The following is a 56,926-nucleotide window of genomic DNA, read 5'->3' as shown; positions in this document are numbered from 1 at the left end:
TGGTCCGCGCCCGGTCGGCGCCCGAGATCCCGGTGCCGATGCCCTCGCGGGCGTCCACGGACACGGTGTAGGCCGTGCCGTGCCGGTCCTGGTTGATGGAGTGGGCCGGGGGCAGGTCGAGGCGGTCGCACGCGTCGCCGGTCAGCGGTACGCAGATGTAGCCCGAGGTGTAGCGCACCATGAACGACACGAGCTCCGGCGTCGCCATCTGCGCGGCGAAGATCAGGTCGCCCTCGTTCTCGCGGTCCTCGTCGTCGACCACGACGACGGCCTTGCCCGCGGCGATGTCCTCGATGGCCCGCTCGATGTGCTCGAAGCCGTCCACGTGGTTCATGCTCCCGACTCCGTTCCCGCCGACTGCGGCACGGCTCCCGTGCCGAGCAGCCGCTCGACGTACTTGGCCACGACGTCGACCTCCAGGTTCACGGTGGCACCGACCTCGCGCGACCCGAGCGTCGTCTCCGCGAGGGTGGTGGGGATCAACCCGACGGCGAACCCGTCGTCGTCGACCTCGGTCACGGTGAGGCTCACGCCGTCCACGGCGATGGAGCCCTTCTCGACGATGTAGCGGGCGATGCCCACCCCGCCGTCGGCGGCCCGCGGCGTGCTGAAGCGCACCGCGGTCCAGTGCTCGGAGGCCTCGATCGCGGCGACCGTCGCGGTGCCGTCGACGTGGCCCTGCACGATGTGTCCGCCGAGGCGGGCGCCCGCGGCCAGGGCGCGTTCGAGGTTGACCGGCGTGCCGGTGGCGGCGTCGGCGAGGCTGGAGCGGCGCAGGGTCTCCCCCATGACGTCCACGGCGAACGAGTCCGGGGCCGGGTCGACCACGGTCAGGCAGACGCCGTTGACCGCGATCGAGTCGCCCGGCCGGGCGTCGGAGACCACCAGCGGACCGCGGATCCGCAGTCGCGCGGCGTCCGCCTGCGGGGTGACGTCGACGATCTCGCCGACCTCCTCCACGATCCCCGTGAACACTCGCGGCTCCCTGCCCGTCGATTCCGGTCGTCGTCGACCCTGTACGAACGACCTCGCCTGCATCTTCCTCGCGTGGCCGCGCTCCACCGGTGTCGTTCCCGGTGACAACCACCACTGCTCAGGTTACTCGCGGGTAGTCAGCGAACGGTGCGGGGAGACGGCCGCCGCCTGCTCGCGCAGCGCCGCGACCGCCCGTGCCGGGTCGTCCGCGCCGTAGACCGCGCTGCCGGCGACGAAGCAGTCGACGCCGGCCTCGGCCGCCTGCTCCACGGTGTCGGCACCGATCCCGCCGTCGATCTCCACGAGGACCCTGAGGTGTCCGGTGTCGACCAGACGCCGCGCCGTGCGCACCTTGTCCAGCACCCGCGGCATGAAGCTCTGCCCGCCGAACCCCGGCTCCACGCTCATGATCAGCAGCGTGTCGTAGTCCGCGAGGACCTCGATCCAGTCCTCGAGCGGGGTGTCCGGCTTCACCGACAGCCCGGCCAGCGCGCCTGCCGCCCGGAGGTCCTTCGCGATCTTGCGCGGGTCGTGCGCCGCCTCGGCGTGCACCGTGACGTTGTGCGCGCCCGCCTCCGCGTACGGCGGGGCCCACCGGTCCGGGTCCTCGATCATGAGGTGGCAGTCCAGCGGGATGTCGGTCGCCTTCAGCAGGCTCTCCACCACCGGGAGGCCGAGCGTCAGGTTCGGCACGAAGTGCGCGTCCATGACGTCGACGTGCAGCCAGTCGGAGCCGTGTACCGCGGCGGCCTCGTCGGCGAGCCGGGCGAAGTCCGCGGACAGGATGCTGGGTGCGATGAGCGGGGCGGGCACGGCGCCAGTCTCCCGCACCCGCGATCAGCCGGTGCGCCGCAGGGTGGCGCAGTACATGGCGTCGGTGCCGTGCCGGTGCGGCCAGAGCTGCAGGCCGGGGCCCTTCCCGACGTCGGCCCCGATCAGCTCGGGCAGGCTCGCGGCGGTGTCCAGCACCTCGGCGCCGGTCGCCTCGACGACCGCCCGGACGACGTCGACGGTCTCCGCCGGGTGCGGCGAGCAGGTCGCGTAGGTGACGACGCCGCCGGGGCGCACCCGCTCCAGGGCGTGGGCGAGCAGGTCGCGCTGCAGGGCGGTGAGGTCGGCGACGTCCTCCGGCCGGCGGCGCCAGCGGGCCTCCGGACGGCGCCGCAGCGCCCCGAGGCCCGTGCACGGTGCGTCGACCAGGACGCGGTCGTAGGCCGCCTCGGGCAGCGCGATCTCCCGGGCGTCGCCGGTGTGCACCCGCACGGGCAGGCCCGCCGTGGCCTTCTCGACCAGCGCCGCGCGGTGCGGGGCGCGGTCGACGGCGTCGAGGGTCGCGCCGGTGATCGCCGCCAGCGCGCCGAGCAGGGCGGCCTTCCCACCCGGTCCGGCGCACAGGTCGAGCCACAGCTCGTCGCGGCCCTCGAGCGGGGCGCGGGCCGCGGCGAGGGCGACGAGCTGGCTGCCCTCGTCCTGCACGGCGGCGAGCCCCTCGCGGATCGGTTCGAGGTCGCCGGGGTCGCCGCCCTCGGTGAGCAGCACCCCGTAGGGCGAGTACGGCGTCTCCTCGCCCCCGGTGACGGCGGCGAGCTCCTCGGCGCTGATCTCCCCGGGCCGGGCGGCGAGGTGCACGGCGGGACGGGCGTCGTCCGCGGCGAGGGCCGCGTCGAGCTCCGAGGACGGCAGGGCGTCGGCGAAGACCTCGGCGATCCAGCGCGGGTGGGCGTGGACGAAGGCGAGGTGGCCGACGGGGTCGGACGCCGCGTCGGGCGCGAGCTCGGCCACCCAGCCCGCCTCGTCGCGCTCGGCGACCCGGCGCAGCACGGCGTTGACGAACCCGGTGGGCTTCGAGCCGGCCCGCGAGCGGACGAGCTCCACGGTGGCGCCGACCGCGGCGTGCGCGGGGATCCGGGTCCGCAGCAGCTGCTGTGCACCGAGGCGCAGGGCGTCGAGGACGACGCCGTCGAGCCGGTCGAGGGGCCGGTCCACGCAGGCCCCGAGGACCGCGTCGAGCAGGCCCTGGGCCCGGCACGCCCCGTAGGCCAGATCGGTCGCGAGCGCGGCGTCGCGTCCGGAGACGCGGCGTTCGCGCAGCAGCTTCGGCAGCGTGAGGTTCGCGTACGCGTCGTCCTCGCGGACCGCGCGCAGGGTGTCCAGCGCCGCCTCGCGGGCCTGGTCGCCGTCCGGGGGCCGGTTCGGCGCGGTGCGCCCCCGGGGCGGGCCGGAGCGGTGCGGGCGGCCGGGCTTGCGGCGCGGCCCGCGCCCGGAGCGGTGTCCCCCGGGCGGGACGGAGCTGTCGGTCATGCCTCTGCCGTCTCCTCGCTCGGGTCGAACCGCTCGCCGGGGGCGGGCTGGGCGCCGCGGCTCCAGTCGACGGCGGGCATCATCGGCTTCCCCGCCGGCTGCACGGTGCTCAGGGCGACCGGCGCCGCGGCGGTGCCCACCAGCACGCGCGTGCGCTCGACGACGATCTCCCCGGGGGCGAGGTCGTCGAAGCCCGTCGTCGTGACCGGCCCGATCTTCATGCGCGTGCCACGGAACTCCGTCCAGGCCCCCGGCGCGGGGGTGACCGACCGGACGTGTCGGTCGATCGCGAGCGGCGGGTCGGTCCACCGGACGCGGGCGTCGTCGACGGTGACCTTGGGGGCGAGCGACACGCCGTCGTCCGGCTGGGGCACGGGGTGCAGCGACCCGTCCGCGATGCCGTCGAGGGTGGCCGCGAGGAGGTCGGCGCCGCTGTGGCTGAGCCGCTCGAGCAGGGCGCCCGCGGTGTCGTGGTCGTCGATCTTCTCGGTGACCGTCCCGAACACCGGGCCCGTGTCCATGCCCGCCTCGAGCCGGAACGTGCTCGCGCCGGTGATCGCGTCGCCGGCGCGGATCGCGGCCTGCACGGGCGCGGCCCCCCGCCACGCGGGCAGGAGGGAGAAGTGCAGGTTGACCCAGCCGTGCGTCGGGATCGCGAGGGCGGCCGGGCGCAGCAGGTTGCCGTAGGCGACGACGGGCGCGCAGTCCGGGGCGAGGGCCGTGAGCCGGTCGAGGAACCCGGGGTCGGAGGCCTTCGCGGGCGTCAGGACCTCGACCCCGGCCTCGTCGGCGAGCTGCCCGACCGGCGAGCGCTGCAGCCGACGCTTCCGGCCGGCGGGCGCGTCGGGCCGGGTGACCACCGCGACGACCTCGTGCGCGGTGCCCTCCAGGAGGCGGCGCAGCGAGGGCACGGCCGGTTCCGGGGTGCCGGCGAAGACGAGCCGCATCTAGCGGACGCCCCCGAACAGCGGGTTGGCGTGCGGGTTCTGCTGGATCCGCGGTGGCGCCGTCGGGTCGAACCACTCCGCCTGCCGGATCGCGGCCATCGCCTCCTTGCGGGTGGCCGCGTCGAGCCGGTCGAGGAACAGCACGCCGTCGAGGTGGTCGGTCTCGTGCTGGATCGCCCGGGCCAGCATCGCCGTGCCCTCGATCCGTACCGGCTCGCCGTGCATGTCCCAGCCGGTGGCGACCACGTGGTCGTAGCGGGTGCAGTCCCACCGGAACCCGGGGATCGACAGGCAGCCCTCGGGGCCGGTCTGCTCGGTGTCGTCCAGGACGTTCCACGTCGGGTTGACCAGGTGGCCGTGCATGTCCTCGCCGGTGCGGTAGGTGAACACCCGCAGCCCCACGCCGATCTGGGGGGCGGCGAGCCCGGCGCCGCCCTGCTCGCGCATCGTCTCGTCGAGGTCGGCGACGAGCTGCCGGAGCTCCCTGTCGAACGTGGTCACCTCGGTGGCGCGTTCCCGCAGGACGGGATCCCCGAAGTAGCGGACGGGCTGGACGGTCACGGTCGTCCAGTCTAGGCGCGCGTCCGCTCCGGCCCGATCGCCGTCCGCCTGCAGCCGGTCGGGCGCCGGAGATCCCGACGAGCGGAGCGAAGTGCGCGCTCAGCGCCCACTTCGCTCCGCGCGATCGGATCTTCGCGTCGGGCCGGGCGTTCTGCCGGCACGAGGGTTCCCCTCACGCGCGGGGGCGCGATGGATCACCGCGTCCCGCGAGGGGAGGACCCGAGCGCTCTGGTGGCACGAGGGATCCCCTCACGCGCGGGGGTGGGGCCGCTCAGAGCGGGTCGTGCGGGTCGAGCACGATCCGGACCGGCTCGCGCTCGCGGCGGGCACCGCGGACGGCCTGGGCCTCCTGCAGGGCCTTCGCGAGGTCCCGTCCGGCCGGGCGCGGCACCCGGACGAGCGTGCGCTCGGCCCGCTCGGTGCGCTCCTCGGCTCCGGGGAGGCGGGTGCCCGGCGGCAGCTCGACGGGCCCGAGGACGTCGGCCGTGTCGGGCAGGCGGGCGGTGTCGACGAGGTCGCGCAGGGCCGCGGGCTCGCCGTCGAGGGCGGCCATCCGGACGGCGGGTGGCAGGCCCAGCTCGGTGCGCGCGTCGAGCTCGGCGCCCGCGTGGCCGGCCGGGTCCCAGCGCACGAGCGCCTGCACGGCCGGCAGGTTCGACTCGGCCACGACCACGACCCGGCCGCCCTCGGGGCCCGGCCGCACCAGGTCCGCCGCGGCGAACCACCGACGCACGGTGTCCTCGGCCGCGCGGAGCTCGGGGCGGGCGAGCAGGGCCGCACCGTCGAGCAGCAGGGCCGCGCCGTACCCGCCGTCGGCCGGGGGCTCCGCGCCCGGGGTGGCGACGACGATGGCAGGAGCGGCGTCGACCGTGCCGAGGATCGCCGTCCCGCCGCCGGAGCTGCGGACCACCGTCTGCGGGAAGGCCCGGCCGAGCTCCTCCGCCGTTCGTCCGGCGCCCACGACGGTCGCGCGCAGGCGGGGCGAGGCGCACGCCGGGCAGCGGTAGTTCGTGGCGGGCCGCCCGCACCAGCGGCAGGTCGGCGGGGCGGGTACATCCTCGGTGCCGGCCGGGATGCCGAGCGGGCCGTGGCAGTGCCGGCACCGGGCGGGTTCGCGGCACTGCGCGCACGCGATCGCCGGGAGGTAGCCCCGCCGGGGCACCTGGACCAGCACCGGGCGCCCCGCCGCGAGGGCGCCGCGCGCCGCCTCGAACGCGACCGACGGGATGCGGGCCGCCCGGGCGGTGGGGTCGCGCAGCAGCTGGCGCTCGTCCTCCCCGATCGCGGTCACCCGCGGCGCGTGCTCGCGGACCCGCGTGCGCTCGGCGACGATGGGGTGCGCCCACCCGCTGCGGACCAGCACCTCGGCCTCCGCCGTGCGGGTGGTGCCCGCGACGAGCAGCGCGGCCCCGCTGCCGTGGGCGCGGGCGATGAGGACGTCGCGGGTGTGCGGGTAGGGCGCCCGGGGTTCGGTGTGCGAGTCGTCGCCGTCGTCCCAGACCACGAGCAGGCCCGGGTCGCGCACCGGGGCGAACGCGGCGGCGCGGGTACCGATCGCGAGGCGCTTGCGGCCCCGCGACACGGCGAGCCAGCGTCGGTACCGCTCGGCGGGCCCGAGGTCGGCGGCGAGCGCGGCGACGTGCTCCTCCCCCACGACCTCCACGCACGCCGCGTGCAGCCGGTCCAGATCCCGCCGGTCGGGGACGACGACGACGGCGCTCCGGTCGGCCGCGAGCGCGGCCCGGGCCGCCTCGGCCAGGCGACGCGGCCAGTCCTCGCCGGGCAGCGCCTGCCACACGGCGTGCGCCGGTCGGTGGGCGGCGAGCGCCTCGAGGAAGGCCGCACCCCGCGGGTAGACCGCCCAGCCGCCGTCGTCGTCGGGACCCGGCGGCGGACCCGGGACCGGCGCCGTGTCGGGGTCCTCCTTCTCCACCCGCGCGTGCCTCGGCGGGAGGGCGAGGCGCAGCACGTCGGCGAGCGTGCCGGCGTAGCGGTCGGCGACCGTGCGGCACAGCGCCGCGAGTTCGGGCGCGAGCACCGGCTCCGGCGAGACGACCTTCTCCAGCCACTGCAGGCGACCGTCGTGCTCGGTGGTGTCGGACCGGTCGAGCACGTAGCCGTCCACGACGCGTCCGGCGAAGCGCACCCGCACACGGGCCCCGACGACGGCCGTCCCGTCGAGCTGCACGGGCACGCGGTAGTCGAAGGGCCGGTCGAGGTGCGGGAGCGGGACGTCGACCGCGACCGAGGCGACGGAGTTCGACTCCGCGGGCAGCCGCTCGTTGTGCTTCGGGGGTTTCGCGGCCTTCTCGGTCTTCCCGACGGCGGGTGGAGCCGGGACGGGCATGCCGGGCAGCGCCAGCAGCGCCTCGTCGCCCGGTGATCCGCCCACGGGCGCCGGTCTACCAGAACGCCCCGACCGCCCGGGCGACGATGGGGCGAACCTGCCACTGGATGCAGGCAACGACGCTTTCCTGCCACGGAGGGGGAACGACGACGGCCCGGCCGCCCCTGTCGCGGGGCGGCCGGGCCGTGTGTCTGACCGGGTCGGACGAGCGTCAGCCGGCGATCGACTTCAGCTGGTCGGCACGGTCGGTGCGCTCCCAGGGGAGGTCGAGGTCGTCGCGGCCGAAGTGGCCGTACGCCGCGGTCGGCTGGTAGATCGGGCGCAGCAGCTCGAGGTCACGGACGATCGCGCCGGGACGCAGGTCGAACACCTCGGCGATGGCCTTCTCGATCTTGGCCGGGTCCACGTTGGCGGTGCCGAAGGTCTCGAGGAACACGCCCACGGGCTCGGCCTTGCCGATGGCGTAGGCGAGCTGGACCTCGGCGCGGCGTGCGAGGCCGGCGGCGACCACGTTCTTCGCCACCCAGCGGCCCGCGTACGCGGCGGAGCGGTCCACCTTCGACGGGTCCTTGCCCGAGAACGCGCCGCCGCCGTGGCGGGCGTAGCCGCCGTAGGTGTCGACGATGATCTTGCGGCCGGTCAGGCCGGCGTCGCCCATGGGGCCACCGGTGACGAAGCGACCGGTCGGGTTGACCAGGATGCGGGTGTTCGACGAGTCGAGGTCGATGCCCTCGAGCACGGGCGCGATGACCTTCGAGCGGATGTCGGGCGCGAGCATCTCGTCGAGGTCGATGTCCGCGGCGTGCTGCGTGGACAGGACGACGGTCTCGACGCCGACCGGCTTGTCGCCGTCGTAGGCGATGGTGACCTGGGTCTTGCCGTCGGGACGCAGGTAGGGCAGGACGCCCTCGCGCCGGACGTTGGTCAGCTTGCGCGCGAGCCGGTGGGCGAGCCCGATCGGCAGCGGCATGAGCTCGGGGGTGTCGGCGTCGGCGTAGCCGAACATGAGGCCCTGGTCGCCCGCGCCCTGCTTCGCGATCGCGTCCTCGGAGCCCTCGACGCGGGACTCGTAGCCCTCGTCGACGCCCTGGGCGATGTCGGCGGACTGCGCGCCGATGGAGATGGAGACACCGCAGGTCTCGCCGTCGAAGCCCTTGGCCGACGAGTCGTACCCGATGTCCAGGATCGTCTTGCGGACGATGTCGACGTAGTTGACGTGCGCGTTGGTGGTGACCTCGCCGGCCACGTGGACCTGGCCGGTGGTCACCATCGACTCGACGGCGACGCGGCTCTTCGGGTCCTGCGCCAGCAAGGCGTCCAGAATGCCGTCGGAGATGGCGTCACAGATCTTGTCCGGGTGGCCCTCGGTGACGGACTCGGAAGTGAACAAACGCCTAGCGGGCACAATTTCTCCCTGCCTCGACAGTGGGACGGGCCAACAGTAACGGCATCCGGCCCAACTGGCAGGCCCCTGACCGGCCGCTTTGCGCAGCGCGTCACAGACCGGTTGTGCGCCGTCACGAGGTGTGGGAGTGGATTTCCCGACGATTCCCGACCACGCTCCGTGGTCGGACGGTCACGCCAGGCGCTCGGCCACGGTGTCCCAGACCCGCGCCGCGAGCGCCGCCTTCGACCCCATCGGCAACTGCGTGGACGACCCGTCGGCGCCCAGGAGCCACCCCTCGTTGTCGGCGCCCTCGAAGGCGTTGTGCCCGGTGGGACCCCCCACGGCGTTGACGACGAGGTAGTCGCTGCCCTTCCGTTCGAGCTTCGCGCGCCCGAAGGTGAGGACGTCGTGGTCGGCGTCCCCGGTCTCCGCGGCGAAGCCGATGACCAGCCGGCCGGGCACCTGCTCGGCCACGAGCTCGGCGAGGATGTCCGGGTTCCGTGTGAGACGGATCGCGTCCGGCTCCCCCGGCCCCTTCTTGATCTTGAATCCGGCGACGTCGACCGGGCGGAAGTCGGCCACGGCGGCGGCCATCACGACCACGTCGGCGTCCTTGCCCGCGTCGAGGACCGCGGAGCGCATCTCCTCGGTGGTGCGCACCCGCACCACGTCGACGGCGGCCGGCGGTTCGAGGTCGGCGGTGGTGCCGGCGACGAGCGTGACGTGCGCGCCGCGCTGCGCGGCGACCCGGGCGAGCGCGTAACCCTGGCGGCCCGACGAGCGGTTGCCGAGGGTGCGCACGGGGTCGAGCGGTTCGGCGGTGCCGCCTGCGGAGACGACGACGTGGCGTCCCTCGAGGTCGCGCGGCAACGCGTCGGGCGCCTCGAGGAGCAGGCGGACGAACTCCGCGATCTCGACGGGCTCGGGCAGACGGCCCGGCCCGGAGTCGGCACCGGTGAGCCGGCCGGAGGCGGGCTCGAGGACGATCGTGCCGCGGCGGCGGAGGGTGGCGACGTTGTCCACCGTCGCCGGGTGGTCCCACATCTCCGTGTGCATCGCCGGGACGGCGAGCACCGGACATCGCGCGGTGAGCAGCGTGGACGTGAGCAGGTCGTCCGCGCGGCCCGCCGCCATCCGCGCGAGCAGGTCGGCGGTGGCGGGGGCGCACACGACGAGGTCGGCCCGGCGTCCCAGCGCGACGTGGGTCACGTCCGGGACGTGCTCGAAGACCCCGGTGAGGACCTCGCGCCCGGACAGCGCCTCGAAGGTGGCCGCGCCGATGAACTGCAGGGCGTTCGGCGTGGCCACCACCTGCACGCCGTGCCCGGCCTCGCGGAGCCGCCGGAGCAGCTCGCAGGCCTTGTAGGCGGCGATGCCGCCGGACACGCCGAGGACGATCTCAGCCATGGCTCCCGACTTCTCGTCGCTGCACTCGCCCGGCTCCGGTGCCCGATCCGGGAAGGTGTTACTCGCCCTCGGTGTGCTCGAGCAGGTGGGAGTGGATCTCACGCATGGCGATCGAGAGGGGCTTCTCGCGCGGGCCCGGCTCCACGAGCGGGCCGACGTACTCGAGCAGGCCCTCGCCGAGCTGGGCGTAGTAGTCGTTGATCTGACGCGCCCGCTTGGCCGCGTAGATCACCAGCGCGTACTTCGAGCTGACGGTCTCCAGCAGCTCGTCGATCGGCGGGTTGGTGATGCCCTCGGGCACGTCGTGGAATCCACCGGTGACGCGGCTGGTGGTGATGCTCATTCACTGGCTCCTGCGGATCGGGGTCCGACGGCGCCCGCGCGGGTGTCCGTGCAGGCAGCGGCGTCGGACGGGTGTGCCAAGTCTACCAATCGCCGCGCGGTCTCCCGGACGTCGTGGTTCACCAGGTGCTCGTCGAACTCGCGGGACGCGTCGAGTTCGATGCGGGCGGTGGCCAGACGCCGGTCGATCACGTCCTGCGGCTCGGTGCCCCGGCCGGTCAGCCGGTCCACCAGGACCTCCCAGGACGGAGGTTCGAGGAACACCAGCAGGGCGTCCGGTCGACGCTGCCGGACCGCCCGGGCGCCCGCAAGGTCCAGCTCGAGCAGCACCGGCTCGCCCGCGGCCAGGTGCGCCTCGACCGGGGCGGCCGGGGTTCCCGACCGGTGCAGCCCGCGGTGGATCGAGGCCCACTCCAGCATCTCGCCCTCGTCGACCATGCGGTCGAAGTCGGACTCGGTGACGAAGTGGTACTCGCGACCGTCCTGCTCCCCCGGGCGGGCCGCCCGGGTGGTGGCCGAGACGCTGAACCACAGCGGCGCGTCCATCCGTCGCAGCTCCGCCACGACGGTGCTCTTCCCGACGCCGGACGGGCCGGCGAGGACGAGCAGACGTCCCCGCCCGCCCGTCGCTCCACCGTCGTGCGTCACTCCCCGTCGAACTCCGCGAGCAGCGCCTTGCGCTGGCGCTCGCCGAGCCCGCGCAGCCGTCGGCTGGGGGCGATCTCGAGGCGCTCCATGATCTGCTGCGCGCGCACCTTGCCGACGCCCGGGAGGGCCTCGAGCAGGGCCGAGACCTTCATCTTGCCGAGCACCTCGTCGGAGTCGGCCTGCTCGAGCACGTCACCGAGGGTGGTACCGCCGCGCTTGAGCCGCTCCTTGAGCTCGGCCCGGGCGCGGCGGGCAGCGGCGGCCTTCTCCAGCGCGGCCGCCCGCTGCTCCTCGGTCAGCTCGGGAAGTGCCACGGTCTCCTCCGATATCTGTGGATGGGTCTCCGGGCTCCCGCGCACCGCGCGAACGCCCTCGTCGCTGGCGAACGTACCGTCTGGGGTGGGAGTCCACAGTCCTCGGGTGTCCGGGGTGTGAACGGTCTCGTCGTCCGCGGACACCCGCCGCGCGCCGCGTCCCGCCGCTCGGCGGGGGACGGTCGGTGCCTGCTACGCGCCGATCGGTCCGGCGGGCAGCGCGAGGGCACGCAGGGCGCCGTTCAACGCGAGACACGCGTCGCGCAGCGCCTCCGGGTCGGGCCCGTGGGCGAGGACCTCCCGCGAGCTCGACGGGACGACGGGTCCGGTCCCGTCGGCGAACGTCCGCGCGAGGTCGTCCGGGGTCGCGCCCTGCGCACCGAGCCCCGGGACGAGGACCGGACCGCGCAGGCGCGTGAGGTCGAGGCCGTGCGCCCGCCCGGTCGTGCCGCCGGTGGCGCCGACGACCACGCCCGCCGGTCCGCTCCCGGCCGCGCCGGCCCGTGCGGTGTTCGCGGCCCCGCAGGCGTCCACGACGCTCTGCGCGACCTCACGCATCCCCGGGCTCGACGGGTCCGACAGCGAGGTCCACGACTGCGCCGACTGCACCGCCGCCGCCTCCGCGTTCGACGTCCGGGCCAGGACGAACACCCCGCGACCGGTCTCCGCGGCGAGGTCGAGCGCGGGCGTGAGCGACCCGACGCCGAGGTAGGGCGAGAGGGTCACCGCGTCGGCCGCGAGCGGTGAGGTGTCCGCCAGCCAGGCCCGGGCGTACGCGGTCATCGTCGAGCCGATGTCGCCGCGCTTCGCGTCGGCGATCGTCAGCAGCCCGGCGTCGCGGGCGTCGGCGAGGACCCGCTCCAGGGCTCGCACTCCCCCGCTGCCGTGCACCTCGAACAGCGCGACCTGGGGCTTGATCACGGCGACGTGTCCCGCGAGCGCGGCGACGGCGTCGCGCCCGAAGCGCTCCACCCCCGCCGCGTCGTCCTCGTGGCCCCACCGCGCGAGCAGGCCCGGGTGCGGGTCGATCCCCACGCAGAGCGGGCCGTGGGTCGCCACGGCCCCGCTCAGCCGGTCGGTGAAGGCCGCCCGGGGGGCGCTCATCCCTCGCCCGTCGCTTCGCTCGCCCGGCTCACACGCCCTCCGTGGCCCGGGCCTTCGCCAGCCGCTCGTGCAGCACCTGGAGTGGCGTGACGGTGATCTCACCCCGGATCACCGCCTCGATGCCCTGCACGGCGGCCGCCGCGCCCTGCACCGTGGTGATGCACGGGACCCCGACCTGGAGCGCCGCCGCACGGATCTCGTAGCCGTCGATGCGCGGGCCGGTGTGCCCGACCGGCGTGTTGATGATCATGCCGACCTCGCCCGCGAGGATCGTGTCGACGATGTTGTCCGGCCCCTCGAAGTGCTTGCGCACCACCTGCGCGGGGATGCCGTTGCGCTCCAGCACGCTCGCGGTCCCCGCCGTCGCGAGGATCTCGAAGCCGAGGTCGGCCAGCCGCTTCACCGGGAAGATCAGCGCCCGCTTGTCGCGGTTCGCCACCGAGACGAAGATCCGTCCCGACGTCGGGAGGGGTCCGGCCGCTGCGGCCTGCGCCTTCGCGAACGCGGTGGAGAAGGCGATGTCGATGCCCATCACCTCGCCGGTGGACTTCATCTCCGGGCCGAGCAGCGAGTCCACCCCGCGGCCGTCGGGCCGACGGAAGCGGTGGAAGGGCAGCACGGCCTCCTTGACCGCCACCGGGTGCTGGGCGGGCAGGTGCCCGCCGTCGCCGGTGGCAGGCAGCACGCCCTCGTGGCGCAGGCCGGAGATCGTCGCGCCGAGCATCACCCGGGCGGCCGCGCTCGCCAGCGGCACGCCGGTCGCCTTGGACACGAACGGCACCGTGCGGCTCGCCCGCGGGTTGGCCTCGAGGACGTAGAGCGTCTCGTCCTTCAGCGCGTACTGGACGTTCATCAGGCCGAGCACGCCGAGGCGCCGGGCCAGGGCCACCGTGGAGGCACGCACGACCTCGAGGTCGGACAGGCCCAGGGTGATCGGGGGCAGCGTGCACGACGAGTCACCGGAGTGGACCCCGGCCTCCTCGATGTGCTCCATGACCCCGCCGAGGTAGACCTCGCCGGTCGCGTCGCACAGCGCGTCGACGTCGATCTCGATGGCGTCGTCGAGGAACCGGTCGACGAGCACCGGGTGGTCGGGGGTGACCTCGGTGGCGCGGGCGATGTAGTCGGCCAGCGTCTCGTCGTCGTAGACGATCTCCATGCCGCGCCCGCCGAGCACGTACGAGGGCCGCACGAGGACCGGGTAGCCGATGTCGGCGGCGATCCGGCGGGCGCCGTCGAAGCTCGTCGCGGTGCCGTAGGGCGGGGCGGGCAGGCCCGCGTCGTCGAGGACGGCGCCGAACGCCCCGCGCTCCTCGGCGAGGTCGATCGCGGCCGGCGGCGTGCCCACGATGGGCACGCCCGCGGCCTCCAGGGCGGCGGCCAGCTTCAGCGGCGTCTGCCCGCCGAGCTGGACGACCACACCGGCGAGCCCGGCGGTCCAGCGGCCGTCGGCACCGCGGGTCGCGTCGCCGCCCCCGGAGAGCCGCTCGGAGTGGACCACCTCGAGCACGTCCTCCTCGGTGAGGGGCTCGAAGTACAGGCGGTCGGCCGTGTCGTAGTCGGTGGAGACCGTCTCCGGGTTGCAGTTGAGCATCACGGTCTCGAAGCCCGCCGCGCGCAGGCTCGTCGCGGCGTGCACGCACGAGTAGTCGAACTCGATGCCCTGCCCGATCCGGTTCGGACCCGAGCCCAGGATGATCACCTTGGGCCGCTCGTCCTGCGGGCCGACCTCGGACTCGGCCGCGGGGTCGGACTCGTAGGCCGAGTAGTGGTACGGCGTGCGCGCCTCGAACTCGGCGGCGCAGGTGTCCACGGTCTTGTAGACCGGCCGCACCCCGAGGCGGTGGCGCAGCGCGCGCACCCCCGCCTCGCCGGCGAGCTCGGGGCGCATTGTCGCGATCTGGGCGTCCGAGAGACCCGAGCGCTTGGCCCGGCGCAGCAGTCCGGCATCGAGCACCGGGGCCTCGGCGATCTCGCGGCGCAGCGCGACGATGCCCTCGATCTGCTCGACGAACCACGGGTCGATCCCGGAGGCGTCGCTGACCTCGGCGACCGTCGCGCCGAGACGCAGGGCCCGCTCGACGGCGTAGAGCCGCCCGTCGCGCGGCAGCGCCGCCTGCTTGAGGGCGTCGTCCTTCGAGAGGCCCGCGGGGTCGGGCCGCGTGCCGAAGCCGGCGTCCTTCGTCTCGGTGGAGCGCAGGGCCTTGTTCAGCGCCTCGGGGAAGCTGCGGCCGAGCGCCATCGCCTCGCCGACCGACTTCATCGTCGTGGTGAGCGTCGGGTCGGCGCCGGGGAACTTCTCGAAGGCGAACCGCGGCACCTTGACCACGACGTAGTCCAGCGTGGGCTCGAAGCTCGCCGGGGTCTCGCCGGTGATGTCGTTGGTGATCTCGTCGAGCGTGTAGCCGACGGCGAGCCGCGCGGCGATCTTCGCGATCGGGAAGCCGGTGGCCTTCGACGCGAGGGCCGAGGAACGGGAGACCCGCGGGTTCATCTCGATGACGACGAGGCGCCCGGTGGTCGGCTCCACCGCGAACTGGATGTTGCAGCCGCCGGTCTCGACGCCGACCTCGCGCAGCACCTGGATGCCGGTGTCGCGCATGACCTGGTACTCGCGGTCGGTCAGCGTCATCGCCGGGGCGACCGTCACCGAGTCGCCGGTGTGCACGCCCATCGGGTCGACGTTCTCGATGGAGCAGATGACGACGACGTTGTCCTTGCCGTCGCGCATCAGCTCGAGCTCGTACTCCTTCCAGCCGAGCACGGACTCCTCGATGAGGACCTCGTGGACGGGGCTCGCGGCGAGGCCGGTGCCCGCGAGGCGCTCGAGCTCCTCGTCGGTGTAGGCGAGGCCGGAGCCCAGACCGCCCATGGTGAACGAGGGCCGGATGACGACGGGGAGGCCGACCTCGGCCACCGTCGCACGGACCTCCTCCATGGAGTGGCAGACCTCGGAGCGCGGGACGTCGCCGCCGATCGAGCGGACGATGTCCTTGAACTTCAGCCGGTCCTCGCCACGCTGGATGGCGTCGACGTCGGCGCCGATCAGCTCGACGCCGTACCGCTCGAGCACGCCCGCGTCGTGCAGGGCGATCGCGGCGTTCAGCGCGGTCTGGCCGCCCAGGGTCGCGAGCAGCGCGTCGGGCCGCTCGGCCTCGATGACCTTGGTGATGTGCTCGACGTCGATCGGCTCGACGTAGGTGGCGTCGGCGATCTCCGGGTCGGTCATGATCGTCGCCGGGTTGGAGTTGACCAGCGACACGCGCAGGCCCTCCTCGCGCAGCACCCGGCAGGCCTGCGTGCCCGAGTAGTCGAACTCGGCGGCCTGCCCGATCACGATCGGGCCGGAGCCGATGACCAGGACGTGGTGGATGTCCTCGCGGCGCGGCATACCTCAGCGCCCTCCCATCAGGGCAGCGAAACGGTCGAAGAGATCCGCGGCGTCGTGCGGGCCCGCGGCCGCCTCCGGGTGGTACTGCACGGAGAACGCGGGGACGGCGGTGCAGGTCACGCCCTCGACCACGTCGTCATTCGGACAGCCGTGCGAGAGGTGCACCCGGCCGAACGGGGAGTCGACGTGCTCACCGGGCGTGCCCGCCAGCGCGAAGCCGTGGTTCTGGCTGGTGATGGCCACCGTGCCGGTGGTGTGGTCGACGACCGGCACGTTGATCCCGCGGTGGCCGTAGCGCAGCTTGAACGTGCCCATCCCGAGGGCCCGTCCGAGGATCTGGTTGCCGAAGCAGATGCCGAACAGCGGCACCCCGCGCTCCAGTACGCCGCGGGTGAGCTCGACGGCGTGCTCGGCGGTCGCCGGGTCGCCCGGCCCGTTGGACAGGAACACCCCGTCGGGGGACCCGTCGAGGAGCTCGTCGAGGGTGGTGCTGCTCGGGACCACCCGGGTCTCGATGCCGCGCTGCGCGAGCATCCGTGGCGTGTTCGCCTTGATGCCGAGGTCGAGCGCCGCCACCGAGAAGCGCCGTTCCCCCTCCGCCGGCACCACGTAGGGCTCGGCGGTGGTGACCGCGCCCGCGAGGTCGGCGCCCGCCATCTGCGGGCTGTCGCGGACCGCCTCGAGCATCTCGCGCTCGGTGGCGAGACCGTCGCCGGAGAACAGCCCGGCGCGCATCGACCCGTGCTCGCGCAGCCGGCGCGTCACCGCCCGGGTGTCCACGCCCGCGAGGCCCACGACGCCCTGCCGCTCGAGCTCGTCGGCGAGCGGGCGGCGGGACCGCCAGTTCGACGGCGTCCGCGTGGGGTCACGCACGACGTAGCCCGCGACGTGGATGCGGGTCGACTCGTCGTCCTCGTCGTTCCAGCCGGTGTTGCCGATGTGCGGCGCCGTCGCGACGACGATCTGTCGGTGGTAGCTCGGGTCGGTGAGCGTCTCCTGGTAGCCGGTCATCCCGGTGGTGAAGACGGCCTCCCCGAGGGTGCGGCCGGTCGCCCCGAAGGACTCGCCGCGGTGGACGGTGCCGTCCTCCAGCACCAGCAACGCCTCTGTCGGCTTCGTGTCCGTCCTGCTCACCCTGCAACCTTCCCGTCCTGCACGGTCCACCGTCCCCGCAGCATGGTGTGCACCACGGAGACCGGGAGTTCCATCCCCTCGTAGGGGGTGTTGTCGGCGATGCTCGCCAGGTCCGCCCCGCGCACCGTCCAGCGCGCCTCGGGGTCGACCAGGACGAGGTTCGCCGGTTCGCCGACCGTGAGCGGGCGGCCCTGGTCGGACAGCCCGGCGATCGCGGCCGGCACCTCGCTGCAGACCCGCGCCACGCCGCGCCAGTCGAGCAGACCCGTCGTCACCATGGTCGACGCGACCACCGACAGCGCGGTCTGCAGGCCCAGCATGCCGGGTCGGGCCTGCGACCACTCGCAGTCCTTGGCCTCCACCGCGTGCGGGGCGTGGTCGGTGGCGACGCAGTCGATCACGCCGTCGGCCAGCGCCCGGCGCAGCGCGAGGGTGTCGGCCTCGGGACGCAGCGGCGGGTTCACCTTGTGCACCGGGTCGTAGTCCTCGGCGGCGGTGTCGGTGAGCAGCAGGTGGTGCGGGGTGACCTCGGCGCTCACTGCGGCCGCCGTGCCCGGGAGCAGGTGCTCCCGGGCCCAGCGCAGCACCTCGACCGACCCCGCCGTCGACAGGTGGCAGACGTGCAGCCGGGCACCGGCGGCCGCCGCGAGCATCGCGTCGCGTGCGACGATCGACTCCTCGGCCGTCGCGGGCCAGCCGGTGAGACCGAGCCGGGCGGCGACCGGGCCCTCGTGGGCCTGGGCGCCGACCGTGAGCCGGTGGTCCTCGGCGTGCTGGGCGACGACGGCGTCCAGCGAGCGCGCGTACTCGAGGGCGCGCCGCATGATCAGCGGGTCGTTCACGCACCGGCCGTCGTCGGAGAACATCCGCACGCCGGCGGCCGAGGCGGCCATCATGCCCATCTCGGCCAGCTTCTCGCCGCCGAGCCCGACGGTGACCGCCCCCACCGGGTGCACGTCGACCAGACCGACCTCGCGGCCGCGGCGCCAGACGTGCTCGACGACGACCGGCGAGTCCTGCGTCGGGTTCGTGTTCGGCATCGCGAACACCGCGGTGTAGCCGCCGAGCGCCGCCGCGGCCGAACCGGTGGCGATTGTCTCGGCCTCCTCGCCGCCCGGCTCGCGCAGGTGGGTGTGCAGGTCGACCAGGCCCGGCAGCGCGACGAGCCCGTCGGCGTCCAGGGTCTCGTCGGGGTCGTCGAGCGCGTCGACGAGCACCCCGTCGCGGACGTACAGGTCCGTCGGGTCCTCGCCGTAGGGCCGGACGTTCGCGATCCTGATCGTGGTCATGCCACGTCCTCTCCGGCCAGCAGGTGGTAGAGCACGGCCATCCGTACGTGGACCCCGGCGGTGACCTGCTCGCTGATCGCGGCACGGTCCGAGTCCGCCACCGCGCTCGCGATCTCCATGCCGCGCACCGCGGGTCCGGGGTGCAGGACGACGGCGTGGTCGGGCAGCGTGTCGGCGCGGCGGGCGCTCAGCCCGAACCGCACCGCGTACTCCCGGGCGCTCGGGAAGAAGCCGCCGTGCATCCGCTCGGCCTGCACGCGGAGCATCATCACCGCGTCCGGTCCGGTGGCGAGGTGGCCGTCGAGGTCGTGGGTGACCGTCACCGGCCACGCCTCCACCCCCGCGGGCAGCAGCGTCGGGGGCGCGACGAGGGTGACCTCGGCGCCGAGCGTCGCCAGCAGGTGCGCGTTGGAGCGCGCCACCCGGCTGTGCAGGACGTCGCCGACGATCGCGACCCGGCGTCCGGCGAGGTCTGGTCCCAGCCGCCTGCGCAGGGTCGCGGCGTCGAGCAGGGCCTGCGTGGGGTGCTCGTGGGTGCCGTCGCCGGCGTTGACCACAGCGACGTGGCCGTCGGTGTGGGAGTGGCCGACCCGGTCGAGCCAGCTCGCGATGCGGTGCGGGGCACCCGACGCCGGGTGGCGGACGACGATCGCGTCCGCGCCGGCGGCCGCGAGGGTGGAGGCGGTGTCGCGCAGCGACTCGCCCTTGCCCACGCTCGACCCGCTCGCCGAGACGTTGATGGTGTCGGCGCTCATCCACTTCCCGGCGACCTCGAAGGACACCCGGGTGCGCGTGGAGTTCTCGTAGAACAGGGTGACCACGGTGCGCCCGCGCAGCGTGGGCAGCTTGCGCACGGCCCGGCCGGTGAGCGCCTGCTCCATGCTCGCGGCGGTGTCGAGCAGCGCCTCGGCCTGCTCGCGGCGCAGCCCCTCGGTGGAGAGGAGGTGCCGGAGTCCGATCTCCGTCATCGGATCGCCACCCCGTCGACCCCGTCGGACTCGACCAGCGACACCACGACGTCCTCCGCCCAGTTGGTCGGCACGTTCTTGCCGACGTAGTCCGCACGGATGGGCAGTTCGCGGTGGCCGCGGTCGACGAGCACGGCCAGCTGCACGGCGCGGGGACGTCCGTGGTCGCGCAGGGCGTCGAGGGCGGCACGCACCGTCCGTCCGGACATCAGGACGTCGTCGACAAGGACGACGATGACGTCGTCGATGCCGCCGGCGGGGATGTCGGTGTCGGCGAGCGGCCGGGTCGGCTGGCGGCGGAGGTCGTCGCGGTAGAGCGTCGGGTCGACCGTCCCCGTCCGGACGCTGCCGACGGTGGGATCGATCGCGGTGATGCGCTCGGCGAGCCGGTGCGCCAGGTGGATGCCGCGGGTGGGGAGGCCGAGGAGCACGACGGGTGCTCCGGACTCCGCGGTCTTCTCGAGGATCTCGTGGGCGATCCGTGCCACCGTCCGGGCGAGGTCGGCCGGGGAGAGGAGCTCGCGCTCACCCTCGGCGTTCGACGCACCGTTCGGTACGGGACCGCCCCGGCGCCGCGTGGGCACTGGGGGACCTCCTTCTCCGCCTCGCGGGACGGCTCTTAAAGGACGTCTAGTGGGTCGGGATCGACACTATCAGCCACCGTGTGCGACCGATCGCGTCGGCTCCGCCACGCTCGACGTCTCCCCGACGGGCGGAGCGCGTCCGGGCGATCACGGGGGGCATTCGGTCGGGCGCAAGTGAATCCACCCGACCGGACGGCGTGCCGCGCGACACACCGGAGCACGCTGCGACGGACCCCGGCTTGACCTCGTGATCGCCGAGGGCGCATCATCACTCTCCGTATCGACTTCAGCATGACTGCGTCGGAGCACCCAGGGCTCGGCGCGCGGGGAACGGGGTGCCGCCAGATGGGCGATTACGCGAAGGCGCTCGGCGCCAAGCTTCGGGGGATTCGCCAGCAGCAGGGGCTCTCGCTGCACGGCGTCGAGCAGAAGTCGGGCGGACGGTGGAAGGCGGTCGTCGTCGGCTCCTACGAGCGCGGCGACCGGGCGGTGACCGTGCAGAAGCTCGCCGAGCTCGCCGACTTCTACGGCGTGCCGGTGGCCGAGCTGCTGCCCGAGGGCCGGATCCCGTCCGGGTCCGAGCCGGCCGCGAAGATCGTGATCAACCTCGAGCGGCTGCAGCAGCTGCCCGCGGACAAGGCCGGGCCGCTCGCGCGCTACGCCGCGGCCATCCAGAGCCAGCGCGGCGACTACAACGGCAAGGTCCTCTCGATCCGCAACGAGGACCTGCGCTCGCTCGCGATCATCTACGACATGACGCCGGGCGACCTGTCCGAGCAGCTCGTCGAATGGGGCGTGCTGCCGCCCGAGGCGCGCCTGTCGCGCGAGGACTGAGCGGCCCTGTTCTGAGCGAAGGGCCCCCTCCGTCGGGTAGACGGGCCGGGGGCGCCCTTCGCCCTTCCCGTCACGCCCCGCCCGGATGTGAGCGAAGGGCCCCTCCGGTCGATCTATTCGACCGGAGGGGCCCTTCGCTCATTCCGGGTCCGGGTCCGGGTCCGGGTCCCCCGCCGGCTGGGCGTCCGGGGGCAGGTCGACGCGCTCGCGGGCCGGCGCCGCCACGGGCACCCGCTCCCCCGAGGCCAGGGCCGCGAGGACGCCGTTGACGAAGCGCGGCGAGTCGTCGGTCGAGAGCTCGCGCGCCAGGCTGATGGCCTCGTCGATGGCCACCGCGTCGTCGACGTCGTCGGTGAACAGGATCTCGAACGCCCCGATGCGCAGGATGGCGCGGTCGACCGCCGCCATGCGCTCCACCGACCAGCCACGGGCCAGCTCACCGAGTGCGGTGTCGATGTGGTCGCGGTGCTCGACGACGCCCTCGACGAGCGTCGCCGCGAAGTCCGACACCGGCGGTGCGTCCGAGCCGGAGATCCGGCGGCGGAGCACCTCGAGCGGGTCCTCGGCGCGCGCCTCGGACTCGAAGAGGATGTCCAGGGCCCGTTTCCGGGCCTTCGACCGCGATCCTCGTCGAGCGACCTTCGGCGGCACGTTCCGACGGGTCGAGCTCCGCTGCGCTCCGTCTCCCACTAGTTCGACACGCGGCCGAGGTACCGGCCGTCACGGGTGTCGACCTTGACGACCGTGCCGGTCTCCAGGAACAGCGGCACCTGGATCTCGGCGCCGGTGGAGACGGTGGCGGGCTTGGTGCCGCCGGTGGAGCGGTCGCCCTGCAGGCCCGGGTCGGTGTGGGTGATCTCCAGCTCGACCGACGACGGCAGCTCGATGAACAACGGCGAGCCGTCGTTGAAGGAGACCTGCACCTCCTGGTTCTCCAGCAGGAAGCGCGCGTTGTCGCCGACGGTGGCCGCCGGGACCGGGATCTGCTCGTAGTCGCTCGCGTCCATGAAGACGAAGTCGTCGCCGTCGCGGTACAGGAAGGTCATGTCCCGGCGGTCGACGTTCGCCGTCTCCACCTTGGTGCCGGCGTTGAACGTCTTGTCGACCACCTTGCCGGTGAGGACGTTCTTCAGCGTCGTCCGGACGAAGGCGCCGCCCTTGCCCGGCTTGACGTGCTGGAACTCGGTGACGGACCAGAGGTTTCCGTCGATCCGCAGCACCAGGCCGTTCTTCAGGTCGTTCGTCGTCGCCACTGCCGCGTCGTCTCCTGCGCTCGTGATGGTGTGGTACCCGGGCACCCGTCAGCCCAGGACCACCAGTTCCCGCGTCGAGGAGGTCAGTGGTTCGGCGCCGGAATCGGTGACGACCAGCGTGTCCTCGATCCGCACACCGCCGCGGCCGGGGAGGTAGACGCCCGGCTCGACGGTGACCGTCATGCCCACCTCCAGGGTAGCGGTCGCACTCGACGACATCGCCGGAGCCTCGTGGATGACCAGCCCGACCCCGTGCCCGACCGGGTGCACGAACTGCTCGCCGTAGCCCGCCTCGGTCACGACGTCCCGCGCCGCCGCGTCGATCGCGCTGGTCGCGACGCCGGGTCGCAGCGCCGCCCGCCCGGCCGCGGCCGCCGCGTCGACCAGCGCGTAGACCTCGCGCTGCCAGTCCTCCACGGGGCCCAGCACCACGGTGCGGGTCATGTCGGAGTGGTAGCCGTCCACGAGTGCGCCGAAGTCCATGGTCACGAGGTCCCCCGCGGCCAGTGGGGAGTCCGACGGCCGGTGGTGCGGGATCGCCGAGTTCGTGCCGGCGGCGACGATCGTCTCGAAGCTCGGACCGGTCGCACCCGCGGCCACCATCCGTTCCTCCAGCTCGCGGGCGACCTCGCGCTCGGCGCGCCCGGGGGCGAGCACGCCGTCGGCGATCGCCCCGGCCAGCGCCGCGTCGCCGGTGGCGCAGGCCAGGCGCAGCGCGTCGATCTCGGCGGCGTCCTTCACCGCCCGGAGCCGCTCGACGAGCCCGGGGGCGCGGACGAGCTCCCCGGGGGCGGCCGCGAGCAGGACGTCGTGGACGTCCACGGTGACCTGTGCGCTGTCGAACCCGACCCGACCCGCCGTCGTGACCGCGAGGAGCTCGGGCGCGCACTGCCGCTCCACCAGCAGCCGCAGGTCCGGGCTCTCGGCCGCGGCCTGCGTGGTGTAGCGGCCGTCGGTGGCGAGCACCGTGCGGTCCTCGGCGTCCGGGGTGTCCTCCGCGTGGACCACGAGCGCGGCGTTGGAGCCGGTGAACCCGGTCAGGTAGCGGACGTTGACGAGGTCGGTGACCAGCAGCGCGTCGACCTCGGCCGCCCGGAGCAGGCCCCGCAGCGCGTCCCGACGGCGGGTGCCCGCGGGATGCGGGCGGGGCCGGGCCACAGCACGGGGTGCACTCACCCGCGCGAGGGTAGTGCGGGAGCGTGACCTGCCGCACCGTACGGTGAGGCCCGTGAGCCCCTGGGTCCTCCGCGCCGTGATCATGACCGTGCTCTACGGCGTGGGCCAGACCGCCTTCGTCGCGCTGTCGTCGCGCTTCGTGTCGCTCTCGCTGGTGTGGACCCTCGTCCTGCTCGGGCTGCTGCTGCTGGTCGGGCTGGTGTGGGGCGGCGCCGAGGTGATCGCGGACCGCATCCCGCCGGAGTGGACGTGGCTCAAGGCCTCGGTGGCCACCGGTCCGGCCGCCGGGCTCCTGAGCTGGGTGCTGCTGGCCTCGTTCGTCGACGCGACCGGCGTCGAGGACCTCGGGTCGGCCCTGGTGGGGCGCGCCTCGTTCACGATCCTGCTGGTGCTCACCTCGGTGAGCCTGGGCGCGCGGTTCGGGTGGCTGTCGCTGCGCCGCGCGGACGACCCGCGGGCCGACGACGACCCGGGCGCCGACGTGGACCTCCCGGCCGGCGACGCCCCGGACGCCCCCTCGACGGTGTCCGGCACGCCCGCCGCCCCGCCCGTGCTGCCGGAGTCGACGACTGAGAAGGTCGCCTCGCGACGCGCCCGCCGGGGCTCCACGCCCACCCCCGGGACACCCGCCCCCGGGACGCCCGCCCCCGAACCGCGGCGGCGGCAGCGCGTCCCGGACGAGGAGCCCACGCGGCTGCCGTTCGGCACCGGCCCGTTCGCCGAGCGCTCGGGCTCCTACTCCCCCGTCGTCGCCGTGCTCCCGCCGGTCACCCCGCTGCCCGAGACCGCGCGCCCGACGGCCGAGGAGCACGACGAGGATCGCCCGTCGGGCCGGCGCCGCTTCGGGCTGCGCCGCCCGACCGACGACGAGAGCTGATCACCCGGGCCCGTCCCCGACCACGGCGCGCAGCACGGCCGCGAGCGGCGGCCACGACTCCCGGCCCCGCCGCACGACCGCGCGGGCCCGCAGGCGGACCGGCGGATCGGGCAGGTCGAGCACCCGCACCCCGGCGCGCGTCGGCCGGTCTTGCGGCAGCAGACCGACCCCGAGTCCGGCGACGACGAGGTCGTCGACCAGGTCCAGGCTGTCGGCCTCGTGCGTGATGCGCAGGTCGAACCCCGCCATGGCTGCGAGCAGGCGGAGCACCTGTTCGTCGGCGTCGTTGCGGGAGTCGCCGATCCACGTCCGGTCGGCGTAGGCGGCGAGGACCTCGGCCGAGGTCGCGGCCCCGACCGGCACCGCCTCGTCGTCGGGAACCCCGAGGCCCCAGCGGGTCTCCCAGAGCCGACGCCCGCCCCGGAGCGAGGGCGGCAGCGGGGCGGCCGGGGCGAGGTCGTAGTCGTAGACGAGGGCGAGGTCCGCGCCGTCGCTCTCCAGCAGGGCGAGGGCCTCCGCCGGCTGCTGCTCGAGGAACGTGAGGCGCAGCGCGGGGTGCCGGACGGCGAGCCCGGCGACGATCGGCACCAGGGACCGGCGGATCGCGGTGGCGAACCCGGCGACCCGGACGGTGCCGGAGGGCTCGGCGGCCGGGTCGAGGTCGTCGCGGGCCGCGTCGACGGCGGAGAGGATGCCGCGGCCGTGCTCGGCGAGGCGCCGACCGGCGGGCGTGAGCCGGACCCGCCGCCCGTCCGGCTCGACCAGCGTGGCGCCGACCTCGCGGGCCAGCGCCGCGATCTGCTGCGACACGACCGACGTCGACGTGGCGAGCGTCTCCGCGACCGCCCGCATCGACCCGAGCCGGTCGAGCTCGACCAGGTACGGCAGTCGTCGGGTGTCCACCGTCCTGATCCTACGGACGGATCGTCGTCGATTCTCACGTGGACACGGACGGTTCTGCCCGCGTTCACTCGGCGACCGTGACCACGCCCCGTGCCCGCTCCGGTGCCCTGCTCGCCCTCGGCTCGATGTCCTGCGTCCAGCTCGGGCTCGCCGCGTCGGTCGGCCTGTTCACGGTCGTCCCGCCCGAGGGTGTCGCCGCGCTGCGCCTCGGGTGGGCGGGCGTGCTGCTCCTGGTGATCGCGCGACCGCGCCCCTCCTCGTTCACCCGCTCCTCGTTCGTCGCGGCGGCGTTGCTGGGCATCGTGACGGCGGGCCTGACGATGCTGTTCATGGCCGCGGTGGCCCGCATCCCGCTCGGGACGGCGGCCGCGATCGAGTTCCTGGGGCCGCTCGGGGTGGCCGTGCTGCGGGGCCGCGGCCGGGCGCTGCTGTGGCCGGTCCTCGCGGCGGCCGGCGTGGTCCTGCTCACCGAGCCGTGGCAGAGCGCGACCGACCCCGTCGGCGTCCTCTTCGCGCTGGGGGCGGCGCTGTGTTGGGCGGGCTACATCCTGCTCACCCAGCGCGTCGGGGACGCCGTGACCGGCCTGCAGGGGCTCGCGGTGTCGATGCCGGTCGCCGGGCTGGTCAGCATCGTCGCCGCGGGCGCGCTGGTGCCCGACCTCGGCGCCGCGCTGACGTGGCCGGTCGTCCTCACGGGCCTCGCACTCGCGCTGCTGCTGCCCGTCGTGCCGTTCGCGCTGGAGCTGCTCGCCCTGCGCCGCCTCGCCGCGGGCGCCTTCGGCACGCTGATGGCCCTCGAGCCGGCGATCGCCCTGACGGTCGGGGCGGTCGCGCTCGGGCAGGTGCCCTCGGCGCTCGCGGTGGGCGGGATCGTCCTCGTCGTCGCCGCGGGCGTCGGGGCCGCGCGGAGCGGGGAGCGTCTTCCCGACGCCGGCCCACCGCTCGCCTCGGAGCCCTCCCGCGTCTAGCCGCCCGACCCGACGCCGGCGACCACGTCGTCGATCCGCGACGCCAGGGCCAGGTCGACCACGGCCAGACCGCCATACTCTCGGTGCGCGCCATGAGCGTCAGCGTGGTCGGGGTCCGCTCGAGGGTGCGCGCCCGCCGGCTGACCTCGCGCTCGACGCCGTGGAGCCGGTCCAGCGCGAGGTCGAGCCGCTCGGGGGCTGGGGCCGACCGGCTGGGGCCGACCCTCCGCGCCCGCCGTCGGGCAGCGCGGCGGTCGCACCCTCGCGGGCGTCGTCGGTGCGCTCGAGTCCGGCGCGGGTGGCCACGCCGCCGAGAGACTCCTGGTGCCGCAGCGGCCTACCTACCCGGTCAGCACCCGGCGGCGCGCTCCGGATCCCGCGGCGCGTCGAAGACCGCACCGAGACCCCGCCCTGCCCGGAGGGTGCCGTCGACCGGGTCGCGGCGGTGGGCGACGACCCGTCCCGGTCCGCGCAGGGGGACCACGAGCAGGCCGCCCGGCCGCACGGCCCCGATCCAGTGCGGGGGCACCGTCGTCGCCGCCGACAGGAAGGCCACGAGCCGGTCGACCGGCTCGTGCAGCTCGAGCCCGTGCAGCGCGTCCCCGGTGCTCAGGTGCGGGGCGGTGCGCCCGTCGGCGGTCAGCAGCCGCCGGGCCCGGGCGGTGACCTCGGGGTCGACGTCCACGGAGTGCACCCTCCCGTCCGGCCCGACCGCGCGGTCGAGCACGGCGGTCGCGAACCCCGACCCGGTGCCGATCTCGAGAACGCGGGCCCCCCGGGGCAGGTCGAGCAGGCGGAGCATCGCGAGCACGACGTCGGGTCGGGTGCTCTCCGCGTACCGGGTCCCGTCCGGGTCGCGCTGGTAGTGCTCCGGGTCGGTCGCGGCGAACGCCGCCGCGACGTCGGCGCGGGCCCGCATGCTTCTCCCGTCGCTCCGCTGCGACGGCCTCAGCCGGCCAGGGCCCCGTACGCGGCGGCGAGCTCGTCGGGCGACGGGCCCTCCAGCCGTCCCGGGCGGGCCAGGCCGTCGAGCACGACGAACCGCAGCAGCGCGCCCCGGTTCTTCTTGTCGACCTTCATGTGCTCGACCAGGTCGGGGAGTGCGTCGGCGTCGTAGCGGGTCGGGAGGCCGACCGAGGCGAGCACGTCGCGGTGGCGCTCCGCGGTGGCGTCGTCGAGCCGACCGGCGCGGCGGGCGAGCTCGGCGACGAACACCAGCCCGACGCTCACGGCCTCGCCGTGGCGCCAGCGGTAGCGCTCGCGCCGCTCGACGGCGTGCCCGAGGGTGTGGCCGTAGTTGAGGATCTCCCGCAGGTGCGACTCGCGCAGGTCGGCCGCCACCACCTCGGCCTTGACCCGGACCGACCGGGTCACGAGCTCGCTGATCACGTCGCCGTCCGGGTCCACGGCGGCCTTCGGGTCGGCCTCCACGAGCTCCAGGATCCGCGGGTCGGCGATGAAGCCGGTCTTGATCACCTCGGCCATCCCGGCCGCGATCTCCTCCGGCCCGACGGTGCGGAGGCTGTCGAGGTCGGCGACCACGGCGGCGGGCTCGTGGAAGGCCCCGACGAGGTTCTTCCCGGCGGCGGTGTTGATCCCGGTCTTGCCGCCGACCGCGGCGTCGACCATCGCGAGCAGGGTCGTCGGGACGTGGACCACCCGGACCCCGCGCATCCAGCCCGCGGCCACGAACCCGGCGAGGTCGGTCGCCGCGCCGCCGCCGACCGCGACGACCGCGTCGGAGCGGGTGAGGCCGATCCGACCGAGCTCCTCCCAGCACCGGCCCGCCGTCGCCAGGTCCTTGCCGTCCTCGGAGTCGGGCAGCTCGACGTGGTGCACGTCGATCCCGGCGGCCGTGAGCCCGGCGGCGACGTCGGTGGCCACGCCCGTGACCGCCGGCTGGTGCAGCACCGCGATCCGCGAGGTCCCCGCGAGCGGGCCGCCGTCGGCGACGGCCGCGGCCACGGTCGCGGTGACCCCACGTCCGATGGTCACGTCGTAGGGGCTCGCCGAGGCCACGTGCACGGTCTCAACCACGCGACGCCACCTCCGGTCCGATGAGCGCGTGGACGGCCTCGGCGACCGCCTCGGGCTCGAGGGCGTCCGTGGCGACCTCGTGGGCGGCCACCGACCGGTACACCGGCAGGCGCTCGGCGAGCAGGGCGGCGAACGTCGCGCGGGGGTTGACCCCGGCCAGCAGCGGGCGCGCGGTGGACAGCCCGGTACGCCGCACCCCGGCGGCGAGCCCCACCGAGAGGAGCACCACCGGGTGCCCGACCAGGACCTCCCGGGTGGCCTCGGCCAGCACCGCTCCCCCGCCGAGCGCCAGCACCCCGTCGTGGGTGCCCAGCGCCTCGGCCACGGTCTCGCGCTCCAGGGCGCGGAACACGGGCTCGCCGTCGGTGGTGAAGATGTCGGCGATCTCCCGGCCGGTCCGCTGCTCGACGAGGGTGTCGGTGTCGGCGAACGCCACGCCCCACCGCTGCGCGAGCAGCCGCCCGACGGTGGACTTGCCCGCGCCGGGCGGCCCGACGAGCACCACCACCGGGCTCATCGGTCCACGACCCGCAACGGGTCGATCCCCGCCCGGTACGCCGCGGCGTTGCGGGCGGTCTCGGTGAGCGAGTCCCCGCCGAACTTCTCCAGCGCGGCGTCGGCGAGCACGAGCGCCACCAGGGCCTCGGCGACCACGCCGGCGGCCGGGACGGCGCACACGTCCGAGCGCTGGTGGTGCGCGGTCGCGGCCTCGCCGGTGGCCAGGTCGACGGTGCGCAGCGCGCGCGGCACGGTGGAGATCGGCTTCATCGCGACGCGGGCCCGCAAGGGCTCGCCGTTGGTCATGCCGCCCTCGATGCCGCCCGCACGGTTGGACGCGCGGTCGATACCGCCGTCGCCGGCCGCGTCGATCTCGTCGTGGGCCGCCGACCCGCGGCGGCGCGCCGTCGCGAACCCGTCGCCGATCTCGACGCCCTTCATGGCCTGGATGCCCATGAGCGCGGCGGCCAGCCGGGCGTCGAGCCGGCGGTCGGCCTGCACGTAGGAGCCCAGGCCGACCGGCAGCCCGTGCACCACGACCTCGACGACCCCGCCCAGCGTGTCGCCGTCCTCCTTCGCGGCGTCGACCTCGGCGACCATCCGCGCGGTGGAGGCCTCGTCGACGGCCCTCGTCGGGGACGCGTCGATGCGCTCGCCGTCCCCCGGCTGCGGGATCACGTCGGGGGTGGCGTCCGCGGTGCCGAGGGAGATCACGTGCGAGAGGACCTCCACCCCGAGGGCCTGGGCCAGGAACGCCTTGGCGACGGCGCCGAGCGCCACCTTCGCCGCGGTCTCGCGGGCCGACGCGCGCTCGAGCACCGGGCGGGACTCGTCGAACCCGTACTTCGTCATCCCGGCCAGGTCGGCGTGGCCCGGGCGCGGTCGCGTCAGCGGCGCGTTGCGGGCGCGGCCCTCGAGCAGCGCCGGGTCGACCGGGTCGGGGGCCATCACGGTCTCCCACTTCGGCCACTCGGTGTTGCCGATCCGCAGCGCCACCGGGCCGCCCTGCGTCGACCCGTGGCGGACCCCGCCCAGGATCTCCAGCTCGTCGGCCTCGAAGCTCATCCGGGCGCCGCGCCCGTAGCCCAGCCGTCGTCGCGCCAGCTCCGCCGAGATCTCCTTCGACGACACCGACACCCCCGCGACCATGCCCTCGAGCACCGCCATCAGGGCCGGACCGTGCGACTCGCCTGCCGTCAACCACCGCAACACGTGCGCCATCGTTCCATGTCCTCCGCCCTGCCCCTCAGCCCGCGGCCAGAAGGACGATCCAGCTCACCCCGAGCAGCGGCGGCCCGAGGGGCAGGGCCCGCCGTCCCCGCACCGCCGCCGCGCCCGCCAGCAGCACGGCGGCCGCCACCGGCACCGCCGCGACCGCCCACCACCCGGCGGCCGCGAGGGGCGCTCCCAGCGCGGCCGCGAGCTTCACGTCACCGCCGCCGACCGCCCCGGGCACGAGCAGCCCCACCAGCGTGTGGAGCGCCCCGAGCACGAGGGTCCCGGCCAGGCCCGCGAGTACCGCCCGGCCGCCCAGCGGGACGAGCGCGGCCCAGCCGACGGGGACCGCCGGAAGGGTCAGCACGTCCGGCAGCCGGCCCGCCGTCAGGTCGGTGGCGCACCCTGCCACCGCCACCACCGACACCACGAGGAGCACGGGCACCCACGCCGGGCCGACCAGGCCGAGCACCGCCGCCGTCAGGACCGCCGCCCAGGCCGACCCGACCCCCACCTCGCACCACCCCCGCCCGACCGGCACGCCCCGCCGTGCGCCCGCCAGCCCGCGGCGCACCCCGGCGCCGACCACCGCGCCCACCGCCAGCGGCACGAGCACCCCGAGGACCACGTCCACCCACATCGCCACGCCACCGAGCGTCGGCGCCCGCGCCGGCCTCTGTCACGGCGGCCCGGTCGGGCTGTGGACAACCGGGGTCGCGGGTGCCGGTGGGGACGCAGCGCTACGGCGGACGGACGTCGAACCCGGTCGCCCGGACGAGCGCCGCGTGCATCTCCCGGCGGGGCGCGCTGCACCCCGTGAACTGCTCGACCTGCCCGAAGGCCTGGTGGAGCAGCATGTCCAGTCCGGTCGCGACGGCGAGGCCCCGCCGCTCGGCCGCGGCCGCGAGCGGGGTGGGCCACGGGTGGTAGATCGCGTCGAGGACGACGGCGTGCGCGGGCAGCCCGTCCACCAGGCGGTCCGCCGTCACGGCGTCGACCGCACCGGCCGGCGTGGTGTTCACCAGTGCCGTCGTACTGGACAGGTCGACCTCGTCGAGGCCGTCGAAGGTCCGCACGAGGCCCCGCATCCCGTACGCGTCGACCACCGCCGTGGTCTCCGCGGCCCGGGCGGGATCGCGGACCACGAGCTGGACGTCCCCGGTCCCGAGCGCGTCGAGCGCCCCGACCGCGGCGGACGCCGTGGCCCCGGCCCCGAGCACCACGACGTCCTGCGAGCCGACGGGGTCGGCGATCCCCGCGCCGCGCAGGGCCCCCGCGATCCCGTCGACGTCCGTGCAGTCGGCCGACCACCCGGCGTCGGTGCGGACGAGCGTGTTGGCGACACCGAGGCGCCGCGCCCGGGTGGACGCCGAGGTGGCGTACGCGAGCGCGGCCCGCTTCCCGGGCATCGTCACCGAGAGCCCGACCCAGGCCGCGTCGAGCCCGCCGACCAGGCCGGGCAGGTCGTCGGCCGTGCACTCCCGCCGCTCGTAGGTCCAGCCGTGCAGGCCGAGCGCCTCGTACGCGGCTGCGTGCAGCACGGGCGAGAGGGAGTGCGCGACCGGCGAGCCGAGGACCGCGGCGCGACGCGGCCCGGCCATCAGTAGACCCCGCGGGCCTGGGCGAGCCGCCGGTTCGCGTCGTGCTCCTCGGGCGATACCGCGAAGCAGGAGGCGCCGTCCTTCTCGCACTTCACGAAGTAAACCCAGCCGCCCACCTCGGGGCTCAGCGCCGCCGTCAGCGCCGGGGTCGACACCGCGCCGATCGGGGTCGGCGGCAGCCCGAAGTTGAGGTAGGTGTTGTACGGGCCGGGCGCGGCGCGGTCGACCGGCGTGGTCAGAAGCGTCTGCCGGTCGAGGGGATAGTTGATCGTCGAGTCCATCTGCAGTCGCATCGGGATCGGCAGCCGGTTGTAGACCACCCGCGTGATCCGCCGGAAGTCCGACTCGATGCCCTCGCGCTCGGCGATCGAGCCCACGATCAGCGCCTGGTAGGGCGTGACGTCGTTGGCCGCGGCCTTCGTCACCAGCCCGGCCGCCTCCAGCGTCTCGGCCGACGTCCGCACCACCGTCGTCAGGGCCGACGCGGCGTCCGCGCCGGGGCGCACGTCGTAGGTGCCGGGCGCCACGAGGCCCTCCAGGCGCCGCTCCGGCAGCGCCCTCCGGACGCCGTCGAGCGCCCAGTCCGGCACGCCGAGCTGAGCGGGGTCGGTGGTGGCCATGACGCGGCGCAGGTCGTCGACGGACGTGCAGCGGCGTTGCCCCGAGTCCTCGACGACGCAGGTGGCCTCGGAGATCAGCGACAGCACGCCCGGCACCCGCGCGTTGCCGACGCCTGCGGTGTCGTCGAGCTGCGTGCCGCCCCGGACCTCGAGCCGACCCAGGCGCGAGGCCGGGTCGAGCATGCGGCCGACGGCCCCGGCGGCCGACATCTGCCGCGCCATGTCGTAGTAGCCGGGCTGGATGCCGCGCCCGCGGGGATCGTCCTCGGCGGCCTGGCCGAAGCCGCGCGCCGAGGCCACCACGCCGGCCGTCACCAGGGACTCCCCGATGTCGCGGGTCGAGTCCCCGTCCGCCACCTGGACGACGACGTGGCCGGACCCGGGGCCGTCGAAGTCGGGCGGGAACACCACGCCCCACAGGTCGCGGGCGAAGAAGGCGCCGCCGGCGAGCGCGAGGACGAGCACCGCGGCCACGATCGGCCACACCATCCGGCGGCGGCCCGCGGGGCGGTCGTCGGCGGGCTCCTCCGACCGCGGCGCGCCGAGCCCGCCGAGCACGTCGAGGTCGTCGTCGGGACGTCGTGCGGCGGGCGCGGACCGGCGTGCCGCGCCACCGGCAGGGGTCGGCGTCGTGGGGTCGGCCGGGGCCCACGCCGCGCGCTCGGGGCGCGCGGGGACGGGACGGGTGCGCTGCTCGGCCGGGCCGGTCCGGTGGCGCGGCGGCTCGGGCAGGGCGACCCGGGAGGGCACCTCGGGCGGGTTCGCCCCCCGGCGGGCCAGGGTGTCGGTCACGGCGTCGGGCTCGTCGGTCCCGGGAGCCGAGAGGGCCGTGGTGGGGGTCTCCCATTCCCGACGACGGGTGGGCGCGCTCTCGGCGCCCGGGTGGCGCAGCCCGCGGCTGCGCCGCGGGATCCGGTGCTCGGCGCCCGGGCCACCCGACGTCGGGTGCTCGCGGTCGGCCCCGGACGAGGTCGACATGGGGACCAGGCGGGGCCGTTCGGATCCCCGGGTCACCGGGCCGTCCCGCGCGCGTCGAGCCAGGTCTGCAGGATCGCGACCGCCGCCGCCTGGTCGATCACCCGGCGCTGGGCCCGTCCCTTGACCCCGCGGTCGGACAGCATCCGCCCCGCCGTCACGGTGGAGAGCCGCTCGTCGGCCATGGTCACCGGCACCCCCGACACGCCGCGTTCGTCGAACACCTCGTTGAGGTCGTCGACGTACCCGAGCGCGGCCCGGGCGGCCGGACCCTCCCGGCCGGCCAGGGTGCGGGGCAGGCCCACGACCACCTCCACCACCTCGTGCTCGACGACGAGGTCCACGAGCTGGTCCAGGTCGGACCACGTCGTCTCGTCGCGATCGAGAGTAACGAGCGGCGTGGCGAGCACTCCGGCGGGATCGGAGAGGGCGACGCCGACGCGCACCGCGCCGACGTCGACCCCGAGCACGCGGCCGGCCACCGTCAGCGGCCTGCCGTCGCCACCTGCGCCCGGAGCGCGTCGATGGCGGCACCGATCCCCGCGTCCATCCCGGCCGGTCCGCCCGACGGCGAGCCGCCGCCCTGGGCGAGGTCGGCCTTGCCACCGCCGCGACCCCCGACGGTCGGCGCGAACGCCTTCACCAGGTCACCGGCGGCGAGCCCGCGGTCCCGGGCGGCGGCGGTCGTCGCGACGACGAAGGAGAGCTTGTCGCCGTCGGGCGCGAACAGCGCGACCACCCCCGGCCGGTCGCCGAGGCGGCCACGGACGTCCGACGCGAGCGTGCGGAGGTCTCCCCCGCCGACCCCGTCGGGGGTGCGGGAGGCGACCAGCGAGACGCCCGCGACGTCGTCGGCGCCCTCGGCGAGCGCCCCGGCCGAGGCGAGCACCTCGCGGGCCCGGACGTTCTCGAGCTCCTTCTCCGCGGCCCGCAGGCGGTCGACGATGCCGGAGATCCGCTCGGGCAGCTCCTCGGGCTGGGCCCGGAACTGCTCGGCGAGCTGGTTGACCAGCACGTGCTCGCGGGCGAGGAAGCGGAAGGCGTCGATGCCGACGAGGGCCTCGACGCGCCGCACCCCGGACCCGACCGAGCCCTCGCCCAGCAGCTTGACCAGACCCAGCTGACCCGCACGGCCCACGTGGGTGCCGCCGCAGAGCTCGCGGGAGTAGTCGCCGACCTCGACGATCCGCACGGCGTCGCCGTACTTCTCGCCGAACAGCGCGATGGCGCCGAGCTTGCGGGCCTCGTCCATGCTCGTGACGAAGGCACGGACCTCGTCGTCGCCGAGCAGGACCGAGTTGACCTCGTCCTCGACGTCGGCGAGCACGGAGGTCGGCACCGCGCCCTCGGGCGAGGTGAAGTCGAAGCGCAGCCGGCCCGGGGCGTTGAGCGACCCGGCCTGGGCGGCTGAGTCGCCGAGGGCCTTGCGCATCCCGGCGTGCACGAGGTGGGTGGCCGTGTGCGACCGGGAGATCGCGGCCCGGCGCTCCATGTCGATCTGGGCGGAGACGGCGGCGTCGCGGGTCACCTCGCCGTGGATCACGCGGCCGCGGTGCACGCTCAGGCCCGGCACCGGGGTCTGCACGTCGGTGACCTCGACGGTGAAGCCCTCGCCGAACAGCCGCCCGGTGTCGGCCTGCTGGCCGCCGCCCTCGGCGTAGAACGGCGTCCGGTCGAGCATCACCTCGACCTGGTCGCCCTCGACGGCGGCCGGCACGCCCACCCCGTCGACGACGAGCCCGACGACGGTCGCGTCCGCCCGCTGGTCGGTGTAGCCGAGGAAGGCGGTGAGACCGGAGCGCTCGAGGACCTCGCGGTAGGCGCTGGCGTCGGCGCCGCCGTGCTTGCGGGCGGCGGCGTCGGCCTTGGCCCGGGCACGCTGCTCGTCCATGAGCAGGCGGAAGGCGCCCTCGTCGACGGCGAGACCGGCCTCGGCGGCCATCTCCAGCGTCAGGTCGATCGGGAAGCCGTAGGTGTCGTGCAGCGCGAAGGCGGACTCGCCGGGCAGCGTCGTGGCCCCGGCGGCGCGGGTGTTGGCCACCGCCGACTCGAAGATGCGCGAGCCGGTGGCCAGCGTGGCGAGGAAGGCCTCCTCCTCGCGACGCACGACGGCGGCGATCCGCTCGAACCCGGTCTCCAGCTCGGGGTACGACGGGGCCATCGCGTCGCGCACGATGCCCACGAGGTCGACCAGGACCGGTTCGGTGATGCCGAGGAGGCGGGCGTTGCGGATCACCCGGCGCAGCAGGCGGCGCAGCACGTACCCGCGGCCCTCGTTGCCCGGGACGACGCCGTCGCCGATGAGCATGGTGCCGGTGCGGACGTGGTCGGCGATCACGCGGAAGCGGACGCCGTCCTCCTCACCGCCCTCGTCGTAGGAGCGTCCGGAGAGCTCCTGCACGCGGTCGATCACCGGGCGGACGAGGTCGGTCTCGTAGACGTTGTCCACGCCCTGCAGTAGGAACGCGACGCGCTCGACGCCGAGCCCGGTGTCGATGTTCTTCTGCGGCAGCTCACCGATCGGGGACGCCCCGTACTTCGGGCTCTGCTCGCCCCGGACGTCCTGCATGAACACGAGGTTCCAGATCTCGAGGTAGCGGTCCTCGTCCGCGACCGGCCCGCCCTCGATCCCGTACTCGGGTCCGCGGTCGTAGTAGATCTCCGAGCAGGGCCCGCCCGGCCCGGGGATGCCCATGTCCCAGTAGTTGTCCCGGCCGTCGCGCCGCTGGATGCGTTCCGACGGCAGGCCGATGACGTCGCGCCAGATCCGCTCGGCCTCGTCGTCGTTCTCGTAGACCGTGACCCAGATGCGCTCCGGGTCGAAGCCGTATCCACCGTCGTCCTGGGAACCGGTGACCAGCGCCCAGGCGTGCCGGATGGCGCCTTCCTTGAAGTAGTCGCCGAACGAGAAGTTGCCCGCCATCTGGAAGAACGTGTTGTGGCGGGTGGTGTGCCCGACGTTCTCGATGTCGCCGGTCCGCACGCACTTCTGGATGGAGGTCGCCGTCCGGTAGGGCGGCGGGGCCTCGCCGAGGAAGTACGGCTTGAACTGCACCATCCCCGCGTTGACGAACAGCAGCGTGGGGTCGTCCAGGATCAGCGAGGCGCTGGGGACGGGGGTGTGGCCGGCGTTCTCGAAGTGCGCGAGGAAGCGTCGACGGATCTCGTGGGTCTGCACGTCAGTCCTGCTCGTCGTCAGTGGGGCGGGCAGCACCCATCATTCCGCGTGCCCCGTGGGCAGCGACGGGTGCCACCCGCGAGGTGGGTGGCTCGGGTGCGGGAGCGTCCCGACGGCGGGCGCGGTCAGCGCCCGGCGGGTCCCCGCCGGGACGCTCGCGCGTGCCGGCCGCTCGGCGTCGGCTCGACGAAGGCCTGGGGACGCACCGGGATCTCGGTGGTGTCCTCGACGAGCGAGTAGAGCTCCTGCTCGCGCTCGTTCATGCCGGCGCGCACCTCGGCGCCGAACGCGCCGAGCCCCGCCCCGAGCTCGCGCAGCCCCTCACCGAGGCTCGTGCCGATCCCGGCGGGCGTGGCCCGCTGCGTGACCTGGTTGACCTTGCGGGTGGCGCTGACGCCGATCGCGACGCCGACTCCCACCCAGAACAGACGCTTCATGCGCGGGCACTCCGCTTGCTCCTGGTGGACCGCTTCTGCGGCGGTGCATTCTTCAGCCTGCGCGCCTGACTGGCCTTGCGCAGGCCGTAGGACAGGGCGGCGGCCTTGACGAGCGGGCCGCCGAGGGTCGCGGTGAACAGCGAGCTCAGCGCCCGCGTGTTCGCGGCGACCGCCTGGGCGCTGGCCGTGACGCCGTCGACGCGCTCCAGCTGCGTGTTCACCGTGGTCAGCGTGACCTGGGCGTCGTTCAGCAGCGGGGCGGACCCCTCGTGCGCCTTGCGGATCGCGACGGTCGCCTCGTCCAGCGTGCGACCCAGCTTGATCAAGGGAACGGCCAGCAGCAGCACCAGGATCACGAACGCCACCGCGGCGATGATGGCCGCGATCTGCCCGACCGACACGGTCATTCCCCATTCGCTGGTGGTCGTAGAGTCCGATCTCGGCCCGCGGACCGAACGGTGGCGGAAGGCTACCGGTAGCCCAAGATCGGCGCGGGACGTGGTGACGGGCTGTACCGACGGGAGCCGCCACCGGCGTCCGCGACCTGCCCGTGATCGTCGCCGATCCGGCGTCGACGGTCCTCCCGATCGGGCCCCGCCGCCGAGCAGCCCGTCGCTATCCTGCCGCCATGACCGAGCCCGACCTCGCTCCCCGCGTCGACCGCCTGGAGGGGCAGTACGTCTCCCTGCGCGAGGACATCACCGCGCTGTCCGACTCGGTCCTCGAGGTGCAGACGACACTGGACGAGCAGAAGGTCACGCTCGCCCGGCACACCGCGACGCTCGACCGGCACACCGCGACGCTCGCCGAGCACTCGGCGACGCTCGACCAGCACACCGCGACGCTCGCCGAGCACTCGGCGACGCTCGACCAGCACACCGGGATGCTCGAGGAGATCCTCCGGCGGCTGCCGCCGGTGGCCTAACGCCCGCGGACGACCTCACGGAGCCGGGCGAGACGCTCCGCGATGGCTCGCTCCTCGCCCCGGCCGGACGGCGCGTAGTAGTCCCGGCCGACCAGCTCGTCGGGCGGGTACTGCTGCGCGACGACGGCCGAGCGCTCGTCGTGGGGATAGCGGTAGCCGACGGCGTTGCCGAGCTTCTGGGCGCCCGCGTAGTGCCCGTCGCGCAGGTGGGGCGGCACGGGACCCGCGGCGCCGCTGCGCACGTCGGACATGGCCGCGTCGATCGCGGTGATCACGGCGTTCGACTTGGGCGCCGTCGCGAGGTGGACGGTCGCCTGGGCGAGCGCGATCCGGCACTCCGGCAGCCCGATGAGCGCCACGGCCTGGGCGGCGGCGGTCGCGGCCTGCAGCGCGGTCGGGTCGGCGAGCCCGACGTCCTCGCTCGCGTGCACCACGAGGCGCCGCGCGATGAAGCGCGGGTCCTCCCCCGCGACGATCATCCGGGCGAGGTAGTGCAGGGCGGCGTCGGGATCGGAGCCGCGGATGGACTTGATGAAGGCCGAGATGACGTCGTAGTGCTGGTCGCCCGCCCGGTCGTAGCGCACGGCGACCTCGTCGACGACCTGCTCGACCACCGCCAGGTCGATCGTCCCGCCCTCGCCCACGGCGTCCGCGGCGGCCTCGAGGGCGGTCAGGGAGCGGCGCCCGTCCCCGGCGGCGAGCCGGACGAGGTGGGCACGGGCCTCGTCGGTGAGCGTGACGGTGCCCGCGAGGCCGCGCTCGTCGGCCACCGCGCGGTCGAGGAGCGCGGCGACGGCGTCGTCCTCGAGCGCGTGCAGCCCCAGGACCAGCGAGCGGGACAGCAGCGGGGCCACGACGGAGAAGCTGGGGTTCTCGGTGGTGGCGCCGACGAGCAGCACCACCCGGTCCTCCACTGCGCCGAGCAGCGCGTCCTGCTGCGTGCGGCTGAAGCGGTGGATCTCGTCGATGAACAGGACCGTGCGGCGCGGTTCGGCCGCCGCGAGCCGACGACGGGCCACCTCGATGACCCCCCGGACCTCCTTCACGCCCGCCGACAGCGCCGACAGCGCCTCGAACGCACGGCCCGTCGCCTGGGAGATCAGCCGCGCGAGGGTCGTCTTGCCGGTGCCGGGCGGGCCGTGGAGCAGCACCGACGCGGGCGCGGCGCCCTCGACCAGCCGGCGCAGCGGGGCGCCCGGTGCCAGGAGGTGGTCCTGCCCGACGACCTCGTCGAGCGACGCGGGCCGCATCCGCACCGCGAGCGGCGGGCGGACGTCGCTGCCGGCAGGCACGGGCCGGTCCTCGACCACACCCCGCGTCACCGGCCGCAGGTCCTCGACCGCGGGCCGCTCGGGCTCCGGCGGCGCCACGTCGAACAGCCCCTCCTCGCTCACCCGTCCGACGCTACTGCCCACCCCCGACACCCCGGCCCGCGAGAGTCACGTGAGGCAGACCCCGGCGCCGCGGTTCCTGCATGGTGTGCACCTCACGGGACGGCGGCTCCTCCCGCGACCCGAGGATGCGGCGTTCCTGGCGTCCGACGACAGCAACGACGCTTTCCTGCCGCAGAGGGTGGGTGCCACTCCCCCGCAACCGCCGGCCACGGACGACCGGACGCCCCGGCTAGGGTCGGACACCATGCGGGAGATCCTCACCGTGCTGGAGTCCGACGCGCACGCGAGCGCCGAGCGCATCGCGACGCTGACCGGGATCGACGAGGCGACGGTGCGCGAGCACATCGCCGCGTGGGAGGCGTCGGGGGTGATCCGGCGCTACAAGGCGGTCGTCGACTGGGACCGGTACGGCGACGAGCGCGTCACCGCCTTCGTCGACGTCACCGTGGCGCCCGAGCGGGGTCGCGGGTTCGACGACGTGGCCGAGCGGATCGCCCGGTTCCGCGAGATCCGGGCCGTCCACCTGGTGAGCGGGGCGCAGGACCTGCGGGTCGAGGTGGAGGGCGCCTCCATGAAGGAGGTCGCCGACTTCGTCGCGCAGAAGCTCTCCGGGATCGACCGGGTCACCGCGACCAGCACGCACTTCCTGCTGCGCCGCTACAAGGACGACGGCCAGCTCCTGACCGATCCCGAGCCCGACCAGCGCCTGTCGGTGACGCCCTGATGGCCACGGACGTGCAGCGGAGCGGAACCGGACCGTCGATGCAGCCGCAGAAGCCCTTCTCCCGCACGGTCGAGGCCATCCCGCCGTCGGGGATCCGCAAGTTCTTCGACCTCGCGCAGAGCATGCAGGGCGTGATCTCGCTCGGCGTCGGCGAGCCGGACTTCCCGACGCCGTGGAGCGCCCGCGAGGCCGCCATCCACGCGCTCGAGCACGGCGCGACGACCTACACCTCGAACAGCGGGCTGCTCGCGCTGCGCGAGGCCATCGTCGACGACCTCGCCGACCGCTACCGGGTCCGCTACCGGGCCGAGGACGAGTGCCTCATCACCAGCGGCGTCTCCGAGGGCCTGGACCTGACGCTGCGGGCGCTGCTCAACCCCGGCGACGAGGTCATCGTCCCCGAGCCCTGCTACGTCGCCTACCAGCCGTGCGTGGCGTTCGCGGGCGGTATCCCGGTGCCGGTGGCGCTCGACCCGGGCGACGCCTACCGCCTCGACCCCGCCATCATCGGGGCGGCGATCACGGAGAACACGAAGGCCATCCTGTTCGGCTCGCCGTCGAACCCGACGGGCAGCGCCCAGAGCGCGGGCGACCTCGACGCCCTCGCGGCGCTCGCCCGGGAGCACGACCTCTGGCTGCTCTCCGACGAGATCTACGACCGGCTGACCTACCACGGGGTCCACACGCCGGTCGCCGCGTCCGCCCCCGAGCGCACGGTGACGCTCGGCGGCTTCTCGAAGTCGTACGCGATGACGGGCTGGCGGGTCGGGTACGTGTGTGCGCCCGAGCCGCTCGCGCAGCTCATGCACCGCATCCACCAGTACACGATGCTCTGCGCCCCGCACATGTCGCAGATCGCCGCGCTCGAGGCGATGCGCACCGCACAGGACGACGTCGACGAGATGGTCGCCGACTACGACCGTCGTCGGCGCCTGTTCTCCAAGGGCCTCGACGAACTGGGCCTCACCTGCCCGGTCCCCGGCGGCGCCTTCTACGTCTTCCCGTCGATCGCCTCCACCGGCATGACCTCCGAGGAGTTCGCCGAGGGCCTGCTCACCCAGGAGAAGGTCGCGGTGGTCCCGGGCAACGTCTTCGGTCCCTCCGGCGAGGGCCACGTGCGCTGCTCCTACGCCACCGCGCTCCCCCAGCTCGAGCAGGCCCTGGAGCGCATCGCGCGCTTCATCGGGTCCTGAGTCAGGTCCCGGACGACGGGTCCCGGACGACGGGTCCCGGACGACGGGTCCCGGACGACGGGTCCCGGACGACGGGTCCCCCTCAGGCGAACGCCGGGAACAGCGGTAGCGGGCAACTCCCGCCGTAGGGGGCGAGCGCACGCACGACGGCCTCGGCGAGGTCGACGACGGCCTGCTCCTGCTGGCGGGTCGCGTCGGTCGCCAGGCGCTGCCAGTACCCGGACAGCACGGCGGCGGCGCGCTCGGGCGGCCGCCCGACGACGACCTGCTCGGGCCCCGCGCCGTCCCCGACGACCACCGGCAGCAGGGAGCGGGTGCACACCCACACCCACAGCGTCGTCGCGGCGAGGTGGCGCGGGCCGGCGACCGCGGGGTCGGCCAGCTCCGGCCACACCCCCGCGACCTCCGACTGCCACGACGCCGTCATCGCCTCGGCCATCCCGGTCGGCAACGCGTACGGCGCGGCCCAGCCCGGGAACGGGAGCCGCACCGACGAGGCCGTGAACGCCACGTCGCGGAAGCAGCCCCACTCGAAGTCCAGGAACCGGGCGCCCGCCCCGGTCAGCAGGCAGTTCTCCGGCGACACCTCGGACGGGCTGAACGCCCGGTAGCGCGTACCGCCGAGCAGCCCGGCGGCGGCGCGGGCATGCTGGACCGCCGCGGGCGCGGCCTCGACGCGCAGGCGACCGGCGAGCAGGTCGGGGATCTCGGCGAGCGCGGAGCGGGCGTCGTCGGCGAGCGGGTCCCGCCAGTGCTTCACCCCGGACCGGCGCAACAGGGCCCCGAAGTCGCCCTCGCGGGCGGCCGTCGCCGCCTGCAGCCGCCCGAGGGCCCGGGTGGCGCCGAGCAGGGCGCGCTCGGCCGCCTTCGGGTCGTCGCCGTGCAGCTTGTCGGCCAGCGTCGAGCCGCGGCCGAGGTCCTCGAGCACGAGCAGCCGCTGCTGCGGGTCGTTGGCGTAGAGCGTCGGCGTGGCGCGGTCGTCCGCCGGCATCGCGGTGAACAGCTGGCAGCTCGCCGCCTCGTAGGGGAACGGGTCGACGCGCTCGGTCGCCGACGTCCGCTCCGAGGCCGCGGCCTCACCCGGGTAGTGCTTCACGACGAGGGTGCGAGGCAGCGAGAACGGGTTCTGCGCGACCCGGACCCGGACCACCCGCGAACGACTGCTCCCGCCGAGATCCTCCGCGTCCGCGAGCCGCACGCGGGCGCCCGCCCGGCGGGTGAGGAGATCCTCGGCGAGCGCGACCGTGCGCTCGACCGAACGGTCGGTGCGCCCGGTGGCGGCGTCGAGGACGGAGGGAGCATCGGAGTCATCGGCCGTGAGCGGGGTCATCAGACGATGGAGCTTACCGTCCGGACCGTCTACTACTCGCGAGTAACGCGAACTCGGGCCGTTCGGAATCGATGCACGTGAGTGAGCGGCGAGCCACGATCCGGTTGCGCGGCGTCACCGGTTGTGGGAGCGACAGCGCGCAACCGAACGGCCGGACGGAGCCGACCCGACGTCAGGAAGGCTGCTCGCCGGGGCCCTCGCCCGGGTCGTCCACCGGCCGCTCCGGGGGCTTGACCGGAGCGGCGGGCAGCGTCCCCGGGCCCGGCTCCGCAGGCTTCGCGGGCTTGGCGTCCACCCCCGCCTCCTTGCGCTGCAGCGCGGTGATCGGCGCGGGCGCGGCGGTGAGCGGGTCGTACCCGCCACCGGTCTTGGGGAAGGCGATGACGTCGCGGATCGAGTCCACCCCGGCGAGCAGCGCGCAGATCCGGTCCCAGCCGAACGCGATCCCGCCGTGGGGCGGCGGGCCGAAGGAGAACGCGTCGAGCAGGAAGCCGAACTTCTCCCGCTGCTCCTCGGGCGACAGCCCCATGAGCGCGAACACCCGCTCCTGGACGTCCTGCCGGTGGATACGGATGGACCCGCCGCCGATCTCGTTGCCGTTGCAGACGAGGTCGTAGGCGTAGGCGAGGGCGTGCGCCGGGTCCTCCTCGAAGCGGTCGATCCACTCCGGGGTCGGCGAGGTGAAGGCGTGGTGGACCGCGGTCCACTGCCCGGACCCGACCGCGACGTCGCCGGCCGCCGTCGCCTCGTCGGCCGCCTCGAACAGCGGGGCGTCGACGATCCATACGAACGACCAGGTGCCCGGCTCGATCAGCTCCTGACGACGGGCGATCTCGCCGCGCGCGGCGCCGAGCAGGGCCCGCGACGACGAGCGGGGCCCGGCGGCGAAGAAGATGCAGTCCCCGGGGTTGGCGCCGACGGCCTTCGCGAGGCCCTCGCGCTCGGCGTCGGAGAGGTTCTTCGCGACGGGGCCGCCCATGCCGACCTCCCCGTCGTCGCCGACGAGCACGTAGGCGAGGCCGCGGGCGCCACGCTGCTTGGCCCACTCCTGCCAGCCGTCGAACGTGCGGCGGGCCTGGGAGGCGCCGCCCGGCATGACGATCGCGCCCACGTAGGGCGCCCGGAACACCCGGAACGGGGTCTCGGCGAAGTAGTCGGTGAGCTCGGTGAGCTCGATGCCGAAGCGCAGGTCGGGCTTGTCCGAGCCGTAGCGCGCCATCGCGTCGGCGTAGGTCATGCGCGGGACCGGCGACGGGAGCGCGTAGCCCGCGAGCTCCGACCACAGTTCACCGATGATCGCCTCGCCGAGCGCGATGACGTCGTCCTGGTCGACGAAGCTCGCCTCGATGTCGAGCTGGGTGAACTCGGGCTGGCGGTCGGCCCGGAAGTCCTCGTCGCGGTAGCAGCGCGCGATCTGGAAGTACCGCTCCAGGCCGCCGACCTGCAACAGCTGCTTGAACAGCTGCGGCGACTGCGGCAGCGCGTACCAGCTGCCCGGGCGCAGGCGGGCCGGCACGAGGAAGTCGCGGGCGCCCTCGGGGGTGGAGCGGGTCAGCGTGGGCGTCTCGACCTCGACGAAGTCGCGGTCGGACAGGACGTCGCGGGCGATCTTGTTGGCCCGCGAGCGGAGCCGGATCGCGTGGGCCGGGCCCTCGCGGCGCAGGTCCAGGTAGCGGTAGCGCAGCCGGACGTCCTCGCCGGGCGTCTCGTCCATCTGGAACGGCAGCGGCGCGGACTCCGAGAGGACGGTCAGCTCCGTGGCGCTGACCTCGACCGCGCCGGTGGCCAGGTCGGCGTTCTCGCTGCCCGACGGGCGGGCCTCGACGGCGCCGACGACCTGGATGCAGTACTCCGCGCGCAGCCGATGGCTCGCCTCGGCGACCTCGCCGGAGCGGAACACGACCTGGACGACCCCGGAGGCGTCGCGCAGGTCGATGAACACCACGCCGCCGTGATCGCGGCGACGGGCCACCCATCCGGCGAGGGTGACGGTGGCGCCGACGTGGTCGGCGCGCAGCGTGCCGGCGGGGTGCGTGCGCATCATCTGCGGTGAATCTCCTGGTCGCGTCGGGTGGGAGACACCCAGGCTATCTAGCCGCTCACGCTCGGCCCCGCCCGGTCGAGGTGGATCCGCAGCGCCACCCGCCGCTCGCGGCGCATCGCGTCATCGAAGTCCTCCCAGTCCTCGTGCTCGGAGCCGGTGACCTGGCGGTACAGCGTCCGCAGCGGCTCGTGGGCGGCGGGCAGGTCGACGATCTCGACGTCGCCCTCCACCTGCGCCCACTCGCCGAAGAAGCCGTCCGGGAAGACGCACACCCACGCCCGCGGGGTCCGTCGGAGGTTCTTCGCCTTCACCGCGGTCTCCCGGGTGCTGATCACCGCCGCGCCCTCGTCGTCGATCCCCACGACGACGGGCGAGAGCTGCGGAGCGCCGTCGCTGCGGGTCGTCGCGAGCACGGCGTGGTGGTGCTCGCGGAGGTACGCGCGTGCCTGGTCGAGGTCCATGCCGACGGGGTACCCGTCAGAGGGCCCGGTACCGGCGCTCGGGCCGGCCGGCGTTCCCGTACCGCAGCCGCACCTCGGCCCGCCCGGTGTCGGTGAAGAACTCCAGGTAGCGGCGGGCGCTCACCCGCGAGATGCCCACCCGCTCCGCGGTCTCCGAGGCCGACAGGTCGCCCTCGGCGGCCCGCAGCGCGGCGGCGATCAGGTCGGCCGTCTCCGCGGACAGGCCCTTGGGCAACGGCGCCCGGGGACCCGGCACCGCGGGGAGCGGCCGCCCGCCGCCGAACAGCTGGTCGACGGCGGACTGGTCGGCCTGCCCGGCCGGCAGGGCCCGCCGGCCCGCCGCGTACTGCAGGAGCCGGTCGCGCAGGTCCTCGAACCCGAACGGCTTGATCAGGTAGTGCACGACGCCGCCCCGTACCGCCGCGCGCACCGTCTCCGCGTCGCGGGCTGCGGTCACCATGAGGACGTCGACGTCCGGGACGGCTCCCCGCAGGTCGGCGAGCACCTCGAGGCCGCTGCGGTCGGGCAGGTAGAGGTCGAGCAGGACCAGGTCGGGCCGCAGCTCGACGGCCCGGCGGAGCGCCTCCGCCCCGGTGTGGGCGACGCCGACCGGGCTGAAGCCCGGGGTCCGGGCCACGAACCCGCCATGGACCTTCGCCACCATGAAGTCGTCGTCGACGACCAGGACACGCAGGGCCTCATCGCCCGGCGCCGACCCGCCGGTCATCCGCTGTCCTCTCCCTCGGCAGCCGCGCCGTGAACACCGCACCCTCCCCCGGCCGCGACCGCACCGCGACCGCGCCGCCGCGACGGACGCACACCGCGCGGACCAGGGCCAGCCCGATGCCGCGGCCGTCACCCTTGGTGGAGACCCCGCGCCCGAACACCGCGTCCGGCGGGTCGGTCGCGACGCCGGGTCCGGTGTCGGCCACCCGGACCTCGACCGTGCCGTCGGGCTCCGCGAGCTCGACGGTGACCGTCCCCGCGGCCAGGGCGTCCAACGCGTTGTCGACCAGGTTGCCGACCACCGTGACCAGGTCCGCCGACAGGTCGTCGGAGACCCGGCCGAGCGAGCCCGTGACCTCCAGGACGACGCCGCGCTCGCGGGCCAGCCGCGCCTTCGCCACGAGCAGGGCCGCGAGCGAGGGGTCTCCGACCCGGCCGGTCACCGCGGCGTCGTCCTCCGCGGAGCCCTGGAGGGTGCCGACGTAGCGGACCACCTCGTCGTACTCCCCGATCTCGATGAGCCCGGAGATCGTGTGGAGCCGGTTGGAGAACTCGTGCGCCTGGGCGCGCAGCGTCTCGGTCGTTCCCCGCGTGGTGCCGAGCTCGCGCTGCAGGGCGGCGAGCTCGGTGCGGTCGCGCAGGGTCGTCACCCAGCCCCGCACCGTCCCGTCCACGAGGAAGGGGCGCCGGTTCGCGACGACGACGGCGTCGGCCCGCGGGATCACCGCGTCCTCGGTGACGCGCCCGGGGCCGCTCAGCACCGCCCGGACCTCCGGGTCGACGCCGAGCTCGGCGAGGGTGCGCCCGACGGCCCCGGCGGGCAGGTCCAGCAGCTCGCGGGCGGTGTCGTTGACCAGGACCACCCGCCCGTCCGCGTCCACGCCGAGCACGCCCTCCCGGATCCCGAGCAGCATCGCCTCGCGCTGCTGCACCAGGGCCGTGATCTCCCGTGGTTCCAGGCCGAGCGTCTGCCGCTTCACCCGGCGTGCGAGCAGGAGCGACCCCACGACCCCGAGGGCGGTGGCGAGCCCGAGATAGGTCAGCAGGTCGGGGGCCGACGCCACGAGACGGGGCAGGACGCCCGGCAGGTCGCTGGTCACCGCGACCGCGCCGAGCTGCCGGCCGTCGGACGCGAGCACGGGGACCTGTGCCGCGACCGCGAGCGGGCCGTCGGGGACGAGCCGGAGGTACCCGGTCCAGCTCCGCCCCTCGGCCACCCGGCTCGGGTCCCCACCGTCGGCGTCGGCGACGGGGAGAGGCAGGCCGACGAGAGCCAGGTCGGTCGCGGTCACGACCCGCAGCCCGGCGTCGGCGACCACGACCGCCGAGGTCCCCGAGACCGCCCGGGCCCCGTCGGCGACGGCCGTCACCGGGTTGCGGGGCGAGACCGTGGGCGCGGCGAGGGCCTGGCGAACCACCCCGTCCACGGCGACGTCCTCGGCGACCGCGAGGACCCGGCGGCTCTCGGTGCGCGTGAACGCCGCGAGGGACTGCGTGACGCTGACCGCCGCCACGGCCACGAGCACCAGGGCCACGACGCCGAGCTGCAGGGCCAGCGCCTGACCGGCCAGGGTGCTCCGCCGGCGGGTCACGGGCGGGGCGGTCACGCCGAGCAGTCTGGCGCCTCGGCGCGCGGGATTCACGTGCGCCGGGTGGGAGGGTGATCGCCGTGCGGCGCGCGGGTCTGGTCCTCGGCGTGCTGGTGGCGCTCCTCGCGGGCTGTGGCACCGGCACCGGTGACCTGCGCCTGCTCGTGCCGACCGAGGTCGGCGGCGGTTACGACCTCACCGCCCGCACGGTCGCGGCCGCCGTCGCCGAACAGGAGGGCGAGCCGGGACCCGCCGTCGTCGTCGTCCCCGGCGACGGCGGCCGGGCCGCCCTCGCCCGCCTCGCGGCGGAGCGAGCGAGCCCGGACCTGCTCATGGTCATGGGCCTCGGCCTCCTCGGATCCGTTCCCGACGACGGGCGTGGTCCCGGTGGGCTGCCGGTCACGCCGGTGGCCCGGCTGATCAGCGAGCCGGAACTCGTCGCCGTCACCGCCGGCTCCCCGTACCGCACGCTGGCCGACCTGGTCGCGGCGTGGCGCGCCGACCCGTCCCGCGTGGTCATCGGCGGGGTCTCGGCCCGCGGGGGCCCCGACTGGCTGGTCACCACCCAGCTGGCGGCGGCGGTCGGCATCCCTGCCCAAGGGGTCCGATACGCGTCGCTGCCCGGCGACGCCCTGCTCCCCGCCCTGCTCCGCGGCGACGTGGCCGTGGCGGTGACCGGCCTCGGCGAGACCGCTCCCCAGGTCGACCTCGGCACCGTCCGGACCCTCGCCGTCACCTCCGCGGCCCGCTCCCCCCGGGTGGAGGCGCCCACCCTGCGCGAGGCGGGGGTGGACGTGGTGTTCGAGAACTGGCGGGGGCTGGTCGCGCCGCCCGACCTCGCGCCCTCCGACCTCGACCGCCTCACCGCCCTGGCCGACGACCTCCGTGCCACGGCCGCCTGGCGCGCGGCGGTCGCCCGCAACGGCTGGACCGACGCCCCGCTCACCGGGGCGGCGTTCGCGGCGTTCCTGGACGCCGAACGCGCCCGGGTCCGCGCCGAGCTCGCGGCGACGCCCTCCTGACGGTCGGCCCGCGAGGTGCACGTCAGGCATCCCCCCGGCCCCGCGGACCTGCCTCGTGTGACCCTCGCGGCCGGGCCCGCCCGGGTCAGAGCAGCGAGAGCTGCTCAGGCCGGGTCTCCTGCACGATCCCGGACGGGACGCGAGGCAGCGCCCCGTCCGGCCACGGCTCGGGGTTCTCGGGCTGTGCGCCCTTCCCGCCGTCGAGCCGAGCCGAGCTCCGCCTCGCTCGGTCTCCCTCGAGGCGGCCGCCCATGTGGTGCCCGCCGCCGTCGAGCCCGTGGCGGCGCAGCAACGCGCCCACCCGCCGCCGGAGATCGTCCCGGTAGGCCTGCTGCACGTAGGCGCCCCGCCGGTAGAGCTGCGCGTAGCGCTCGAGGAGGTGCGGGTGCTCGCGGGCGAGCCAGCCGTGGAACCACTCGCGGGTGCCGGGCCGCAGGTGCAGGGCGAGCACCGACGCCCCGCTCGCCCCGGCGGCGGCGATCTCCCCGAGCAGGGCGTCGAGGGCCTCGTCGGAGTCGGTGAGCCCCGGCAGGACGGGCGCGACGAACACCCCGACCGGGAGCCCGGCGTCGGCGATCCGGCGCACGAGGTCGAGCCGGGCCCGCGGGGTCGGGGTGCCGGGCTCGACCGAGCGGTGCAGCTCGGGGTCGAGCAGGGCGAGGGACACCCCGACGCCGACCGGCACGTCGCGGCCCGCGGCCACGATCTCGGGCAGATCCCGTGCGAGCAGCGTGCCCTTGGTGAGGATCGACAGGGGCGTGCCCGAGGACCCGAGCGCCCGGATGATCCCGGGCATCAACCGGTAGCGGCCCTCCGCCCGCTGGTACGGGTCGGTGTTGGTGCCCATGGCCACGTGCTCGCGCGACCACCGCGGCGAGCGCACCTCGCGGGCGAGCACCTCCGGGGCGTTGAGCTTCACGACGACCTGCCGGTCGAAGTCGTCGCCCGCGTCGAGGTCGAGATAGGTGTGGGTGTTGCGGGCGAAGCAGTTGTGGTGGACCAGCCCGACGGCGACGTAGTCACCCGTCGTCGTGGTGACGTCGTAGACCGTGTCCTCCCCCGCCGGCTCCACCGCGAGCAGCGTGCGGTCGGCGCCGCGGGACTCGTCCAGCACGTCGCGGACCCCGGCGAGACCGGGCGCCGGCAGCGTCTCCGCGCCCACCAGCGCGTCGCCCGGGACGAACCAGGTGCCGCCGTGCCCGTCGGCGCCCGCCCGGGAGACGTGGCGCCACCCCGTGCGGCCGAGCAGCCGGTGGTCGGCCCCGACGACCACCGCGGTGCCGTCGGCCACCCGGACCCGTACCACCGCTCGCCGGCTCGACCAGTGCGCGAGCACGTGGGTCCGCACGAGCCGACGCACGCCGCCCTCGGTGACCGTCCCGACGACCGCGTCGCCCACCCGCAGGTCGGCCATCGGCACCGACCCGCCGTCGGCACGCAGCACCGGGGTGTCGCCGGTGACGCAGTACGTGCAGGCGTGGGAACACCCGCGGTACGGGTTGACGGTCCAGCCGAACGGCATCGGCGACCCACCGGGCACCCGGTTGAGCACCGAGCGGGCCCGGACCTCGTGGAAGGTGATCCCGGCGAACTCCGGCGTCTGCACGCTCCGCACGAGACCCTTGAGCGCCGGCATCCCCGGCAGCGCCCCGTCGTCGTCCAGCTGCTGACCCGACCACCGCATGGGTCGAGTCGAACACGTGTTCGTATCGAACGCAAGTTCGAGTGCCCGGTCTGGTTTCGGTACTCGCGGTACGCGGTACTGCAGATCACACCGGATCAGGAGGCCGCGTCATGGCGTTCACGCTCGAGCTCACCCCCGCGCACCACGAGCTGGTGCGTCGCGCGCACACGTTCGCGGAGGAGGTGATCCGGCCCGCCGCCCCCAAGTACGACGAGCTCCAGGAGTGCCCCTGGGACATCGTCGACGCGGCCGCCCGCGAGGGGTTCTACAACGCCCTGTTCTACGCCGACCTGATCGCGGACCCGACCGGTCTCTCCCTGCCGCTGTTCCTCGAGGAGATCTTCTGGGGGTGCGCGGGCATCGGGCTCACGATCGTCCTGCCTGCGCTCGCCCTCTCCGCGCTGAACCAGGCCGGGACCGCCGAGCAGATCGCCACCTGGGCGCCGGAGATGTTCGGTACCCCGGGCGACATCAAGCTCGCCGCCCTCGCCGTCAGCGAGCCGCAGGGCGGCAGCGACGTCTCCAACCTGCAGACCCGGGCGGTCAAGGACGGCGACGACTGGGTGCTGAACGGTACGAAGATCTGGATCGGCAACGGTGGCATCGCCGACGTGACGGTGGTGAACGCCGTGGTCGACCCCGACCTCGGCACCAAGGGCCAGGCCATGTTCCTCGTGCCGAAGGGCACGCCCGGGATGGACCAGGTGCGCCGCCTCGACAAGCTCGGGCACCGGGCCTCCCACACCGCCGAGCTGTCGTTCACCGACTGCCGCATCCCCGGCGACCAGCTCCTCGGCAGCGAGGACAAGCTGAACCACAAGCTCGACAAGGCCCGGCGCGGCGACTCCACCCGCTCCGCCGCCCTGGGTGCCTTCGAGCAGACGCGGCCGATGGTGGCCGCGATGGCGCTCGGCGTCGCGCGGGCGGCGTTCGAGTACGCCTGCGACTACGCCTCGAAGCGCGAGGCCTTCGGGGGGCCGATCATCGAGAACCAGGGCGTCGCGTTCCCGCTGGCCGACCTCGCCGCCGACATCGACGCCGCCCGCCTGCTGGCATGGCGAGCCTCGTGGATGGCCGCCAACGGCGTCCCCTTCCACTGCGGGGAGGGCTCGATGTCCAAGCTCAAGGCCTCCGAGGTCGCCGTCCGCGCGGCCGAGCAGGCCATCCAGACCTGCGGCGGCTGGGGCTACGTCAGCGACCTGCCGGTCGAGAAGTGGTACCGGGACGCGAAGCTCTACACGATCTTCGAGGGCACCAGCGAGATCCAGCGGATGGTCATCGGCCGCACCCTCGCCACCGAGGCCTCCCAGACCCCGCAGCACCACCTGCTGCCGGGTGACCACTCCGGGCTCTCCCGCAAGTTCGGGCACGGGTCGCTCGCGCGGGCCCGCGCCGGCGAGACCTTCCTCAAGCTGGCCCAGAAGGCGCCGCACCGGCTGCTGGAGCTGGGCGGGCGACTCGCCTCGCCCGGGCGTTGATCAGGACGTCCGGGGCGCGAACCCTCTAGGGTGCGAGCCACACCCGTCCCCCGGATGCCGTAGCGAGGGCCCGATGACGCAGTCGACGACGCCGCCGTCGGGCGACCGCCCCACTCCGCGAGCGATCCGCCCGGCGTCGCGGGCGCCGCAGCCCGCCCCGGGGGTGTTCGACACCGTGTACGCCCTCGCGGCGGCCTCGGCCCGCACCGCGGTCGAGCTCACGCTGCGGGGGCCGTCGATCGTGCGGGGGCTCGCATCCGCGGCGCACACCGTGTCGGTCGAGGTGACACCCCTGGTCGGCGACGCGCTACGGGCGCTCCCGCGCGTCGTGACGGTGCTCGAGCAGCTCCTGCCGTTGGCCCAGGACCTGCAGCGGTCGCTTGACGAGCTGGCCTCGGCCGCACCCGACATCCACGCGCTCGCGCAGGCCGTGCCCGCCCTCCAGCAGCTGGGCGGGGCGGCCGACGACATCCACGCCCTCCGTGAGGCCGTACCGGCGCTCCAGCAGATCGGGGGCGCGGCCGCCGACATCCACGCCCTCGCGCAGGCCGCGCCCGCCCTGCAGCAGCTGGGCGGAGCGGCCGAGGACATCCACGCCCTGACCGCCGCCGTCCCCGCCCTGCAGCAGCTGGGCGGAGCGGCCGAGGACATCCATGCCCTGACCGCTGCGGTGCCCGCCCTGAGGCAGATCGGGGGCGCCGCCGAGGACATCCACGCCCTCGCAGCCGCGGTGCCCGCCCTGCAGCAGCTCGGGGGCGCCGCCGAGGACATCCACGCCCTGCGCGAGGCCGTCCCGGCGCTGCAGCAGCTCGGGGGTGCCGCCGCCGACCTCCACCTGCTCACCGGCGCCGTCGACTCACTGGCCCGGCTCGGCAGCGCGGTCGACGACCTCGGCCGCATCGCCGCGGCCACCGAGGACATCGGGGCCATCGCGGGCGCCGTCGGGACGATCGAGCAGATCGCGGCGGCGGTCCCGACGATCGAGCGCATCGCGGAGGCGGTCGGCACCGTCGAGGCCATCGCGGCCGCCGTGCCGACGGTGGAGCGCATCGCCGACGCCGTCACCACGGTGGAGCAGATCGCCGCCGCCGTGCCCACCATCGAGCGCCTCGCCGAGGCCACCGGCACGCTCGACCAGCTCGCCGCGGCCGTGCCGACGGTGGAGAAGGTCGCCGCGGCGGTGCCGACGGTGCAGGCGATCGCGGACGCCGTGCCCACCGCCCAGCAGATCGCCGACGCCGTGCCGACGATCCGCGCGCTCGCCGAGGCGGTGCCCGAGGTGCGCAAGCTGACGGCCGCGATCGAGCACGTCGAGACGCTCGCCCACCACGCCGACACCACGTTCCCGGAGCTGCCGCCGCGGCTGCAGACGCTGGACTCGTCGCTGTCGGTCGCGGCGTCCGAGCTCGTGCGGGTCGCACCCGACCTCCGTACCGTCGCGGGCCGGATCGAGGACCTCGACGGTCAGATCAAGGTCCTCGCCGACGCCCTCGCCCCCCTCCAGGGCACCACCGAGCGGCTCGGCCGCCTCGTCGACCGCCTCCCGGCCGGCCGTCGGCAGAAGGCGGTCGAGGGCTGACCCTCCCGACCGAAGGGCGCCTTCCGTCGGCGGGACCGACCGGAGGGCCCCTTCGCTCAGGTGGCCGCCGACCGGCGAGGGGCGCCCACCGCCGGCTGGTCGGACCGAGGGGCCCTTCGCTCAGTAGGCCGGGTCCCACCGCGTGGCACGGACGGCCGCGCGCAGCTCGTCGTCGGACGCCTGCGGCGCCACCCCGTCGGCGACCGCCTGCCGCGCCACGGCGAGCGCGATGTCGTCCGCGACGTCCCGCACGTCCGCCCACGCCGGCAGCAGCGGCGCCGTCGGGTCCTTCAGCGCGGGCGAGGCGTTCCCGAGCGCCCGGGCGGCCGCCCGCATCATCGCGTCGGTGACCCGCGTGGCCCGCGCGGCGGTCACGGCCAGCCCGACCGCCGGGAAGATGTAGACGTTGTTGCACTGCGCGACCGGGACGTCGTCGCCGTGCTCCCGCGCGAGCGGCGGGAACGGTGAGCCGGTCGCGATGAGGGCACGGCCGTCGGTCCAGGCGTCGACGTCGGCCGGGCGGGCCTCGGCGTTCGAGGTCGGGTTGGACAGCGGGAACACGATCGGCCGGTCCACCTTCGCGGCCATCGTGCGGACGATGTCCTCGGTGAACGCCCCCTGCGCGGTGGACAGGCCGAGCAGCACGCCGACCGTCACGTGCTCGACCACGTCCGCGAGGCCCGGGAGGCCGTCGAGACCCCAGTCGGCGACGTCCGCGGGGTCGTGGGCGAAGGCCTGCTGGTCGTCGGAGAGGTCGTCGCGGTCCGTCGTCAGGAGCCCGCGGACGTCGACCACCCAGCAGCGGGCACGGGCGTCGTCCGCGGAGAGGCCCTGGTCCACCATCTCCTGACGGACCATCTCCATCACGCCGATGCCGGCGGAGCCCGCGCCGAGCATGACGACCTGCTGATCGGCAAGCCGTGAGCCGGCCACCTCGGTCGCGCCCTGGAGGGCGCCGAGCGCGACGGCCGCGGTGCCCTGGATGTCGTCGTTGAAGGTGAGCAGCCGGTCCCGGTAGCGGGCGAGGATGGGCGCCGCGTGCGGGGTGGCGAAGTCCTCCCACTGCAGCAGGACGTCCGGGAGCTCGGCCTCGACCGCGGCGACGAAGTCCTCGACGAAGGTGAAGTAGTCGTCGTCGTCGATCCGGCGGTGCCGCCAGCCGAGATAGAACGGGTCGTCGAGCAGATCGGCGTTGTCGGTGCCGACGTCGAGCAGGATGGGCAGCGTCCGGGCCGGGTCGATCCCGCCGATGAGCGTGTAGAGCGACAGCTTGCCGACCGGGATGCCCATGCCGCCGACGCCCTGGTCGCCGATGCCGAGGATGCGCTGCCCGTCGGTCACGACGATGACGTCGACGTCGGCGTGGGGCCGGTTGCGCAGCATCTCCCTCAGGTCGTGGCGGTCGGGCCACGCGAGGTAGAGCCCCCGCGGCCGGCGCCACAGCTCGGAGAAGCGCTTGCACCCCTCGGCGACGGTCGGGGTGTACACCAGCGGCAGCGCGGTGGGCACGTCGGCGGCGAGCACCGAGTAGAAGAGGTGCTCGTTACGGTCCTGCAGCGAGCGCAGGTAGACGTAGCGCTGGAGGTCCGTCGACTGCCGCGTCACCTCGCCCCAGCAGCGGCGGACCTGCTCGTCGAGGGTGGTCACCGCGTAGGGCAGCAGACCCCGCAGCCCGTGCTCGGTGCGCTCCTCGGCGGTGAACGCGGTCCCCTTCGTGCGCATCGGGTCGTCGAGGATGACGCCCTCGTCGCCCGTCCCGCCTGCCGCCATCGTGGCTCCTCCCCTGCTGACCGTCGCAGCTCAGCGTCCCGCACACGCCCCGTTACCCGCCGGTACCGATCGGGGGTTCTGAGGAGATGCTGAGCATGGGGGCGATATCCGGTGTCCGGAAACGCTCGTTACCCTCACGTTCATCTTTTCGTCGTGATCGTGACGGGACACGTTCAGCACGCGGCGGGACGGAGGCTCGAGATGACGCACCCAGCGGGGCCGGTGCCCGAGGACCGGTCGGATCTGGCGGAGGCGGCCCGGATGCTGCTGCGCACGGTGCTGCCGGTCGGGGTCCTGCTCGGGTTGGCGCTCGCCGTCTACGGCGGGACCGGGCACGACCTGACGATCGTGCTCCAGGACCGCTTCCCCGAGGACTCCGAGTACTCCGGCCTGTTCACCATCGCCTTCTCCAGCGCGCTGATGGTGTGCGCGGGCACCGCGCTGGGTGCGCTCGTCGTGTCGCGGGCGTGGGCCCGCACGACCGGGACGACGGCGGCGAACTCGCCGGCCCTGACCGCCGGGCTCGCGCTCGCCGTGCTCTGCGTCTGGCTCGGCTTCGACGACATGATGATGGTCCACGACGCGGTCCTGCCCGGGGCGGGCATCCCGGAGGACGCCGCGCTCGCCGTCTACGCCGTGCTCGGCCTCGCCCTCGTCGCGTGGGCGTTCCGCCCGATGCGGTCCGAGCGGCTCGGCCTGACGTTCCTGACGGGTCTCGCCCTGCTCGGCGGCTCGCTCGGCGGTGACGTCCTCGAGTCGCTCTTCGAGGGCCGGAACGACCGAATCGCGACGTTCCTCGGGCACGCCGAGGACGTCGTCAAGTTCCTCGCCTACGCCGCCCTCTGCCACCTGTGTGTGCTGCTGGCCCGCCGGATCATGGCCCGGACGCTCGCCGCCGCGACCGAGAAGGCCGCCCGGGAGGCGGTCGAGCGCGCCGGTTCCGCCCCGTTCCCGACGACGGGTTCGGGCCGGGTGCCGCTGCGGGTCACGGTCGGCCGGCACGCCGCCCCCACCGGCGCGGTGCCCACGTCGGTCACGGCCGGCGACGACCTGACCCGGCCCATCCCGCGCCTCTGACCGCCACCCGGTGGCGGCTCAGCCGTGCACGGCCCGGTCGACCGCGGCGGCCGCGTCGGCGAGCGCGACCTCGGTCTGGCTGCCGTCGCCCAGGTCCTTGAGCTGGATCGTGCCGGCCTCGAGGTCCCGGTCGCCGAGGACGAGGGCGTAGCGGGCCCCCGAGCGGTCGGCCGCCTTCATCGCGCCCTTGAGCCCCCGACCGCCGTAGGCGAGGTCGGCCCGGATGCCGGCGCGGCGCAGCTGCCCGACGAGGCCCACCAGGTGGTCCTTCGCCGCCTCGCCCAGCGGGACCCCGAACACCTCCACGCGGCGGGCCGGCGCGACGTCGAGACCCTCGGCCCGGCAGGCCAGCAGCGTCCGGTCGACGCCGATGCCGAACCCGACCCCGGACAGCGCCTGCCCGCCGAGCTCGGCCATCAGCCCGTCGTAGCGTCCGCCCCCGCCGATCCCGGACTGCGAGCCGAGCCCGTCGTGGACGAACTCGAAGGTCGTCTTCGTGTAGTAGTCCAGCCCGCGGACCATGCGGGGGTTCTCGGTGTAGGCCACCCCGAGCTCGTCGAGGTACTGCTTGACCTTCGCGTGGTGGGCCGCCGCGGCGTCGGAGAGGTGGTCGACCATGAGCGGCGCATCGGCCAGCTGGTCGCGGACCTCGGGCCGCTTGTCGTCGAGCACACGCAGCGGGTTGATCCGCGCCCGCTCCCGGGTCGCCTCGTCGAGGTCGCACTTCTCGAGGAACCGCTGGAGCGTCGCCCGGTACTCGGGGCGGGTCTCGGCGTCCCCCAGGGAGGTGAGCTCGAGGCGGTAGCCGGTCAGCCCGAGCGCGCGGAACCCGGCGTCGGCGACGGCGAGCACCTCGGCGTCGAGGGCCGGGTCGTCCACGCCGATCGCCTCGACACCGACCTGCTGGAGCTGGCGGTAGCGACCGGCCTGCGGGCGCTCGTAGCGGAAGAACGGCCCGGCGTAGCGCAGCTTGACCGGCAGCGTGCCGCGGTCCATGCCGTGCTCGATGACGCTGCGCACGACCCCGGCCGTGCCCTCGGGACGCAGGGTGACGCTGCGACCGCCGCGGTCGGCGAAGGAGTACATCTCCTTCGACACGACGTCGGTCGACTCGCCGACCCCGCGCGCGTAGAGCGCGGTGTCCTCGAAGACGGGCAGCTCGAGATGGGCGTACCCGGCACGGTCGGCCTCGCGCACGAGGGTGTCGCGGACCGCGACGAAGTCGGGCCCGACGTACTCGGGGATGCCCTTGGGCGCGACGAAGCCGCCCGGCGGGATGTCAGCCAATTCGGTGTTCTTCCTAGAGGTTCCGGCCGGGCGCGTTCTGCGGCCCCTGCAGGAACGGGTTGGTGTGCCGCTCGTCGCCGATCGTGGTGGGCTGCCCGTGCCCGGGGAGCACCGCGGTCTCGTCCGGCAGCGTGAGCAGCTTCGTCCGCAGGCTCGTCATCATCTCCTCCAGCGAGCCGCCGGGGAGATCGGTCCGGCCGATGCTGCCCTGGAACAGGGTGTCGCCGGCCAGCACGAACGGCGCGCCGTCCTCGGTGGCGCTGCGGAAGACGACCGAGCCGCGGGTGTGGCCGGGCGTGTGGTCCACGGTCAGCGAGAGGCCGGCGAGATCCAGCGTGGAGCCGTCGGTGAGCGTCTCCACGTGCTTCGGCT

General features: G+C 74.8%; 53 protein-coding genes (2 of these 53 only partly in view). 10 read left to right on the top strand and 43 right to left on the bottom strand.

What is annotated here, in order from left to right; translation table 11 throughout:
* The 18 genes from QSK00_RS09460 to pyrR all read right to left on the bottom strand — a co-directional run.
* On the bottom strand, positions 1-334 hold the start of the coding sequence (locus QSK00_RS09460; protein ID WP_285589921.1) for a bifunctional 3,4-dihydroxy-2-butanone-4-phosphate synthase/GTP cyclohydrolase II. 932 nt of this gene lie to the left of the window's left edge; only the first 334 of its 1,266 coding nucleotides appear in the window; the start codon lies at positions 332-334; its stop codon lies off the left edge, out of view.
* Entirely contained in the window at positions 331-975 is a 645-nt protein-coding gene (locus QSK00_RS09455) for a riboflavin synthase (protein WP_285589919.1), read from the bottom strand. The genes QSK00_RS09460 and QSK00_RS09455 overlap by 4 nt, the downstream gene beginning before the upstream one ends.
* Before the next feature lie 123 nt (positions 976-1,098).
* The gene (gene rpe / locus QSK00_RS09450) at positions 1,099-1,788 is read right to left on the bottom strand and encodes a ribulose-phosphate 3-epimerase (protein WP_285589917.1); all 690 of its coding nucleotides are present in this window, start codon (positions 1,786-1,788) and stop codon (positions 1,099-1,101) included.
* Between the two features lie 24 nt (positions 1,789-1,812).
* Entirely contained in the window at positions 1,813-3,276 is a 1,464-nt protein-coding gene (locus QSK00_RS09445; protein WP_285589915.1) for an RsmB/NOP family class I SAM-dependent RNA methyltransferase, read from the bottom strand.
* Entirely contained in the window at positions 3,273-4,223 is a 951-nt protein-coding gene (gene fmt / locus QSK00_RS09440; protein WP_285589914.1) for a methionyl-tRNA formyltransferase, read from the bottom strand. The genes QSK00_RS09445 and fmt overlap by 4 nt, the downstream gene beginning before the upstream one ends.
* Positions 4,224-4,784, bottom strand: a complete 561-nt coding sequence (gene def / locus QSK00_RS09435; RefSeq protein WP_285589913.1) for a peptide deformylase — start codon at positions 4,782-4,784, stop codon at positions 4,224-4,226.
* A gap of 271 nt (positions 4,785-5,055) precedes the next feature.
* A complete protein-coding gene (locus tag QSK00_RS09430; RefSeq protein WP_285589912.1) occupies positions 5,056-7,176 on the bottom strand; it encodes a primosomal protein N' in 2,121 nt (706 codons plus the stop codon).
* Between the two features lie 166 nt (positions 7,177-7,342).
* On the bottom strand, positions 7,343-8,521 hold the full coding sequence (metK, locus tag QSK00_RS09425; RefSeq protein WP_285589909.1) for a methionine adenosyltransferase: 1,179 nt from the start codon (positions 8,519-8,521) through the stop codon (positions 7,343-7,345).
* A gap of 186 nt (positions 8,522-8,707) precedes the next feature.
* Positions 8,708-9,925 carry a bifunctional phosphopantothenoylcysteine decarboxylase/phosphopantothenate--cysteine ligase CoaBC gene (gene coaBC / locus QSK00_RS09420; protein WP_285589907.1) on the bottom strand — a complete coding sequence of 406 codons (1,218 nt, stop codon included), beginning with the start codon at positions 9,923-9,925 and terminating at the stop codon, positions 8,708-8,710.
* A 58-nt stretch (positions 9,926-9,983) separates the two neighbouring features.
* Positions 9,984-10,268: a DNA-directed RNA polymerase subunit omega gene (rpoZ, locus tag QSK00_RS09415; RefSeq protein WP_179793234.1), complete on the bottom strand. Its 285-nt coding sequence runs from the start codon at positions 10,266-10,268 to the stop codon at positions 9,984-9,986.
* Complete coding sequence (gene gmk, locus QSK00_RS09410) at positions 10,265-10,915, bottom strand: guanylate kinase (RefSeq protein WP_285589903.1); 651 nt, start codon at positions 10,913-10,915, stop codon at positions 10,265-10,267. The genes rpoZ and gmk overlap by 4 nt, the downstream gene beginning before the upstream one ends.
* Positions 10,912-11,229 (bottom strand): integration host factor, actinobacterial type, encoded by a 318-nt coding sequence (mihF, locus tag QSK00_RS09405; protein WP_018333653.1) that lies wholly within the window; start codon positions 11,227-11,229, stop codon positions 10,912-10,914. The genes gmk and mihF overlap by 4 nt, the downstream gene beginning before the upstream one ends.
* Before the next feature lie 192 nt (positions 11,230-11,421).
* Positions 11,422-12,333 carry an orotidine-5'-phosphate decarboxylase gene (pyrF, locus tag QSK00_RS09400; RefSeq protein ID WP_285589897.1) on the bottom strand — a complete coding sequence of 304 codons (912 nt, stop codon included), beginning with the start codon at positions 12,331-12,333 and terminating at the stop codon, positions 11,422-11,424.
* Positions 12,334-12,361: 28 nt separating this feature from the next.
* Positions 12,362-15,724, bottom strand: a complete 3,363-nt coding sequence (gene carB, locus QSK00_RS09395; protein ID WP_285589894.1) for a carbamoyl-phosphate synthase large subunit — start codon at positions 15,722-15,724, stop codon at positions 12,362-12,364.
* A gap of 3 nt (positions 15,725-15,727) precedes the next feature.
* On the bottom strand, positions 15,728-16,858 hold the full coding sequence (carA, locus tag QSK00_RS09390) for a glutamine-hydrolyzing carbamoyl-phosphate synthase small subunit (protein ID WP_285589893.1): 1,131 nt from the start codon (positions 16,856-16,858) through the stop codon (positions 15,728-15,730).
* Complete coding sequence (locus QSK00_RS09385; RefSeq protein WP_285589891.1) at positions 16,855-18,147, bottom strand: dihydroorotase; 1,293 nt, start codon at positions 18,145-18,147, stop codon at positions 16,855-16,857. Before QSK00_RS09385 ends, carA begins: the two co-directional genes overlap by 4 nt.
* The gene (locus QSK00_RS09380; protein ID WP_285589890.1) at positions 18,144-19,115 is read right to left on the bottom strand and encodes an aspartate carbamoyltransferase catalytic subunit; all 972 of its coding nucleotides are present in this window, start codon (positions 19,113-19,115) and stop codon (positions 18,144-18,146) included. The genes QSK00_RS09385 and QSK00_RS09380 overlap by 4 nt, the downstream gene beginning before the upstream one ends.
* Entirely contained in the window at positions 19,112-19,699 is a 588-nt protein-coding gene (gene pyrR / locus QSK00_RS09375) for a bifunctional pyr operon transcriptional regulator/uracil phosphoribosyltransferase PyrR (protein ID WP_285589889.1), read from the bottom strand. Before pyrR ends, QSK00_RS09380 begins: the two co-directional genes overlap by 4 nt.
* Positions 19,700-20,044: 345 nt before the next feature.
* Here pyrR and bldD point away from each other — a divergent pair, with 345 nt between their 5' ends.
* Positions 20,045-20,533 carry a transcriptional regulator BldD gene (gene bldD, locus QSK00_RS09370; protein WP_230752171.1) on the top strand — a complete coding sequence of 163 codons (489 nt, stop codon included), beginning with the start codon at positions 20,045-20,047 and terminating at the stop codon, positions 20,531-20,533.
* Positions 20,534-20,671: 138 nt separating this feature from the next.
* Here the strand turns inward: bldD and nusB are convergent, their stop codons facing one another.
* The 3 genes from nusB to QSK00_RS09355 are packed head-to-tail and all read right to left on the bottom strand — an operon-like array spanning position 20,672 to position 22,962.
* The gene (nusB, locus tag QSK00_RS09365; RefSeq protein ID WP_285589884.1) at positions 20,672-21,184 is read right to left on the bottom strand and encodes a transcription antitermination factor NusB; all 513 of its coding nucleotides are present in this window, start codon (positions 21,182-21,184) and stop codon (positions 20,672-20,674) included.
* Positions 21,185-21,222: 38 nt separating this feature from the next.
* Complete coding sequence (efp, locus tag QSK00_RS09360; protein WP_285589881.1) at positions 21,223-21,786, bottom strand: elongation factor P; 564 nt, start codon at positions 21,784-21,786, stop codon at positions 21,223-21,225.
* A gap of 48 nt (positions 21,787-21,834) precedes the next feature.
* Entirely contained in the window at positions 21,835-22,962 is a 1,128-nt protein-coding gene (locus QSK00_RS09355) for a M24 family metallopeptidase (protein ID WP_285589879.1), read from the bottom strand.
* A gap of 52 nt (positions 22,963-23,014) precedes the next feature.
* Here QSK00_RS09355 and QSK00_RS09350 point away from each other — a divergent pair, with 52 nt between their 5' ends.
* Positions 23,015-23,839, top strand: coding sequence for a hypothetical protein (locus QSK00_RS09350; RefSeq protein WP_285589877.1), 825 nt, complete (start codon positions 23,015-23,017; stop codon positions 23,837-23,839).
* Here the strand turns inward: QSK00_RS09350 and QSK00_RS09345 are convergent, their stop codons facing one another.
* Positions 23,840-24,742 carry a LysR family transcriptional regulator gene (locus tag QSK00_RS09345; RefSeq protein ID WP_285589874.1) on the bottom strand — a complete coding sequence of 301 codons (903 nt, stop codon included), beginning with the start codon at positions 24,740-24,742 and terminating at the stop codon, positions 23,840-23,842. It lies immediately after the preceding gene.
* Positions 24,743-24,819: 77 nt separating this feature from the next.
* Between QSK00_RS09345 and QSK00_RS09340 the strand changes: the two genes are divergently transcribed.
* A complete protein-coding gene (locus QSK00_RS09340; protein ID WP_285589872.1) occupies positions 24,820-25,710 on the top strand; it encodes an EamA family transporter in 891 nt (296 codons plus the stop codon).
* 349 nt (positions 25,711-26,059) lie between these two features.
* Here the strand turns inward: QSK00_RS09340 and QSK00_RS09335 are convergent, their stop codons facing one another.
* From QSK00_RS09335 to QSK00_RS09285, 11 genes are all read right to left on the bottom strand, one after another.
* Positions 26,060-26,629 (bottom strand): protein-L-isoaspartate O-methyltransferase family protein, encoded by a 570-nt coding sequence (locus QSK00_RS09335; RefSeq protein WP_285589869.1) that lies wholly within the window; start codon positions 26,627-26,629, stop codon positions 26,060-26,062.
* 29 nt (positions 26,630-26,658) lie between these two features.
* Complete coding sequence (gene aroB, locus QSK00_RS09330) at positions 26,659-27,747, bottom strand: 3-dehydroquinate synthase (RefSeq protein WP_285589866.1); 1,089 nt, start codon at positions 27,745-27,747, stop codon at positions 26,659-26,661.
* Positions 27,740-28,264, bottom strand: coding sequence for a shikimate kinase (locus tag QSK00_RS09325; RefSeq protein ID WP_285589863.1), 525 nt, complete (start codon positions 28,262-28,264; stop codon positions 27,740-27,742). The genes aroB and QSK00_RS09325 overlap by 8 nt, the downstream gene beginning before the upstream one ends.
* Entirely contained in the window at positions 28,261-29,457 is a 1,197-nt protein-coding gene (gene aroC, locus QSK00_RS09320; protein ID WP_285590610.1) for a chorismate synthase, read from the bottom strand. Before aroC ends, QSK00_RS09325 begins: the two co-directional genes overlap by 4 nt.
* Positions 29,458-29,491: 34 nt before the next feature.
* A complete protein-coding gene (locus QSK00_RS09315; protein ID WP_285590607.1) occupies positions 29,492-30,100 on the bottom strand; it encodes a prepilin peptidase in 609 nt (202 codons plus the stop codon).
* Between the two features lie 100 nt (positions 30,101-30,200).
* Entirely contained in the window at positions 30,201-31,061 is an 861-nt protein-coding gene (locus QSK00_RS09310; RefSeq protein ID WP_285589861.1) for a shikimate dehydrogenase, read from the bottom strand.
* On the bottom strand, positions 31,061-32,659 hold the full coding sequence (locus QSK00_RS09305) for an endolytic transglycosylase MltG (protein WP_285589859.1): 1,599 nt from the start codon (positions 32,657-32,659) through the stop codon (positions 31,061-31,063). The genes QSK00_RS09310 and QSK00_RS09305 overlap by 1 nt, the downstream gene beginning before the upstream one ends.
* Positions 32,660-32,691: 32 nt before the next feature.
* A complete protein-coding gene (gene ruvX, locus QSK00_RS09300) occupies positions 32,692-33,138 on the bottom strand; it encodes a Holliday junction resolvase RuvX (RefSeq protein WP_285589856.1) in 447 nt (148 codons plus the stop codon).
* A gap of 2 nt (positions 33,139-33,140) precedes the next feature.
* Positions 33,141-35,834 carry an alanine--tRNA ligase gene (gene alaS, locus QSK00_RS09295; RefSeq protein WP_285589853.1) on the bottom strand — a complete coding sequence of 898 codons (2,694 nt, stop codon included), beginning with the start codon at positions 35,832-35,834 and terminating at the stop codon, positions 33,141-33,143.
* A gap of 125 nt (positions 35,835-35,959) precedes the next feature.
* Complete coding sequence (locus tag QSK00_RS09290) at positions 35,960-36,271, bottom strand: hypothetical protein (RefSeq protein ID WP_285589851.1); 312 nt, start codon at positions 36,269-36,271, stop codon at positions 35,960-35,962.
* Complete coding sequence (locus QSK00_RS09285) at positions 36,268-36,672, bottom strand: DUF948 domain-containing protein (RefSeq protein ID WP_285590605.1); 405 nt, start codon at positions 36,670-36,672, stop codon at positions 36,268-36,270. The genes QSK00_RS09290 and QSK00_RS09285 overlap by 4 nt, the downstream gene beginning before the upstream one ends.
* A gap of 227 nt (positions 36,673-36,899) precedes the next feature.
* Here QSK00_RS09285 and QSK00_RS09280 point away from each other — a divergent pair, with 227 nt between their 5' ends.
* Positions 36,900-37,196 (top strand): hypothetical protein, encoded by a 297-nt coding sequence (locus QSK00_RS09280; RefSeq protein ID WP_285589848.1) that lies wholly within the window; start codon positions 36,900-36,902, stop codon positions 37,194-37,196.
* On the opposite strand, the gene QSK00_RS09275 is transcribed toward QSK00_RS09280, so the two are convergent.
* Entirely contained in the window at positions 37,193-38,590 is a 1,398-nt protein-coding gene (locus QSK00_RS09275; protein WP_285589846.1) for a replication-associated recombination protein A, read from the bottom strand. The two genes, QSK00_RS09280 and QSK00_RS09275, sit on opposite strands and share 4 nt — an antisense overlap.
* Positions 38,591-38,834: 244 nt before the next feature.
* Here QSK00_RS09275 and QSK00_RS09270 point away from each other — a divergent pair, with 244 nt between their 5' ends.
* Both QSK00_RS09270 and QSK00_RS09265 read left to right on the top strand, forming a co-directional pair.
* Entirely contained in the window at positions 38,835-39,314 is a 480-nt protein-coding gene (locus QSK00_RS09270; RefSeq protein WP_285589844.1) for an Lrp/AsnC family transcriptional regulator, read from the top strand.
* A 38-nt stretch (positions 39,315-39,352) separates the two neighbouring features.
* On the top strand, positions 39,353-40,507 hold the full coding sequence (locus tag QSK00_RS09265) for an aminotransferase class I/II-fold pyridoxal phosphate-dependent enzyme (RefSeq protein ID WP_285589841.1): 1,155 nt from the start codon (positions 39,353-39,355) through the stop codon (positions 40,505-40,507).
* A gap of 82 nt (positions 40,508-40,589) precedes the next feature.
* On the opposite strand, the gene QSK00_RS09260 is transcribed toward QSK00_RS09265, so the two are convergent.
* From QSK00_RS09260 to QSK00_RS09240, 5 genes are all read right to left on the bottom strand, one after another.
* Positions 40,590-41,837 carry a hypothetical protein gene (locus QSK00_RS09260; protein WP_285589840.1) on the bottom strand — a complete coding sequence of 416 codons (1,248 nt, stop codon included), beginning with the start codon at positions 41,835-41,837 and terminating at the stop codon, positions 40,590-40,592.
* Between the two features lie 172 nt (positions 41,838-42,009).
* Entirely contained in the window at positions 42,010-43,881 is a 1,872-nt protein-coding gene (aspS, locus tag QSK00_RS09255; protein WP_285589838.1) for an aspartate--tRNA ligase, read from the bottom strand.
* Between the two features lie 47 nt (positions 43,882-43,928).
* A complete protein-coding gene (locus QSK00_RS09250; protein ID WP_285589837.1) occupies positions 43,929-44,342 on the bottom strand; it encodes a PPOX class F420-dependent oxidoreductase in 414 nt (137 codons plus the stop codon).
* A gap of 16 nt (positions 44,343-44,358) precedes the next feature.
* The gene (locus QSK00_RS09245; RefSeq protein WP_285589836.1) at positions 44,359-45,069 is read right to left on the bottom strand and encodes a response regulator; all 711 of its coding nucleotides are present in this window, start codon (positions 45,067-45,069) and stop codon (positions 44,359-44,361) included.
* Positions 45,041-46,675 carry a sensor histidine kinase gene (locus QSK00_RS09240; RefSeq protein ID WP_285589834.1) on the bottom strand — a complete coding sequence of 545 codons (1,635 nt, stop codon included), beginning with the start codon at positions 46,673-46,675 and terminating at the stop codon, positions 45,041-45,043. The genes QSK00_RS09245 and QSK00_RS09240 overlap by 29 nt, the downstream gene beginning before the upstream one ends.
* A gap of 53 nt (positions 46,676-46,728) precedes the next feature.
* Between QSK00_RS09240 and QSK00_RS09235 the strand changes: the two genes are divergently transcribed.
* Positions 46,729-47,679 carry a tripartite tricarboxylate transporter substrate-binding protein gene (locus tag QSK00_RS09235; RefSeq protein WP_285589832.1) on the top strand — a complete coding sequence of 317 codons (951 nt, stop codon included), beginning with the start codon at positions 46,729-46,731 and terminating at the stop codon, positions 47,677-47,679.
* Between the two features lie 85 nt (positions 47,680-47,764).
* Here the strand turns inward: QSK00_RS09235 and QSK00_RS09230 are convergent, their stop codons facing one another.
* On the bottom strand, positions 47,765-49,363 hold the full coding sequence (locus QSK00_RS09230; protein ID WP_285589830.1) for an Rv2578c family radical SAM protein: 1,599 nt from the start codon (positions 49,361-49,363) through the stop codon (positions 47,765-47,767).
* Positions 49,364-49,473: 110 nt separating this feature from the next.
* On the opposite strand from QSK00_RS09230, the gene QSK00_RS09225 reads away from it, so the two are divergent.
* Together QSK00_RS09225 and QSK00_RS09220 are read left to right on the top strand one after the other, a co-directional pair.
* Positions 49,474-50,841, top strand: a complete 1,368-nt coding sequence (locus QSK00_RS09225; RefSeq protein WP_285589828.1) for an acyl-CoA dehydrogenase family protein — start codon at positions 49,474-49,476, stop codon at positions 50,839-50,841.
* A gap of 73 nt (positions 50,842-50,914) precedes the next feature.
* A complete protein-coding gene (locus tag QSK00_RS09220) occupies positions 50,915-52,420 on the top strand; it encodes a hypothetical protein (protein ID WP_285589827.1) in 1,506 nt (501 codons plus the stop codon).
* Positions 52,421-52,540: 120 nt separating this feature from the next.
* Here QSK00_RS09220 and QSK00_RS09215 read toward each other — a convergent pair whose 3' ends face one another.
* A complete protein-coding gene (locus tag QSK00_RS09215; protein WP_285589824.1) occupies positions 52,541-54,190 on the bottom strand; it encodes an NAD-dependent malic enzyme in 1,650 nt (549 codons plus the stop codon).
* A gap of 201 nt (positions 54,191-54,391) precedes the next feature.
* On the opposite strand from QSK00_RS09215, the gene QSK00_RS09210 reads away from it, so the two are divergent.
* A complete protein-coding gene (locus tag QSK00_RS09210) occupies positions 54,392-55,267 on the top strand; it encodes a DUF8692 domain-containing protein (protein ID WP_285589822.1) in 876 nt (291 codons plus the stop codon).
* An 18-nt stretch (positions 55,268-55,285) separates the two neighbouring features.
* On the opposite strand, the gene hisS is transcribed toward QSK00_RS09210, so the two are convergent.
* Together hisS and QSK00_RS09200 are read right to left on the bottom strand one after the other, a co-directional pair.
* Entirely contained in the window at positions 55,286-56,554 is a 1,269-nt protein-coding gene (hisS, locus tag QSK00_RS09205) for a histidine--tRNA ligase (protein WP_285589821.1), read from the bottom strand.
* Positions 56,555-56,567: 13 nt separating this feature from the next.
* Positions 56,568-56,926: the 3' portion of an MBL fold metallo-hydrolase gene (locus QSK00_RS09200; protein ID WP_285589819.1), read on the bottom strand. The gene runs 334 nt beyond the window's last position; the window shows 359 of its 693 coding nt (coding positions 335-693); its start codon lies off the right edge, out of view; the stop codon is at positions 56,568-56,570.

This window comes from Actinomycetospora sp. NBRC 106378 (genome assembly GCF_030269685.1).
Lineage (GTDB): Bacteria > Actinomycetota > Actinomycetes > Mycobacteriales > Pseudonocardiaceae > Actinomycetospora.
This window is presented reverse-complemented; position numbering and strand designations above follow the sequence as displayed.

Bases quoted from the DNA above. Each gene is read 5' to 3' on its own strand.
- QSK00_RS09445 (WP_285589915.1), bottom strand. From the start codon at position 3,276: ATGACCGACAGCTCCGTCCCGCCCGGGGGACACCGCTCCGGGCGCGGG.
- fmt (WP_285589914.1), bottom strand. From the start codon at position 4,223: ATGCGGCTCGTCTTCGCCGGCACCCCGGAACCGGCCGTGCCCTCGCTG.
- coaBC (WP_285589907.1), bottom strand. From the start codon at position 9,925: ATGGCTGAGATCGTCCTCGGCGTGTCCGGCGGCATCGCCGCCTACAAG.
- rpoZ (WP_179793234.1), bottom strand. From the start codon at position 10,268: ATGAGCATCACCACCAGCCGCGTCACCGGTGGATTCCACGACGTGCCC.
- pyrF (WP_285589897.1), bottom strand. From the start codon at position 12,333: ATGAGCGCCCCCCGGGCGGCCTTCACCGACCGGCTGAGCGGGGCCGTG.
- carB (WP_285589894.1), bottom strand. From the start codon at position 15,724: ATGCCGCGCCGCGAGGACATCCACCACGTCCTGGTCATCGGCTCCGGC.
- QSK00_RS09385 (WP_285589891.1), bottom strand. From the start codon at position 18,147: ATGACCACGATCAGGATCGCGAACGTCCGGCCCTACGGCGAGGACCCG.
- QSK00_RS09380 (WP_285589890.1), bottom strand. From the start codon at position 19,115: ATGACGGAGATCGGACTCCGGCACCTCCTCTCCACCGAGGGGCTGCGC.
- bldD (WP_230752171.1), top strand. From the start codon at position 20,045: ATGGGCGATTACGCGAAGGCGCTCGGCGCCAAGCTTCGGGGGATTCGC.
- QSK00_RS09335 (WP_285589869.1), bottom strand. From the start codon at position 26,629: ATGCGGGCCCGCGCCGACGTCGCGGCGGCGTTCGCCGCGACCGACCCG.
- QSK00_RS09325 (WP_285589863.1), bottom strand. From the start codon at position 28,264: ATGAGCCCGGTGGTGGTGCTCGTCGGGCCGCCCGGCGCGGGCAAGTCC.
- QSK00_RS09315 (WP_285590607.1), bottom strand. From the start codon at position 30,100: ATGTGGGTGGACGTGGTCCTCGGGGTGCTCGTGCCGCTGGCGGTGGGC.
- QSK00_RS09310 (WP_285589861.1), bottom strand. From the start codon at position 31,061: ATGGCCGGGCCGCGTCGCGCCGCGGTCCTCGGCTCGCCGGTCGCGCAC.
- QSK00_RS09305 (WP_285589859.1), bottom strand. From the start codon at position 32,659: ATGTCGACCTCGTCCGGGGCCGACCGCGAGCACCCGACGTCGGGTGGC.
- QSK00_RS09290 (WP_285589851.1), bottom strand. From the start codon at position 36,271: ATGAAGCGTCTGTTCTGGGTGGGAGTCGGCGTCGCGATCGGCGTCAGC.
- QSK00_RS09280 (WP_285589848.1), top strand. From the start codon at position 36,900: ATGACCGAGCCCGACCTCGCTCCCCGCGTCGACCGCCTGGAGGGGCAG.
- QSK00_RS09270 (WP_285589844.1), top strand. From the start codon at position 38,835: ATGCGGGAGATCCTCACCGTGCTGGAGTCCGACGCGCACGCGAGCGCC.
- QSK00_RS09265 (WP_285589841.1), top strand. From the start codon at position 39,353: ATGCAGCCGCAGAAGCCCTTCTCCCGCACGGTCGAGGCCATCCCGCCG.
- QSK00_RS09260 (WP_285589840.1), bottom strand. From the start codon at position 41,837: ATGACCCCGCTCACGGCCGATGACTCCGATGCTCCCTCCGTCCTCGAC.
- aspS (WP_285589838.1), bottom strand. From the start codon at position 43,881: ATGATGCGCACGCACCCCGCCGGCACGCTGCGCGCCGACCACGTCGGC.
- QSK00_RS09250 (WP_285589837.1), bottom strand. From the start codon at position 44,342: ATGGACCTCGACCAGGCACGCGCGTACCTCCGCGAGCACCACCACGCC.
- QSK00_RS09245 (WP_285589836.1), bottom strand. From the start codon at position 45,069: ATGACCGGCGGGTCGGCGCCGGGCGATGAGGCCCTGCGTGTCCTGGTC.
- QSK00_RS09230 (WP_285589830.1), bottom strand. From the start codon at position 49,363: ATGCGGTGGTCGGGTCAGCAGCTGGACGACGACGGGGCGCTGCCGGGG.
- QSK00_RS09225 (WP_285589828.1), top strand. From the start codon at position 49,474: ATGGCGTTCACGCTCGAGCTCACCCCCGCGCACCACGAGCTGGTGCGT.
- QSK00_RS09220 (WP_285589827.1), top strand. From the start codon at position 50,915: ATGACGCAGTCGACGACGCCGCCGTCGGGCGACCGCCCCACTCCGCGA.
- QSK00_RS09215 (WP_285589824.1), bottom strand. From the start codon at position 54,190: ATGGCGGCAGGCGGGACGGGCGACGAGGGCGTCATCCTCGACGACCCG.
- QSK00_RS09210 (WP_285589822.1), top strand. From the start codon at position 54,392: ATGACGCACCCAGCGGGGCCGGTGCCCGAGGACCGGTCGGATCTGGCG.